The organism is Streptomyces sp. NPDC088124, assembly GCF_040685895.1.
Classification (GTDB): domain Bacteria; phylum Actinomycetota; class Actinomycetes; order Streptomycetales; family Streptomycetaceae; genus Streptomyces.
The window spans coordinates 1-56023 of the sequence record NZ_JBFBJB010000029.1; the positions used below are offsets into that span (position 1 = coordinate 1).

Below are 56023 nucleotides of genomic sequence, written 5' to 3' on the forward strand. Positions count from 1 at the left end.
ACTCACCATGGCTCCGCCATGCCTCGATCCTCCGCCTTGCGATGCACGCACCCCAGCCCCGCTCCTTCTCCCACCCCCCATTCGCCGGTCGGTCTCACATGGATCAGAAACGGATCAGAGTTGGAGCGAGAAGGAGAGGAGCGTCCTTGACGCCTCAGTCCGAATCCCAGGGCCAGAAGGGGTGGCCCGCCCGCAGCTTCCTCGGTTGCCTGTCGGAACCCGTCCGCGCCAAGCTGCTCCGGATCGGTACGCGCTGCCGTTACCTACCCGAAGAGATCCTGATTCGCGAGGGCGACTGTTCCAACCATGTCGTGCTCCTGCGCTCAGGATTCGTCAAGGTCACCGCTCGCCTGGACAACGGTCACGAGGCGCTGCTCGCCATCCGGGTCGGCGGGGACATAGTCGGCGAGATGGCTGCCATGGATGACGGCGCGCCGAGGTCGGCCACGGTCACCGCTTGTGGAGAGATCGCCGCCAGCATAGTTCGCGAGTCCGGCCTCCGGTTCTTCCTGGAATCCCACGCTGAGGCGGCGCGCGCGGTCAATCGGATCGTTGTCCAGCGGCTCCGCTGGTCGAACCAACGGCGGGTGGAATTCGGGGGGTATCCGGTCAAGGTGCGGCTCGCCCGCGTACTCGCCGAGCTGGCGGGCTCGCACGGACATCCGGTGCCGCGTGGGCTGGTCATAGGGGTCGACCTCACCCAGCCGGAATTGGCCGCGCTCACCGGGTCGGCGGAGGTCACCATCCACAAGGCGCTCGCCGAACTGCGCAGGGACGGACTCATCACCACCGGCTACCGACGTACCACTGTCCTCGACCTGGCTCGACTGCGGGAAGCCGCCCGGCTGCGCGCGGCCATTCCGTAACGGGGGCGTCGCCCGTCCCGTCCGCTGGAAACCGTATTTTTACGACCTACTCGGTGTTCCCCGTCTCCGGCTGCACAGTTGACGCCAACCGCGCTCAACCAAGCAGACGGGTGAACCGAGTCCATGACACCGCCTTCGCAATCGCATTCACATTCGCAGGAGATCATCACACGCCATCTGTGCATGGCCGCCGACGTGGAGAAGTACAGCCGCCTCGACACCCCGAGCCAGGAGGCCTTCCAGGCCGACTTGGTGCGAGTACTTGAGGAGGCGGCGGTGCTCAGCGGTCTGGACCGCACGGGGTGGGAACGTCAGCCGCAAGGGGATCAGGAGTTCGCCGTACTGCCGCTTGAGACCCCGGAACCGGTGGTGCTCGGCGGCTTCGTACGGAACCTGGCCATCCGGCTCGGCGAGCGCAACGCCAACCTCGCCGCAGGAGAGCGGATGCGGCTCCGGCTTGCCGTCGACCTCGGCGTGGCCCGCGTCCGCCCAGCCGGACAAGAACACTCCACCGCGGGGTCGGGTACCGGACTGGGCGACCACCTTGCTGACTGCCAAGGGACTCGCGATGCCGGCGTTGGAGGGCAGGCTTCTTTCCGTCGCCGGCTTCGACGGCACCCGGGCCACCGTGGACTGGGAAGTGGATCGCACGCTCGTCACACCTGTGAAGGGCACCGACACACTGAAGAAGGACCGGCGGAGCGGCCGACGCGGCTGTGTGGAGAAGCGGCTGCGGGAGTTGTCCGCCGGAGCGCCGAGCATCGATCGTACGGACGTGCTCGGTGCGCTGGCCGCGGCTGACGACCACCTCGGCCCGGGGGACGGTCGCCACCGGATCGTCGTGGCGACCGACGGGCTGACCAACACCGGCTGTGCGGACCTGCGCTCCGTCGGGTTCGACGGCTCGGACGAGATCAAGGCGACGGTGGAGCGCTGCCGCAAAGCGGGCGAATTGCCCGACCTGGCGGGCGCCGAGGTGAACCTCGTCGGCATAGGCCGCGCAGCCCGGGGTGAGGCGCCGTCCTCCCCGCAGACCGCCTGGCTGGCCACTTTCTGGACCCAGCTGTGCGAGGCGACCGGCGCCTCCTCCTGCGAGGCGGCCGCCACCGCCCGGGTCCGCGAGGCGGGAAAGAACACCGAGGCGGTGAAGACGGAACCGGAGGTGACCTTCCCGGCCGTCTCGGAGCAGCCGGCCGGACGGGTCACCACGATCACCCTGCCCGGCTCCGTCCTGTTCGCGACCGACCGGGCGGAGCTGTCCCCATCGGCGCAGAGCACGCTGGACGACGCCGCACGTCGGATCAAGGACCTCGATCCCGTCTCGGTCGCCGTCTTTGGGCACACCGACTCACGTGGCAGCGAACAACGCGGCAGGGAGCTCTCGCTCGCCCGCGCGGACTCTGTCCAGGCCGCCCTCACCAAGCGCGGGGTCACGGTGGTCTCCGCACGCGGATATTCCAACGACCGCCCCAGCTGCACCCCTGAGTACCACGACGGCGTACCAGACTACGCGGCCATGGCGTGCAACCGCCGGGTGGAGATCGCTGTGACGGTACGCCGCTGATCGCCCGCCGCAGCCCGCAGCCGTTCGAGAAGCACGTCTTGGAAAAGGATCTCGTCCATGTTCCAGAATCATCGAGGCATCCCGTGCCACCACGGCTGTGGATGCGACATCCGGCACCTGGTGAAGAGCGCCGAGCACGGCCCCGAACGGGACCCGGAGCACCTGGACAACGGTGAGATGCGGTTGCTGCTGCGCGCGGCCCGCGAGGTCGGCGAACTCGTCGGCCACAACCGTGAGCAACTCGCCGCCGCCCGGGCCCGTACGATCGACGCCCACGCGCGGACCGAGGAGGCACTCCAGTCTCTGGCTCGTTTCGAAGCCGCTGCTTCTCTCCGGACGACCCGGGCGGCCCAAGAGGCGGTCGAGCTCCGCCACGCGGAGGACGGTGCCCACGACCGGCGCCGCCGCGAACTGTGGATACGGGCGCTGCGCTGGCCGGTCATCGCCGCCATGGCCGTGTTCGACGCGTGGTACTTCATGCAGGTCTTCCAATACCTCACGACCAGTGAGGAGGCGGTCTCGGCGGTCGAGCAGACGGTCTCCTTCCTGCCCGGTGTCGTCCTGGCCCTGGCTCTGATGCTGTCCGGGCACGCGATCGCGGCCCCATTGCACCGGGTACGCGAGCGGCTGCGGGCTCTCCACGACCGCCGCCCCGGACTGTCGTTGCTCGGTGCGCTCGCGCTGCCTGTCCTCTACCTGGCCGCCGTGCTGTCCACCGTCACCGTGTGGGCGGTACTGCGGGCCCGTGACACCGGAGTGGGGGAGGAGGTCGAGGGCGCCCGCTACGCGCCCGGCTGGGTCGCCGTGCTGATGCTGGTGCTCGCGATCACTGCCGTGGCGATGAAGATCGTCGCCCACAACCCATACGCGGACAGCGCTGCCGAGGCCCGTCGCGACCTCCTGCGGGCCAGGCTGACGTACGCCTTGCTGGTGCGGCGAGCCGGCGATGCCCTGCGCCGGCATGAGCGGGCCTGGAGCGATCTGTGCGCGCTACGCGATGAACTCGCCTCGCAGGTACGCCTGGAGAGCATGCGTGTCTGGGAGGCAGCCATCCTCACTGCCCGTATGTTCCACGGACAGGCCGGCCACATCCCGCCCGCCCCGGCCGCCCCGCCGGGCGGAGCGGCGGCGCAGGCGCCGACAGCCGCCTGGGTGGCCCCGCTCTTCTCCGGCGTGGTCGAGCCCCCACCGGAGCTCGGCCCCTTGGTCGAAGCTCACCGGATCGCCGCCACCTGCGCCCCGGCCGAACTGCGCGCCCGCCGCACCGAACTGATCAGCCGCATCGACGCTCAACTCGGCCCGATGTGAAGGCCATACGAGCGTGCCCCTCCAAGCAGCCCCGCCATCGTTGAGACCGCAGCACGCCTCATACCGCATGCCCCGAGCCACTCGCGAGAACACCGAGCCCGAGGCCCGACAAGGACAAGGAGCCCGGGGGCGAACCGGTGGCAGATTGCGCCGTGGGATCCGGGGACGTGCCGGGGGCCTGGCGGCCCGTCCGCTCACGCAAACGGCCCCGGACGAGACGTCCGAGGCCGAATAGAGCCCCGCCCTGGGGGGAGAAAACCCAGGTCAGAGCGGTAATGCGCTGTGCCCTCGGCAGGATTCGAACCTGCGACACCCGCTTTAGGAGAGCGGTGCTCTATCCCCTGAGCTACGAAGGCGGGCCTTGCGTGAAACATGGATGAATACTCTGAGTGATGACTCGTCCATGTTGAGGCAAGGTCCTGAGCTGCCTGTGACGGCAGCCCAGGACAGCCTAGCGGATGTGGGCGGGGCCGTGGTGGCCGCCTCAGCGCGCCGGGCTTTGGCCGGTGTCGTCGGTGGTTTCTGCATCTGCGTCGGCGTATGTGGGGTCTTCGGTGTAGCGGGCGTGGCTGGTGGCGTTCCGGGCGAGCATGAAGCCGAGGATGACGAGGCTCTGGGCTTCGGCTCCGAAGGCGATCACGCGGCGGTTCCAGAGGGAACGGTCGAGTTGTGAGAAGCCGGATTCGCTGTCCTCGCGACCCCCGTAGAGGTTCTGGTGGGTGCGGGTGGCGTCGGGGATTTGGAGGAGGTGTTCGGCGCGGTGGAAGCCTTGTTCCGTGTCGCTGTGGCCTGCTTCACGTTCGCCGGGGGCGGTGGTGATGCCGACGGGTTCGCGATGTTCATGCGGGCCGCGGGGGCAGGGGATGGCCAGGAGGTGGTACCAGCGGTGGGTGTGGGCGGAACGGCGGCGTTCGAGTTTGCGGACGGGGGCGGGCAGCAGGGTGTTGGTGCCGTTGTCGAGGAAGACGCGTTCGTGGACGCGTCCGTTCTTGGACCAGAGTTCGTGGGCACAGTGGGGGTGCGTGAGGGTGCGGATGTAGCGGGGGCGGGCGCCCTTGTGCTGTTTGTTGATGAGGAGTCTTCCGCGGCGGGCGATGATGTCGCGGTGCGTGCCGCGGAAGGCGCCGTCGGAGAGGACGCCCATACAGCCGTCGGCTGCGTCGAGGAGGGCGCAGGCGGTTTCCAGGGCGATGGCGGCTTCGCCGCCGGGGTGGTCGCGGGGGACGTGGCGGTAGCGGAGGAAGCCCCGGCGGAAGTAGCCGCGGTGGCGGGTGGGGTAGGCGACGGATTTGGTGCCCAGGACCATCGTTGTCCTGTCGTCGCTCCCGCCGTCCTGGCTTCGACCTGGCCGGGGTCGAGGACGCGAGCGGCGCCGACCCCGACGACGGCCCGGACTACGAGTGCGCGCTCGGCGGACGCGACCGGGACCGGGCCGTCGTCCTCCTCGCCCACCAGCCCGCACAGGTCATGGAGGCCGCCCGTTGCGGGGTGGATCTCCAGTTGTCCGGCCACACCCACGGCGGCCGGCTCTGGCCCTTCACCCATCTCACTGCCCTGGCCACCCCGGACGTCGCCGGGCTGGGCGGCACGGGGACACCCTGCTCTACGTGACCCGGGGCACCGGCTTCTGGGGGCCGCCGGTCCGGCTGGGCGCCGCCCCGGACATCACCGTCGTGGAACTGGCGTCGCCCCGCGTCTGACCGTGTACGCGACGGCCGGGCGCGGGGCGCCACCGGTGCCTCAGTGGCCGCCGGGCCCGCCCAGCAGCGGCAGGCCCGCCGTGTACCGGCGCAGGAAGCCCGCGGTCGGGGTGTCGGCTTCGGCGACCTGGTCCGGGGTACCCGCGGCCACGACCGCGCCGCCGTCCGGGCCGGCGCCCGGCCCCAGGTCGATCACCCAGTCCGCGGAGGCCGCGACGGGGATGTCGTGCTCGGCGACGACCACGGTGTTGCCCGAGTCGAGCAGCAGGTCGAAGGCGTCCACCATGCGCTGGATGTCGGAGGGGTGCAGACCGGAGACGGGTTCGTCGAGCACGACCAGTCCGGCCTTGCGCCCCGCCGATCCGCGCTGGATCGCCGACGCCAGCTTCAGGCGCTGCGCCTCGCCGCCGGAGAGTTGCGTGGCGTTCTGGCCGAGTTGCAGATAGCCGAGGCCGACCCGGTCCATGGCCTCCAGGGCCTCCGCCAACTGCCGCTGTCCCGTGAGGCGTTCGACGGCCTCGGCGACGGTCAGCTCCAGCACCCCGTCGATGGTCAACCCCTCGTAGGTGATCTCCAGGGCCTCCGGTGTGTAGCGGCGGCCCTCACAGGCGTCGCAGACCACCCACACGTCCGGCAGGAAGTGCATGTCGACCAGCTTGCGGCCGTACCCGGTGCAGGTCTCGCAGCGTCCGCCGTTGGCCGTGTTGAAGGAGAACCAGGAGGACTTGACGCCGCGCTTGCGTGCCTCGTCGGTCTCCGAGAACAGCTTGCGGACGATGTCGAACGCCTTGCTGTACGTGGCGGGGCTGGACCGGGGTGTCCGGCCGATCGGCTCCTGGTCGACCACGGCGACCCAGCTGAAGCGCTCGCTCCCGGCGACCCGGCGGACGGTTTCGGCCGTCGTTCCGGTCAAAGCCGCCTCCGTCCCGGCACCGAGCGCGCCGAGCAGACTGCTCTTGCCGCTGCCGCTGACCCCGGTCAGACAGGTCAGCCGGCCCACGGGGAAGCGGACCAGGTCCGTTGTCACGTTGTGCGCGGACAGCCCGTGCAGCTCCACCCAGCGAGTGCCCTCCCCGACCGGCCGGCGGGTACGGCGCAGCCGCGGTCCCTTCCCGGCGAGGTAGTGGCCGGTGAGCGAGCGGGGGTGCGCGGCGATGTCTGCGGGGGTGCCGGAGACGAGCACCTCGCCGCCCAGCCGTCCGGCGCCCGGTCCCATGTCGATCACCCAGTCGGCGCGGGCGATCAGTTCAGGGTCGTGTTCGACCAGCAGCACGCTGTTCCCAGCGGCGCGCAGTTCCAGCGCAATGTCCAGCAGATGGGCCTTGTCCGCAGGGTGGAGGCCGGTGCCCGGTTCGTCCAGGACGAAGATGATGTCGCTGAGTTCGGTGCTGAGCTGGGCGGCGAGCCGGGTGCGCTGGAGTTCGCCGCCGGACAGGGTGGCCGCGCCGCGCGACAGTTGGAGATGGGCGAGGCCGAGGCGGTCCAGCACGCGGAGTCTTCGGGCAAGGTCCTGGAGGAGGGGTTCGCCGACTGCGCGCCGGCCGGTGCCGAGACCGGAGGTGACCCGGTCGCCCCAGGCGCGTACCTCCCGGACGTCGACCTCCAGCAGTTCGGGGTAGGAGAGCCCGCCGAGCCGTACCGACCGGGCGATCGCGTCGTAGCCGGTGCCGCCACAGGTGGTGCAGGGCATCTTGCGCATGTACGGCAGATAGCGCTCCTTGGCGCTGGGAGTCGCCGCATTCGCGAAGACCCTCTCCACCTCGGCGAGCGCTCCGCGCAGCGGCTCGCTGGAGGTGTACGTCCAGGAGGACATCTCGTTCTTGTTCGGCATGTCGACGGTCGCCTCGATCCTCTCGTCACCCGTGCCGTGCAGCACGTCGTGCCGGAAGCCCTCGGGCAGCGACTGCCAGGGCTGTGCGAGGTCCACGCCGCGTTTCTCGGCCAGTGCGGGAATGAAGGCGTGTTCGCCGGAGCGCCACTTCGCGTACCAGGGGGAGGCTCCGTCGAACAGGGGCAACTCCGGGTGCGTGACGACGAGTTCCTCCCGTGCCTGCCAGCGTCCGCCGACGCCGTGGCAGTCGGAGCAGCTTCCCTCCGGGGTGTGCCGGTCGAAGTGGGCGGTACTGAGATGGCCGTCACCGGATATCGCGTCCGGGCCGATGCCGGGCAGCCGGGAGTAGAGCAGTCCGAGGTGGCCGTCGATACCGGTGATGGTGGCGACGGTGGAGCGGGGGTTGCGGTTGAGCCGGCGCTGGTCGACGGCGAGGGTGGCGCCGAGACCGAGGATCCGGTCCACCTTGGGACGGTTGCGCTGGGTGATGTACTGCCGGACGAACGGCGAGAGCCCTTCCAGATAACGGAGTTGGGCCTCGCTGTGCAGAGTGTCGATCGCTAACGAGGTCTTGCCGCTGCCGCTGACCCCGGTGAAGGCCACCACCCGGCCCTTGGGGATGCTCACGGTGACATCGCGGAGGTTGTTGGTCCGTGCCCCCACCACCTCGATGGTCTCCGAGGTGCGCACGCATTCTGTCATTTCCTCAGTCCTCTCCCGACGGCGGGAAGGACAACGTACGGGCCGGAACGCCCGGTAGGGGCCCGGCGTCCTCTTTCCGAGCACCTCGAAAGCCCCTCCCGGACAAACCAATGAGACTACTGCGCGACGTCGGCCGCCGATCTGCGGGAGAGCCCTTCGAGCAGGTCCATGGCACGGTCCGCCACCTCGTACGGCACGAAGAGATGGTCGTGGTGGAATCCGGCCACTGCGTTGCAGCTGACTCCGGCCCGAGCGAGTTCATGGGCGACGGCGGCGGTCAGGCCCACCGCATCCAGGGCGGAGTGCACCCGCAGGACCAGCCACCCGGCCACGTAGTCGTACCCCAGCCCCGCCCGCCTCGGCGTCCTCCTGCCGCAGCACCAGAGTGAGGCCTTCGCGCTCGGCCACCGTGACGACCGGGGTCACTCCGGCGGGATGTCACCGGCCACAGTGGTGAACACGTAGCGCCCCGGATTCATCTCCGGCCGCATGTCGATCAGGAGCCGTCGCAGGTCAGTCTCGCCATACACGGGGGACACCCTGTACAGCCGGGCGGGCGGACGACGCACCGAGAGCGGCAGACCGGGCTGTCGTCCGATCGACCGGGGGAGCGAGTGGTGGTCGCCGGACGGGTGACTCATACGCCGCGGAGTACCCGAAGGCTCGTGTCGGCGACCACCCGCGCGGGCTCCGCGGGGGGAGGAAGGCGGGCAGGCGACGGGGGCGTCGCCGTGCAGGACCTGGTGCCGTTCGGGGTAGGCGCGGCGGGTGCGTTTGCCGGTTGCTTCCATCAGTCGCTGCCAACGACCGCCCAGCGAGCGACGCTCCGAGCCCGTCAAGCCGACGCCACCCTCGAAAGCAGCTACTGCGGAGCGAGACGCCGCCGCGGGGACCGGGCGGATACGGCCAAGCAGCCTGAAACAGGGACGGGTCTCAGCTCTGGTACGGGCTCTCCGCGCGGCCGGGTGCGCGCCTTGCTCCTGACGAGGCGGTGAATTCCTGCGGCGTGCTACCCGGCACCGTGTCGCTGGTCATCTGGTGGCTGTCAGTGCCGCGTGCGCGGCGGTGAGGATCTCCTCGGAGAGCGGGGATCCTTTCGTGGCCCGGGACAGGACGAGTGCGCCGAGCATCGTGCAGAGCCGGGTGATGCCGTCCTCGTCCTCGGTCTCCAGCCATGCGGCGAAGTCGCCCACTCCCTCGGCGTAGACGCGGTGGGCCTCGCCCTCCCCGGGGGCGCGCGCCATGTCGACGGCGAGCGCGGCGGCGGGGCAGCCGTCCGCCGCGCTGTCGCGGTGCTCGGTCGAGAGGTAGGTGTCGATCAACGTCCGCTGGGCCACGTCGCGCTGTCCGTCGTACCTCTCCGCCGCGTCCTCACGGAGCCGGGTGAGCGTGCCGAACGCGTGGGCGGTGGCTTCGTCGACGAGCGCCTCCTTGGAGGCGAACTGTTTGTAGAAGCCGCCGTGGGTCAGGCCGGACGCCTTCATGAGGTCGGCGACGCTGACGTGGGTGCCCCGCTCCCGGAACAGCCGGGAGGCGGTCTCCACGACCCGTCGGCGGTTCTCCTCCGCCTGTGCCTGCGATACGCGGCCCATCAGCCACCTCCCGATTGGATGTCGATTGCCATCTATCCTAGAACATGTTTAGATGGTAGTCGTAATCTATTTGGGGGCCGTGCGGCACCCCGGCACAGGGAGCGGACATGGAACTCAAGGACGCGGTCGCGGTGGTCACCGGCGCCAACCGGGGACTCGGCCGCCATCTGGCCGCCCAGCTCGTGGCACGCGGAGCAACCGTGTACGCGGCGGCCCGCCGCCCCGAGACGGTGGACCTGCCGGGCGTCACCCCGCTGCGCTTGGACGTGACGGACGAGGAGTCCGTACGGGCCGCCGCCCGCATCGCGTCCGACGCGACGCTGCTGGTGAACAACGCGGGCATCTCCACTTTCACCCCGCTGATCGCCGGTGGCCCGGACGCGGTGCGCCAGGAAATGGAGACGAACTTCTTCGGCCCGCTCACCGTGACCCGGGCCTTCGCCCCCGTCATCGAGGCCAACGGCGGCGGCGCCGTACTGAACGTCCTGTCCGTCCTGTCCTGGGTGCACCCCGCCGGCCTCGGCTCCTACGCTGCGACCAAGGCCGCCGCGTGGGCGCTGACCGACGCGGCCCGGGAGGAACTGGCGCCCCGCGGTATCACCGTCTCGGCGCTGCACGTCGGATACATGGATACCGACATGGCCGCGGGCGTTCCCGCCGACCAGAAGGCGGACCCCGCCGATGTCGCCACACAGGCTCTGGACGGCATCGAGACGGGGCTGCCCGAGATCCTCGCCGACGAGACCACCCGGTACGTCAGGCAGAACCTCGCCGCCATCCCCAACGCGGCGTGAGACGCGCCGTGCCGCCCCACTGCCCCGGTCTTCTCCTTCCCCTTCCTATCCCTGCTCCCTGAGTGAGGACACCTGATGCGTTACACGACCTTCGGACACCGGACCGGACTGCGTGTGTCCGAGTACGCGCTCGGCACGGCGAACTTCGGCACCCGCTGGGGCGCCGGTGCCGAGCCGGACGAGGCCCGCCGTATCTTCGACCGGTTCGCTGAAGCGGGCGGCACCTTCCTCGACACCGCGGACGCGTATCAGTTCGGCGAGTCGGAGGAGCTGACGGGGAAGTTCGTCTCCGCGGACCGGGACCACTTCGTCCTGGCCACCAAGTTCACCCTCGGAGCCGCGCCTCAGCCGGGCATCTCCAGGACGGGCAACAGCCGCAAGACCATGGTCGCCTCGGTGGAGGCCAGTCTGGAGCGTCTGGGCACCGACCACATCGACCTGCTCTGGGTGCACTTCCCCGACGAACTCACCCCCGTGGAAGAGATCCTGCGCGGCTTCGACGACCTGGTGAGTTCCGGCAAGATCCACCACGCCGGCCTGTCCAACTTCCCCGCCTGGCGCGTCTCACGGGCGGCGACCCTCGCGGACGTCAAGAACTGGGCGCCCGTCGTGGGCATCCAGAACGAGTACAGCCTGGTCGAGCGGACCGCCGACCGCGAGCTCCTGCCGATGGCCGAGAGCCTGGGACTCGGCGCCGCCCTGTGGTCCCCGCTCGGCGGCGGACTGCTCACCGGGAAGTACCGGCGCAGTGCCGAGGGGCGGCTGAGCGACCTGGGGAGGGTCATCCACACGGAGAGCACCGACCAGAAGACCCGCGTCGTCGACGCCGTTCTGGCCGTCGCCGAGGAGACCGGCGTGACGCCCGCGCAGGTGGCGGTGGCCTGGGTACGGGAGCGTGCCGCCCGGTCGGCGACCTCGCTCGTCCCGGTCATCGGGCCGCGCAGCCTCACCCAGCTCGACAGCTACCTGAGCGCCCTCGACATCCAGCTGACCTCCGAGCAGTTCGCCCGGCTCTCCGGCGTCAGCGAGGTGCCGCTCGGAGTCCCCCACGAGGCGATCGCCGGATCCCTGGGCGGTATCCAGGGAGGCGACGTCGACCGCGTCATCGCCCCGGCCGCGCCGGTGGCCTGACCCTCGAAAGCCTCGTGATCGGTTCCCGGTGATGACACCGCCCTTGAGGTTTGCGGCGGGCACCGCGCGGGTGACCGAAGCCCGAAGGTCTCGCCCCTCGCCGGCGGGCAACGGAGACGACGATGAAGACCTTCATGATCGAGCGGTACGGCGACAAGGCGGGCGTACGCGCCGGCGAGATGCCCGAGCCTCAGGTGGGCGCCGACGACGTTCTGGTCCGGATCCACGCGGCGAGCGTCAACCCGCTCGACCTCAAGCTCCGCGACGGCGAATTCAAGGCCATCCTCCCGTACCGTCTCCCGCTCGTCCTGGGCAACGACCTCGCCGGGAAGGTGGTCCAGGTGGGACCGGCCGTCACACGCTTCGCGGTGGGCGACGAGGTCTACGCGCGGCCCGACAAGGACCGTATCGGCACGTTCGCCGAATTCATCGCCGTCCACCAGGACGACGTGGCGGCCAAACCGGCCACGCTCACCATGGCGGAGGCCGCGTCCCTTCCCCTGGTCGCCCTGACCGCGTGGCAGGCGCTGGTCGAGCGGGCGCAGGTGCGGCCGGGCCAGAAGGTTCTGATCCATGGGGGCGCCGGCGGTCTCGGCACCGTCGCCGTCCAGTTGGCGAAGCATCTGGGCGCGTACGTGGCCGCCACCGCGAGCACGGCCAAGACCGAGCTGGTGAGGGAACTCGGCGCGGACATCGTCGTCGACGACAAGAAGCAGGACTTCGAGACGGTCCTCGACGGCTACGACGTCGTCCTGGACACCCTCGGCGGCAAGACACTCAAGAAGTCCCTGCGTGTACTCAAGCCCGGCGGGACGATCATCAGCGTCGCGGGCCCTCCCGACCCGGCCTTCGCCCGCGAGCTGGGCGCGAACGCTGTCCTCCGACTGGCCGTGGGTGCGCTGAGCCTCACAACCCGGCGCAGCGCCACGCGCCGCAACGTGACGTACTCCTTCCTGTTCATGAAGGCGTAGTGGACCGCCATCCACCGCAGATCGGTGTGCGTACCGGGGTCGCCGACCGCCGTGCGCAGCCGCGTCCGGAGCGGGCCCGTCAGGGACGGATAGGCCTCAGGGATCTCTCTCCCCGTCCATCCCTCGACCTGGCGTCGCTTGGCTCCCGCGAGTCGACGCGGCAGCAGGACCGCCTCCGGCAGCAGCCCGGCACCGACCAGCATCATCGTGCCGGCGGCCACGGCCAGCAGCACCGTGACGAACAGGTATGAGAAGAAGCCGAGGGCTGCGGCTTCCGCCAACTGCGCCGTGGCCCGCGCTGCCTGCCTCACTGTTCTTCGCATGCCGACCAAGCTGAATCCCCACTCCCCTGGGCGCGGGAGAGCGGGCACCCCGGCCATGGTGTAGCCCACTGCACCATGAGTTCGGGAGAGCACCTCCTCGTTCCGGCGAGCGGGCGGCGGCACCGTTGAACCCGGTTGATCCCGGAGGTTCACCGTTCCCCCGCGCCGGAAGGAATTTCCATGAAGTCGCTCGCCCTGTCGAATCCGGGCATGGATCGTGAGGCGCGATACCTGGAGGGAGCGGAGACCGAGAGGGGCGACGCAGTCCGGACCGGACCCCTTCCCGGAACACTCGTGTCCTTCGCCCGGTTCGTATTCTTCGGCGGCGGCGTTGGGGTCGCCTCCAGTTTCGCTGTCGCTCCGATTGCCGGGCTGATGCCCTGGACGGCTGCGAATGCGCTGATCACTGTGGCCTCCACCGTGCTGTGCACGGAGCTTCACGCGCGTTTCACTTTCGGAGCCCGGCAGCGTGCCGGCCGGCGTCAGCATTGGCAGTCAGCGGGGTCGGCAGCGGCCGCCTACGTCGTCACGACCGTCGCGGTGCTCATCCTGCACGCGGTGCGACCGGCGGCCGGGACGCTGAGCGAGCAGGCCGTCTACCTCTGCGCCTCCGGGCTCGCCGGTACAGGGCGTTTTCTGGTGCTGCGCCTGTACGTCTTCGCCACCGGCCGGAACCGGGCCGCAGAGCAGGCCGAGAGCTCGGCGACGATTCAAAGGCCGAATGTGACGGTGCCCCGGTCCCTTCCGGCCCCGGCCTTGCCGTTGGACCTCCCGCTGCCTGCGGCGATGGGTCAGCCGGCACCGCTTCCGGCGTGACACGGGGCGCTCGGCCATGTGCACAGGCGGTCATGGTCGCCCTTCCACGAACCAGGTCTCCCGGGCAGGACCTCGCGAACCGGTTTCCGCCGGCGACGCTGTGCGTGTTCACCGGCGGCCCGAGGGGTTCTCGTCGGGGCCACCGGGCACGTTGTTCAGATACGTGAGTACCGCCTGCACCCGACGGTGTCCGCTGTCGCTCGGGGGCAGTCCCAGCTTCAGGAACACGTTGCCGATGTGTTTGCTCACCGCCCGCTCCGAGACGACGAGGGTCTTGGCCATGGTGGTGTTGTCATGGCCCTCGGCCATCAGCTTCAGGACCTCGCGCTCGCGCGGTGTCAGCGAGTCGAGGGGCGAGTCCCGGCGGCGGGTGAGGAGTTCGGTCACCACCTCGGGATCGAGCGCCGTGCCACCGGCCGCCACCCGCTCCAGCGCGTCCAGGAACTCGTCCACCCGGCCCACCCGGTCCTTGAGCAGGTAGCCGACGCCGCGCGCGCCGCCGCCCAGCAGTTCGGCGGCGTAGGACTCCTCGACGTACTGCGAGAGGACGAGCACCGGCAGCCCGGGGATCTCCTTGCGCGCCGCGAGCGCCGCGCGCAGGCCCTCGTCGCGGAAGCCCGGCGGCATCCGTACGTCGAGCACGGCGGCGTCCGGGCGATGCGCGAGCAGCGCGGGCACCACCTCGGGCCCGCTGCCCGCCACGGCCACGACCTGGTGCCCGGCGGAGGAGAGCAGCAGGACAAGCCCTTCCCGCAGCAGGGCATGGTCCTCGGCGATCACCACACGCACGGCAACTCCACTTCGATCACGGTCGGGCCCCCGACGGGGCTGGTCAGGATGACGGTTCCGTCCAGCGCGGCGACCCGGCGCCGCAGGCCGAGCAGTCCCGAGCCGCCCGGCTCCAGACCGTCGCCGACCCCGGGGCCGGCGAGGGCGTGTTCGGCGCCGCCCTCGCCCTCGTCGCGCACCCGTACGCGCAGCCCCGTCGCCGTACGGTCGAGCCGGACCTCGGCCCGGTCGGAGCCGCTGTGCCGGGCCACATTGGTCAGGGTCTCCGCGACGGCGAAGTACGCGGCGGCCTCGACCGCCGCCGGGGCGCGGGGCCCGTCGCGCCTGTCGTCCCCGTCCGCCAGACCGGTCACCACGACGGTGACGTCGAGTCCGCTGCTGGCGGCGAGTGCGCGTACGGCTCCGGTGAGGCCGCGGTCGGTGAGGATCGGCGGGTGGATGCCGCGTACGACGTGCCGGAGTTCGGTCAGTGCCTCCTCGGCCTGGTCCTGCGCGTCGTCCAGGAGCTTGCGGGCGGCCACCGGGTCACTTCCGTACATCCGCTTCGCGAGACCGATCCGCATGGACAGTGAGACCAGCCGGGCCTGGGTGCCGTCGTGCAGGTCCCGTTCGATACGGCGTAGTTCGGCGCCGTGCGCGGCAATAGCCCCGGCGCGGGTTTCGGCCAGTTCCTCGACGCGCTCGGCAAGACGCGCCTTGCGCGAGGGCTTGAGCAGCGCTGTCGACCAGGCGGCGTCGAGATCCGCGAGTCGGACGATGAGCGGCAGCACGAACGCCCGGCGCCGCAGCAGTCCGCACCACACGCCGTCCACGAGCAGTCCCACCAGCCACAGCGGCACGGCCAGGACAGCCAGCAGGCCGTAGGCGTAATACGCGAACATCCACCGCAGATCGGTGAGCGTGCCGGGGTCGGTGACCACTGTGCGCAGCCGCTGCCGGAGCGTGCCCGTGAGGGGGAGGTACGCCTCGGGGATCGTCCGGCCCGTCCAGGTGGCCACCTGGCGCCGTTTCGCCCCGCCCATCCGGCGGATCAGCAACACGGTTTCCGGCAGCAGCCCGGCACCGACGACCAGGAGGGTGGCGACGCCCGTGAACAGCAGCACGGTGACGAACAGGTATGAGAAGAAGCCCAGCATCGCGGCTCTCGCCAGTTGCACCGTGGCCCGCGCCGCCTGCAGCACTGTTCTTCGCATGCGGACCAGGCTAATTCGCCGAGCCCGGAGACCAGGGGCCCCATCGCGGAACCACGAAGAAAGGCGTGGAAGTCGGTCGGCCTCCATGGCCCGCCCGTGGTCGTGGCGGGACAGCCTCTGCGGGCAGCAGGGCGCGTACGCCGCGGTGCTGAGGCAGGAGTGTCAGCTCCGCCGCTGAGCCGGTTCGGGTGGCAGCGGTTGCTCACGACCGTGCCTGTTTTGGGCGGGCAGTGCCCGGCCCGGCGGCGAGCAGCCAATGCTCGCCGCCGGGCCGGGGTTCTCGCCGTTCCCCGTCCCCACGGGTGCGGCGAGTGCGGGGCCGATACCGCCAGGGCGGCCCCGGTCCTGAGCGGTGGCCGCCTACGGGAGGCGGCCACCGGGTTCGGTCGAGAGCTACTTGCTGAGTACGAGTTCGGAGTTGTCCTGGCCGGCCGGTGCCGCGGGAGCCGGGTGCTTGCGGGTGATGGCCTCTCCCTCGATGTCGATGCCGGGCAGGATCCGGTCGAGCCATCGGGGCAGGCGCCAGGCGCGGTCGCCGAGGAGGGCGAGGACGGCGGGCACGATGGCCATCCGGACGACGAAGGCGTCGAAGAGGACGGCGATGGCCAGGCCGAACCCGATCATCTTGATCATGGATTCGTCGGCGCCGACGAATCCGGCGAAGACCGCCATCATGATCAGTGCGGCGGCGACGACCACGCGGGCGCTGGTGCGGAATCCGGAGACGATCGCCTGCGCGGGCCGGTCGCCGTGGACGTACGCCTCGCGGATCCGGGAGACCAGGAAGACCTCGTAGTCCATGGCGAGTCCGAACACGATGCCCACCAGGAAGATCGGCATCATGGACATGATCGGGCCGGTCTGTTCGACGCCGAGGAGTCCGGCGCCATGGCCGTACTGGAACACCGCGACGACCACACCGAGCGAGGCGAGAACGGAGAGCAGGTAGCCCAGGGCTGCCTTCAGCGGGACGAGGAGGGAGCGGAAGACGAAGAGCAGGAGCACGATCGCGAGGCCGACCACGACGATGAGGTACGGGATCAGCGCGTCCTGGAACTTTTTCGCGACGTCGATGTTCATCGCGGTGCTGCCGGTGACCTCGTAGGTGGCCCCGGCTTCCTGCTCGATGCCGGGGCGTTCTGCGCGGATGGTCTTGACCAGGTCGATGGTCCTGGAGTCGGTGGGGCTGGTGGACGGGGTGGCGGAGAGTATCGCGGCGTCGCCGGCCTGGTTGAACTGCGCCGGGGAGACGGAGACGACTCCGCTGGTGTCCGCGATCCGCTTGCTGATCAGGGAGGCCGCGGCCTTGGGGTCGTCGGCGCCCTTGGTGTCGACGACGATGGTCAGGGGGCCGTTGAAGCCGGGGCCGAAGCCGTCGGCGAGGGCGTCGTAGGCGCGGCGTTCGGTGGTGGAGGTGGGTTTGGCCTCGTCGCCGGGCATGCCCAGTTGGAGGTCGGCGGCCGGTACGGCGAGTGCGCCCAGGCACACGACGCCGAGCAGCAGGACGGGCAGGGGGTGGCGGACCACCAGGCTTGCCCAGCGACTGCCGGCGTTGTCCGTCCTGATACGGCGGGGCTTCCTGCCCTTGCGGACGCGACGTGCGAGGACGGCGTTGGGCCAGAAGCCGAGGAGGGCGGGGACCAGGGTGAGACAGATGAGGACGGCGACGACGACGGCGCCGGCCGCGGTGAGGCCCATTTTGATGAGCATCGGGATGCCGACCACCGACAGGCCGGCGAGTGCGATGACGACGGTCAGACCGGCGAAGACCACCGCGGACCCCGCCGTGCCGACGGCCATTCCCGCGGCTTCCCGCGCGGCCCGGCCCTTTCCGCGCTCCTCCCGGTAGCGGGAGACGATGAACAGGGCGTAGTCGATGCCGCAGGCCAGCCCCAGCATCGAGGCGAGGGTCCCGCTGGTCAGGGAGAGCCCGAACGTGCTGCCCAGGGCGATGATGGCGGTCATGCTGACGGCGACGCCGATGATCGCGGTCAGCAGCGGCAGCCCGGCCGCGGCCATGGACCCGAAGGTGATCAGCAGGACCACCGCCGCGATCGCGATGCCGATCATCTCGGCGGACCCGCCTGCGGCCGGCTGCGCGGCCAGGGCGTCTCCGCCGATCTCGACGGTCAGACCCGCGTCCCTGGCCTGGTCAACGGCTCGCTCAAGGTGTTCCTTACTGGCGTCGGTCAGGTCACCGGCAGGGGTCTTGAAGGAGACGGTGGCATAGGCCGTGGAGCCGTCCTCGCTGACCGCCTTCGCCTGGAAGGGGTTGACCACACCGGTCACCTGCGGGCCGTCGGCGGCCTTGTGGACCAGGGTCTCGACGGTGGTTTTGTTGCCGGCTGCGGTGACCTTCTCTCCGCTCGGCGCGATGAAGACGATGCGGGCGCTCGCCCCGTCCGCCCCCGAGCCGGGGAAGCGCTCGTCCAGGAGGTCGAACGCCTTCTGGGACTCGATGCCCGGCATGGCGAATCCGTCGTCGGGGGCGGCGGGGGCCTTCGTGGCGGCGAAGCCGACGGCGCCCAGCACGGCTATCCAGAGGAAGGTGACGAACCAGCGCCACCTGAAGGCGATGCGGCCCACGTGATACAGGAAAGTTGCCATGACGGTGCGAAAGCCTCCAGAGCGGCGGTGCAGGACAGGGGCGTGAGGCTCTCTCCGTCGGTGCCGGTGCCGGTGCCGGTGCTGGCACCGGTGTTGGCGTTGGCACCGGTGTTGGTGCCGGCGTCGACGTGGTGTCGGCCGGAGACCGGGACGGTGTGCCTCAGTGATTTCCACGATCCCGTCCGGCCGTCGCCGCCACGAGGGAGTGCTCTCCCGAACCAGGGGTGTAGCCGGCTACACCCCTCGCGGAAGCCATAGGATCGCGAGGTGAACGGAGGACCGCGTACGACGACGAGGGACATCGCACGGGCTGCCGTGCGGTCGGAGCTGGCGCAGGTGGCCTACGGCCTGATCCGGCGCGAGGGCTTCGACCGGGTGACCGTCAGCGACCTGGCCGCGGCGGCGGGCGTGTCCCGGAGTACCTTCCTGCGGTACTTCGGTACCAAGGAGGACGCCGTGCTCGGCGCCGTCGAGGCCCAGGGCGAACAGCTCGCCGACGCCCTGCGCGCCCGCCCCTCCGACGAGGGCGACTGGACGGCGCTGCGGCGTTCGCTCGACGTTCTCATGGAGTCCTACCGGCGGGACCCGACCGAGGCGCTCGCCACGGCCCGGCTCATCATGGGTACCCCGGCCCTGTGTTCACGGCAGCGGGAGAAGCAGCACCGCTGGCGTCCGCTTCTGGTGCGGGCCCTCGCCGAGCGCACGGACCCGCCACGGCCTGTCGCGGTGGCTCTGTCGGTCAAGGCCGGTGCGGCGCTGGAGTGTCTGGACATCGCCCTGGACCACTGGATCGCGTCCGACGGCCACCTGGACCTCGTCGGCCTCCTGGACGAAGCCTTCGCCGCTTTCGCGCCTCGGTAGGGCCGGTGGGTGGAAGGGTTCTAGGGCTCTACGCGGGTGGGGGCGGGGCGTACGGGGAGGTCGCGGGCGCCCAGGCGCAGGTGCTCGATGTGGTAGACGGCCTCGTCGAGGAGCTGCGCCACGTGGTTGTCGTACAGGCTGTAGACGATGCGCCTGCCCTGGCGTACGCCGGTGACCAGGCCCAGTGCGCGCAGGAGGCGCAGTTGGTGGGAGACGGCCGACTGCTCCATGGCGACGGCTTCGGCGAGTTCGGTGACACCGCAGGGGTTCTGCCGCAGGCGCGTCAGGATCATCAGGCGGGACGGTGTGGCCAGGGCCTGGAGGGTGGCGGCGATGGTGGCGGCGGACTCCGCGTCGAGGTGCTCCGTGCGCGTGGCGCGTTCCTCGGCTCCGTGTCCCATGCGCCCATCGTATAGACCGGTCGGTGGTGGTCCTACGATGAGTGCATGGCAACGAGCCCGCGAGTAGCAGGTGCGCACCCTGTGCAAGAAGCAGGGGAGGCGCGGGATCCGGGGGAAGCGGCCGCCGGTGACCGGCTGGAGGTCGCGGCCTCGGTGCTGGCGCTGCTCGCGGACCGTACGCGGCTCGCCCTGCTGGCGCGGCTGGGACAGGGGGAGGCCGATGTCACCACCCTCACGGAGGCGTGCGGCGCGGCCCGGCCCTCCGTCAGCCAGCACCTGGCCAAGCTCCGGCTCGCCGGTCTGGTGACCGCCCGCAAGGACGGCCGCCGCGTTGTCTACTCCCTGCGTCACGGTCATCTGCGCCGCCTCGTCGACGAGGCGCTGAGCGTCGCCGACCATCAGATCGGTGCTCTGCCGGCCCACGACTGACCACGGCTGAGGCCGTACCGGGCTGTGCGGAAGTGTCGTGGTGGGTGGTTCCGGGGCCAACGTGTGCTCAGGTGCGCACATGTTGGGTATGATGGCTGAGGTCTCCTGCCGTCGATCCGGGACGGGGCCGATGCTGTCCGTGCTGCGTAACCGCACCTACCGCCACCTGTTCGCCGCCCAGGTCGTCGCCCTGGTCGGCACCGGTCTGGCCACCGTGGCGCTCGGCCTGCTCGCGTACGACAGGGCGGGGGACCGCGCCTCCGCCGTGCTGGGCACCGCGCTGGCGATCAAGATGGTCGCCTACGTCGCCGTCGCGCCGCTCGCCGGAGCCCTCGCCGCCCGGGTGTCCCGCCGCTCCCTGATGGTGGGCGCCGACCTCACGCGTGCGTGCGTCGCGCTGGCGCTGCCCTTCGTCGGGCAGATCTGGCAGATCTACGTCCTGGTCTTCCTGCTGCAGGCGGCGTCGGCTGTGTTCACGCCGACCTTCCAGGCGGTCATCCCCGAGGTGCTGCCCGCCGAACGCGACTACACACGGGCCCTGTCGCTCTCCCGGCTCGCCTATGACCTGGAGAGCCTGTTCAGCCCGGCGCTCGCCGCCGGGCTGCTCGTCCTGGTCTCCTCGGGGCGGCTGTTCGTCGGCACCGCGATCGGCTTTGTCGCCTCCGCCGTTCTTGTGGTCTCCGTCGTCTTGCCCGGACGTTCCGGCGCCGTGCGCGGGCGCTCGGGTGTCGTGCGCGGCAAGGGCGCCGTTCGCGGCGACGCGCTCCTCGGCGTCCGGCTGTTCCGGGCCGTGCCCGGGCTGCGGGCGCTGCTCGCGCTCGATCTCGCGGTCGCGGCGAGCGGTGCGATCGTCTTCGTCAACACCGTCGTTCTCGTACGCGACCACTTCCATCGGCCCGCGGGTGACCTGTCCCTCGCCCTCGGAGCGTACGGCGCGGGCTCCGTGCTGACCGCCCTGTTCCTGCCCCGGCTGCTGCGGCGGGCTGGTGACCGCGCGGTGATGCTGCCCGCTGCCTTCGCCCTGCCGGTGATCCTCGCCGGTGTCGCCGCGCTCGGGGCCGCCGCGCCCACCACCGGGAGCTGGGTCGCGGTCCTGGCCGCCTGGGCGGCGATCGGCGCCGCCTGTTCCGCCGTCCTCACCCCCGGCGGGCGGGTGATCCGGCGTTCCGTCACGGACGCGGAGCTGCCCGCCGCCTTCGCCGCCCAGTTCTCCCTCTCCCACGGCTGCTGGCTGCTCACCTATCCCCTCGCGGGCCGGCTCGGCGCGGGCGCGGGGCTGCCGGTCACCGCCCTGGTCCTCGGTGGTGTCGCGCTGGCCGCCGCCCTCGCCGCGGCCGTCCTGTGGCCCGCTCGCGCATCCGTACCCGTACGGGAGTCGAGGCCCGCGTCCGTATCTGTGCGGCATAAATGAAGAGGTATTCATTCTTTCCTGTACGGTGAGCTGGTCACCCCGTGCCGCCCACCGAAGGAACCCGTATGTCCGCCACCCTCGCCGAGCGCCCCACCCCGGCCCAGGACCCAGCCGGCCGCGGCGGGGCCGCGCCCCGTCGCCGCCCGCGGGTCCTCGCCCTGCCCGAGGCCCGCTGGGCCGCCGCGGCGCTGGTGCTCTTCCTGCTCGCGCTCCCGCTGCAACTGACCGGCGCCCCCGCCTGGAGCTGGGGCCCGCTGTACGCGGCGGCCTACGTGACCGGCGGCTGGGAGCCGGCCTGGGCGGGGCTGCTGGCGCTGAAGGAGAAGACCCTCGACGTCGACCTGCTGATGATCGTCGCGGCGATCGGCGCGGCCTCCATCGGGCAGGTCATGGACGGCGCGCTGCTCATTGTCATTTTCGCCACGTCCGGCGCGCTGGAGGCGCTGGCCACCGCGCGCACCGCCGACTCCGTACGCGGACTGCTCGACCTCGCCCCCGCCACCGCGACCCGGCTGGACGGCGACGGAGTGGAGCGTACGGTCGCCACCGAGGACCTGGCGGTCGGCGACACCATCCTCATTCGCCCCGGTGAGCGCGTCGGGGCCGACGGCCGGGTGGCCGACGGGGCGAGCGAGGTCGACCAGGCCACCATCACCGGCGAGCCCCTGCCCGTACCGAAGGAGGCCGGGGACGAGGTCTTCGCCGGGACCCTCAACGGGACCGGCGCCCTGCGGGTCACGGTCGAGCGCGACGCGTCCGACTCGGTGATCGCCCGGATCGTGGCGATGGTCGAGGAGGCGTCCGAGACCAAGGCCCCGACCCAGCTCTTCATCGAGAAGGTCGAGCAGCGCTACTCGGTCGGCATCGTCGTCGCCACCCTCGCCGTCTTCGCGATCCCCCTCGGCTTCGGCGCGAACCTGACCGACTCCCTGCTGCGGGCGATGACCTTCATGATCGTCGCCTCGCCGTGCGCCGTCGTGCTGGCCACCATGCCGCCGCTGCTCTCCGCCATCGCCAACGCCGGGCGCCACGGTGTGCTGGTCAAGTCCGCCGTCGTCATGGAACGCCTCGGCCAGGTCGACGCGGTGGCCCTGGACAAGACCGGCACCCTCACCGAAGGCACCCCCCGCGTCACCGACCTGCGCCCCCTGCCCGGCGCCGGGCTCTCCGAGGACGAGCTGCTGGGCCTGGCCGCGGCGGCCGAACACCCCAGCGAGCACCCGCTGGCCCGCGCGATCGTCGGGGCCGCCCGCGAACGCGGCCTGGACCTCGCGGACGCGCGGGACTTCACCTCCGCGCCGGGCGTCGGGGTGACCGCAGTCGTCGACGGCCGTACGGTCGCGGTCGGCGCCCCGTCCCGGCTCCTGGCGGACGCGGTGGACCCGGTGGCGGCGGAAGCGGCCGGCGCGGTGGACACGGAAGCGGCGGACGCGGTCGTCGCGGAGCTGGAGGAGGGGGGCCGTACCGCGGTCCTCGTCCGGTGCGACGGCCGTCCCGTCGGGGTGCTGGGCATCGCGGACCGGCTGCGCCCCGGCGCCGCCGCCACGGTCGCCGCCCTCACCACCCTGACCGGCACCGCGCCGGCGCTGCTGACCGGCGACAACCCGCGCGCCGCGGCCCGCCTCGCCGACGAGGTCGGCATCACGGACGTACGCGCCGGGCTGCTGCCCCAGGACAAGGTCGCCGCCGTGCGCGAGCGGGAGGCGGCGGGGCAGCGGGTGCTCGTGGTCGGCGACGGGGTCAACGACGCCCCTGCCCTGGCCGCCGCCCACACCGGCGTCGCCATGGGGCGGGCCGGCTCCGACCTCGCGCTGGAGACCGCCGACGCCGTCATCGTCCGGGACGAACTCGCCACCGTGCCCGCCGTCGTGGCGCTCTCCCGCGCGGCCCGCCGTCTCGTGATCCAGAACCTGGTCATCGCGGGCGTGTTCATCTCCGGCCTGGTCGTCTGGGACCTGGTCGGCCATCTGCCGCTGCCGCTCGGCGTCCTCGGGCACGAGGGGTCCACCGTCATCGTCGGCCTCAACGGCCTGCGTCTGCTGCGCGAGGCCGCCTGGCGCCGGGCGGCCGACGTGAGCTGACGTGAGGTGATGTGGGCTGACGTGAGGTGATGTGACGGAGCCTCGGGGGCGTACGGCGTGAGACGCGCGTACGCCCCCGAGGCGTGTGCGCCTCGGAGACGTACGCCTCAGGCGCGCCCGCGCGTCAGATGCGCACGCCCCACATGAACGGCATGCCGCTGCGCGCGATCGACTCGTAGCGGACCTGCGCCCCGGGCTTCGGCGAGTGGAGGATCTGGCCGTTGCCCGCGTAGAAGCCGACATGGCTCAGGTCGGTGCGCATGATGATGAGGTCGCCGGGCCTCAGGTCCCCGAGGGAGTTGATCCGGGTCCCCGCGTTGGCCTGGTCCTGCGAGGTGCGGGGGAGCGAGACGCCGGCCTGCTTGAAGGCCCACGAGGTCAGTCCGGAGCAGTCGAAGGACCCCGGCCCGCTGGCTCCCCACACGTACGGCATGCCGACGCGGCTCTTGGCGGCGGCGAACGCCGCGGCGCCGCGCGAGGAGGCGCTGGCCTCGTTGCCGAGGTCCGCGCGGGCGCTGTCGCGGTTGGCGCGGTCCTCCTCCTGGGCGATCTTGGCCCGCTCCTTGGCGCTGAGCGTGTTGAGGAGCTGCTGAGCCTTGGCCAGCTTGCCCTGGATCTCCGTCTTCTTGCGCCCCAACTCGGCCCGCGTGTCCCGCAGTTCCGTGAGCTTCGTGGTGGCCTGCGTGCGCTGCTGCTGCACCTCGCGCTGCTGGACCTGGAACTTCTGGAGGTCGCTCACGTCGCGGGCGCCGAGCTGGTCCATGAGGGTCGCCTGGTCCAGATAGGCGTCCGGGTCGGAGGAGAGCAGGAGCTGCATGGAGGGGGCGAGGCCGCCGCTGCGGTACTGGTCGGCGGCGATGCCGCCGATGCGGTTCCGCAGCTCGTTGAGGGCCTCCTGCTTGCGGGCGGCGGTGTCCTGGAGGACCTCGACCTCCTTCTGGAGGGTGCCCGCCTTCTCCTTCGCGCCGCTGTACTTCTCGGTCGCCTGCGTGGCCTCTTCGTAGAGGCGGTCGACCTGCGCCTTGACGCCCTTCTTGTTCGGGTCCGGGAGGGGATCTGCCGAGGCGGACTGCGCCGACAGGGCGACCGCGGCCGTGGCGGTGACCGTGAGCATCGTTCCGTAGGCATTGCGCTGCGGCTTGGGACGGCGGTGGGACGCCACGATGAGGCAGCTCCTTCTCTCTCTGACTCCGATCCGACTCGGCCGTCGGAATACTAAGCAGATTAGCTCTACTGTTCCAAGGGGGAGTGGTGTGGCCGCCGTTGACACCGATGCGCGGCTCGATTCCGTACGGATTCGTACGGCGGCGGTGGTCGGGAACCGGCTGTGCTGCTAAGCGGATTGGCATCAAACGCCATGACCGCCGGTCCGGCCCCGGAGACTACGATGAACGGCCGGGGAGCGAGGGGACGACGGACAAGGGGAGCGGCCGTGCGACAACTGGGCGAGCTGGAGGCGGAGATCATGCACCGCCTGTGGGCCTGGGGCCGGCCGGCGACCGCGCGCGACGTGCTGACCGACCTCAACAAGAAGCGGCCCCTCGCCTACAGCACGGTCAAGACCGTGGCCGACATCCTCTACCGCAAGGGCATGCTCCGGCGCGAGAAGGAGGGCCGGGCCTGGGTGTACGAACCCACCGGCACGCGCCAGCAGTACACGGCGGCCCTGATGCAGGACGCCCTCGGCGGCAACCCGGATCCGGCCGGCGCCCTCGTCAGCTTCGTGGAGCAGATCACCCCGGAGGAGGCCGACGCGCTGCGGGCGGCCCTGCGCACGGCGAAGCGGCGGAGCGGGACATGATCGCGGCCGTGGCGCTGACCGGATACGCGGTTCTGGTGGGCGCCGTGGCGCCGTACGGTCTGGCGAGGGCGCGCTGGGCACACCGCGCCCCGGCCGTCGCCGTGCTGGCCTGGCAGGGGCTGATGGTGACCTTCGTGGTCTCCGTCGCGCTGGCCGCCTACCACCTCGTGCTCACCGAGGAGCATGTGCACCAGGGCCTCGTCGGGCTGCTCAGCATCTGCGGCGTGGCGGCGGACGTCCCGGCCGCGGCTCCCTCCGGTGCCCCGCGCGGCCCGGAGGCGGGATCCGCCGGTGGCACGGAGGCCCCGGCCGCGGACGCCGTGACGCTCCTGGCCCCGGCGGCGGTCGCGCTGCTTCCGCTGGGCTGGCTGCTGCGCACGGTGTGGCGCTCACGCCGGGCCCGGCAGCGCCGGCTCGATCTGCTCGCCCTCGTCGGCAGGCCGGCCCCCGAGTACGGCGCCACCGTCGTGGACCACGACGTACCGGCCGTCTACTGCCTGCCCGGACGCCGCCCGCGCGTGGTCGTCACGCGCGGTGCGCTGGATGTCCTCTCGGACGCCCAGCTCCGCGCGGTCCTCGCCCACGAGCAGGCTCATCTCACGGGCCGCCACCACCTCCTCCACATGGTGGCCGACGCGTTCGCCCGGGCGTTCCCCGGTCTCCCGCTCGCCCGGCGGGCCGGGGAACAGACCGCGCTGCTGCTGGAGATGGTCGCGGACGACCGGGCGCTGCGCCGCCACCCGCGGGAGACGCTGGCCGCCGCGATGTGCGAGGTCGCGGCGGGCCGGGCGCCGCGGTCCGCGCTGGGCGCGGGCGGTCCCGGGGCGCTGATCCGGGTACGCCGGGTCCTCGCCCCGCAGCCGAGGCCGCACCGCGTGGCCTGGCTCGCCATCGTGGCGGCGTCGGTCGCGGCCCCGGTCTTCCCGCTCCTGCTCACCTGCGGGCCGACTCTCTGACCGCCGGCCGGGCCGGGCCGCCCTCCGGTGAACGGCCGGGGCCCCGCGTCCGTACCCGCTGGGACCGGGCCTCGCGGCACACGACGAGCGGAAGACGTGGGCACCGCGTGGAGAAGCACGAGCACCCGTACGGGTACGGCGCGGACGCCCCGCCGGGCCGCCGACGCCCGGCCGCGGCGTGCCCCTGGGCCGGGATGCGGCCGGTGCGGGCCTGGGCCGGGACGCGGCTGGTGCGGGCCGGTGTCTTCACGGTGGCCGGTACCGGGCTCGCGGTGGTGGGGCACCATGTCGCCTCCGGTGAACCGCTCTCCTGGGGCGGGCTGTTGGGCGCCGCCCTGGCGGTGTTCGCCCTCGCTCTGCCGTGGGCGGGGCTGCGCCGCTCGCTGCCGGGCGTGCTGGCGGCGACGTTCGCGGCCCAGCTGGTCGCGCACGAGATCCTGGCAGCCGCCGCGCGTACGGCCGCCGCGACGGGTGAAGCCTCCGGGCCCGCCAGGGCCTCGGCGGCGGCCGGGTTCCCGCTGCCCGCTCGGGCCTCCGAGGCGGCCGGGCATCTGGCGGGCATGCGACACGGCCTGGGGCATCCGGCCGCCGCCGCGAGCGGCCACGGCCTGTCCGTCGGCGACGGGACGATGCTTCTCGCGCATGTGCTGGCGGCCGTCGCCGTGGCCGTGCTGCTGTACGCCACGGACGCCCGGCTGTCGGCGCTCCCGGCCCTCCCCGCCCTCCGCGCCCTTCCCGTCGTTCTCGGCCGGCTGGCGGGCGCGGTCCGCGCGGCGCTGGCCCGCTGCCTGCCGCGCGGCCGGTGCCGCAAGGTCCCGTCGCGCGCCGGGCGCCGTCGCTCTCCCGCGCCCTTCGACACGGCGCCGGGGACCCCGGCGGACGCCCTGCTCGCTCATGTCCTCGTCCGCAGAGGGCCTCCCGGACCACTGGTGTGTGCGACGACCGCCCAGTGATCCGACCGGCGGGACCCGTGGACCGGGTGCCCGCCGCAGAGCAAGAGACGAGACCTGCCATGACCGCTTTCCGCCTGCCTTCCCGCTTGCCCTCCCATCCGTCCCGTGTGCGGCTCTCCGGGCTGTCCGGGCTGTCCGGAGCGGGTGCCGCCCTCCTCGCCGCCTCCGCCGTGGTGCTGGCCACCGCCACCACCGCCGCGGCCCATGCCGAGGTGACCGCGTCCGACCCGCGCGCCCTCGCCCGGGACGTCACACTGGAGTTCATCTCCGAGGCGGAGTCCGCGGAGGCGGGCATCGCCAAGCTCCGGGTGGTGCTGCCCGAGGGCATTCCCGTCGACGCGGTGAGCCTCAAGAGCGCCCCGAAGGGCTGGAAGTTCACCCGTACCGAGGACGGTTACGACGTGGCCGGTACGGCCCTGGCCCCGGGAACCGACGCCGAACACAGTGTCACCGTCAAGCAGTTGCCCGACGCGAAGACGCTGGCGTTCAAGACGATCGAGACCTACGGCGACGGCGAGGTCTCGCGGTGGATCGAGCTGCCCCGGGCCGGCGAGGAGAAGCCCGACAACATCGCCCCGATCCTCGAACTGAAGCCCGCCGCCGAGGGGGCCACCCCGATCGACCAGGGCGCCGGCGACGACCCCGGTCCGGCCGCGCCCCCCAGCCCCAGCCCCAGCGCGACGGCCTCCGCCCCCTCCCCCACCGCCACTCCGGCGGAGGACGGGGCCGAGGACGCGGACGAGAACGGGACCGAAGGGGCCGAGGCCGCCGCCGATGACGGCGACAACGCCGCCACCCTGACCGGACTTCTCGTCGGCCTCGTCTCCGCGGTCGTGGTCCTCGGCATCGGGGCCCTGCTGTGGCTCAAGCGGCGCGGCCGGTCCGCGGCGGAGTAAGGCCCGCGGCGGAGTAAGCGTCGCGGGCCCGGGTTCACCCGGCCAGCCGGGCTTCGATGAGCTCCCTGAAGGCTTCGTAGGAGCCCGGCGTGGCCACCTTGATCCCACCGACGAAGAAGGTGGGGGTGCCCTGCACGCCCAGGCCCAGGCCGTCCTGCTGGTCGGCCCGGACCCGGGCGGCGGTCTCGGGCGAGTCGAGCGCCGCGTCGAACTCGGCCATGTCCAGGCCGAGTTCACCGGCGTAACCGCGGAAGGTCTCCTTCTTGGAGTCCTGCGCCTCGCCCCACGCGGCCTGCGTGGCGAAGAGTTTGCGGTACATCGGCTCGAACTTCCCCTGCCGGGCCGCCGCTTCGGCGGTTCGCGCGGCGAGCTCGCCGTTGCGGTGGCCCGGCATCGGGAAGTAGCGGGCGACGAAGGTGACCCGGTCGCCGTACTCCTCCCGGAGCCTCTCCACGACGGGGTACGCGGCTCCGCACCCCTCGCACTCGAAGTCGAGGAACTCCACCACGGTCAGCTCGCTGCGTTCGGGCCGGGTGAGCCGGTGGCTGTCCGCGCGGACCGACTGGGCCTGCGCGGCGGGCCGGGGGTCGAGCGCGCCGGTCCTGGCGGGGTCGTCGGGGCGGAAGGCGAGGAACGAGCCCAGGGCGGCGGCGAAGGCGGCCACGATGACCAGGGCGATGTAGACATGCTTCTTCACGGGAACCTCGTAACAGGGGTGGGCGTCATGACGGGGGCCGCCGCGCGTCCCGTGCGTGGAGCGCGGCGAGGTAGGCGTTGTACTCGGTCAGCGGGTCCTTGCCGTCCCCGCGGTCGATGGTCCGGTCGACGCGCCGCGCCTCGCGGGCGTCGGAGCGCACCCACTGCACGGCGAGGATGATCGTGGTGATGAGGACGGGGATGTCGCCGGTCGCCCAGGCGATGGCCCCGGCGTTGTACTGGTCGTCCGCCAACGACGGTCCCCAGGTGCGGCCGAGCGCCGTCCACCACTCCGCGCCGACGAGGTCGGCCGAGCTCATCAGCGAGATGCTGAACCAGGAGTGGAACGGCATCGCCAGCATCAGCACGAACAGCTTCGCCAGGTACGGGGGCCTGCGCGGCCCCGGATCGATGCCGATGATCACCCAGAAGAAGAGCAGCCCGGTGACGAGGAAATGCGCCTGCATCGCGAGATGCCCGAGGTGGCTGCGCATCAGGACGGCGAACAGCGGCGTGTAGTAGACGGCGAAGGCGCTGCCGATGAAGAGCACGCCCGCCACGGCGGGATGGGAGACGACGCGCAGATAGCGGCTGTGCAGCAGGGAGAGCAGCGCCTCCCGCACCCCGCGCCGTTCGCCCTTCCCCGCCGCGGGCAGGGCGCGCAGCGCCAGGGTGACCGGGGCGCCGAGCACGAGCAGGATCGGCACGGTCATCGCCAGGATCATGTGCTGGCCCATGTGCACGCTGAACATCACTTTGCCGTACGTGGCCAGCCCGCCCATGGTCGTGAAGACGGTCACCGCGAGCCCCAGCAGCCAGGAGACCGTCCGCCCGGCCGGCCAGGCGTCGCCGCGCCGGCGCAGTCTCCGTACGCCCGCCAGGTAGGCCAGCGCCAGGGCCGCGCACCCGAACGCGAACACGACGTCGAACCGCCAGGCGGTGAAGAGCGGGGTCCACGGGAAGCCACCGAGCGGCGCGGGCATGCCGTACCCGAGCAGTTCCCGCGCGGCGGAGTACGGTGCGTCCCCGCTGCCGCCGCCGGGCGTGGGGGTACGGGAGAGCCCCACGGCGAGGCCCGTCGCGGCGGCCATCAGCAGGAGTTCACCGGCGGCCAGCCGGACGAAGGGGCCGGCGCCGCCCGCGTCGAGCCGGCCGAGGGTGCGGCGCCGGTGCAGCCACCCGCACCAGCCGAGCGCGGCGAGGGCGACCGCCTTGGCCAGGACCAGCACCCCGTACGGGTCGGTGAGGAGAGCGCCCGGGGAGGGCAGCCGTACCGCCGCGCTGAGCAGCCCGCTCGCGCCCACCGTCAGCAGGGCCCAGCCGGCCAGGACGCTGAAGCGCCGGGCCGCGACGGCCGCGGCGGGGTCGCGCCGTACCGCCACGACGAGGACGGAGAGCAGCCCGCCGGCCCACAGGGCGACACCGGCCAGGTGCAGGGCCAGGGCGGCGACCGCCGTGTCGTGGTCGGGCGCCGCCGAGGAGTGACCGGTGAACGCGGGCGGCAGCAGTGCGCCCACGGCGGCCACCAGGGCCCACCACGCGCCGCGCGCCGTACCCGTCCCGGGGACGAGCGCGGCGAGCGTGGCGCCCGCGACCACCACGGCGGCGTAGGCGCGTCCCCGAGCGTCGGTGGCGATGAAGTCCGCCAGCGGGCCGGGGGAGAGGGCGTCGCCGACCGGCAGGGCGGCCAGGTCGGAGAAGGTGAACACCAGCGTGACGGCCGCAGCGGCGGCCCACACCGCGGCGGCGAGCGCGGCCCACGGGAGGTACCGGCGCCGGGCGGCGGAGAGCCGGACCTCACGGCCGGGCAGCAGCACCGCGATCAGCAGGAGCACGCCCACGGTGGCGACGGCCGCCGCGTCCAGCACGGTCCTGGCCACGGGGAGCCCGTACGCGGTCACCCTCCCGGCATCCGGAATCCCGGCCACCGGCGGCGCGATGCCGCCGCCGAACCAGAGCGCGGCCGTCGCGGCGGTCACCGCCACGGCGGCACCGGCGCCGAACAGCGCGGGCAGCCGTACCCGTACCCCTGTCTCTGGTTCTGCCCTTGCGCCTGCCCCTACCTCTGTCTCCGTCGGTACGTGATCAGTGCGCACGGCGGGCCCGCCTTCGCCGCGCGAGCCGCATCCCGGCCCAGCCGGACCCGAAGACGACCACCGCGCCGACGGCACCGACCAGCGTGTCCCGGCCCGAGGAACCCCCGGCCGGGGCGGCGGCCTCCGGCCCAGGAGTCCCCGGCGCGGAAGTCTCCGCCACCGGAGTCTCCGCCGCAGGAGTCTCCGCCACCGGCGTCCCCGTCACCGGCGGCCCCGCCACGGTGAAGGAGAGCACCCCCGAGACGGGGTGGCCGTCGGCGGAGACCACGCGATAGCCGATCCGGTAGTGGCCGGGAGGGGAGGAGGGCGACGGACGGACCGAGACGTCCTCGCCGTCCACCTCGGGCTCGCCGACGAGGGCCGCGCCCCGGGGGCCGGTGAGCGACACCTTGGCGTACTTCCGGGACATCGGGTCGCTGAAAGTCAGCCGTACGCGCTCGGGGAGCGAGGCGACCGAGGAGCCCTCGGCCGGGGTGGCGCCGGTCAGTTCGGTGTGGGCGGCGGCGGGCGTGGCGCCCGTCCAGAGCAGGGCGGCCGCCGCGGGCAGCACGGCGCCGCGCGCCGCCGTACGGGCGGCACGCCGGTTCATCACAGGCATGGGGAAGGAGCTTTCTGTCCACCGGCGGGCGGCTCGGCTCGCCGGGACGGGACGGCCGTCCCCCGCTCGTACGGCCTGGCCGACCCGCCCGTCAGGGCAGGGTGGGTCGGTCAGGCCGTACGAGCGGGCGTCGGCCCGGAAAGGGGGAGAAGGGCGGGCGGCACCACGGGGCGCCGCCAACGGGGCGGCGCGCGCCCCGAGTTCCGCCGGATGATCAGCGCGGGCCGCGGCGCGGCGGTGGTGTCACGGTGCCCGACCGCCGGCCCGTGGCGCTCTCCGGGCACCGACGGCCAGACGAACAGCAGCAGTTGCCACGCGGTGGCCATCAGGGACTCGCCGCGCCACAGCAACGCCTCGGTGACGCCCAGCAGCCGGGCGGCGATCACCACGGTCACGAGGTGCCCCGTGAGCATGACCCAGGGCGGGGGCCCGGCGGCGGCCGCGTGCTCCACGGCGCCGGAGAGCCCGCCGCCCGAGGGCGCCGGAGCACCCGGGACCGGAGCGACCCCGCACGCCCCCGGCAGGGAGTACGCGGCGTGATAGGCCACCTGCGCGGCCGCCAGCGCGCTCAGCAGCTGGGCATCGGAGAGCCGTCTCCGGGTGAGGCCGACCGCGCCGAGCACGGCGACCGCGGCGACGGCCCCGTCCACGCACCACTGGGGCGCGTGCCCCTGCGCCAGCAGGTGCCCGGCCAGCGGCAGCAGCACGCAGGCGGCCGCGAGCAGGGCCGCCCGGACAGCCCGCGGCACCCCGGAGGCCGGGGGACCGGGGCGGGCCGGAAGGGCGGGACGCATGACGGCGTGGCTCTCGATCGTCAGCAGCGGGCGGCGGTGAAGCTCGGTGCCGGTGTGCTTCGCAGCGTACCCACAGCCCCGCGCGAGGCTCCGGGCCGGTCCCGCTCTCCCCCGGAACAGGGGCCACCACACCCCTCGGCTGTGAGGTGCGTCACGTCAGGGTTATGTCAGGCGACTGGCCGGGGGCCGTCAGTCCGCTCCCCTTCCATGGGTGTCCAGTCGAGCTCTTCACCCTCCCGGATCTCGACCCCCCACAGACACGGAGGAGATGCCATGACCGAGACCCTGTCCTGCCCCGCGGGCGGTACGCAGCCACTGCCGGAGTACCCGATGGAGCGCGCCGCGCAGTGCCCGCTGGCGCCCCCTCCGACCGCGCAGAAGCTGCGCGCGGAGCAGCCGATCACGAAGGTACGGATCTGGAACGGCGGCACGCCCTGGCTGATCACCCGCCACGCCGACCAGCGGACCCTGCTCACCGACCCCCGCGTCAGCGACGACGACCTCGACCCCGGTTTCCCGTACGTGAACGCGCACCGCGCCGAGATCGCGCCGCTGACGCCGCGGATGATCACGAACACCGACGCGCCGGAGCACACCCGGCTGCGGCGGACCGTCAACGGGCCGTTCGTCATCAAGCGGATCGAGAAGATGCGGGAGCCGATCCAGAAGATCGTCGACGATCTGATCGACGAGATGCTGGCCGGGCCGAGCTCGGCGGACCTGCTCAAGACCTTCGCGCTGCCGGTGCCGTCCCTCGTGATCGCCGAGCTGCTCGGGGTGCCGTACAAGGACCACGACTTCTTCCAGACCAGCAGCAGCACGGTGCTGGACAGCACGGTGCCGCCGGCGAAGGCGCGCGAGGTCAGCGGCGCGCTGGCGGCGTACCTGGACAAGCTGCTCGAAGAGAAGACGGCGGCCCCCGGCAACGACGTGCTCTCGGAGATGGCCGGACGCGTCAAGGCCGGCGAGATGAGCCGCCCCGAGGCCGTCAACATGGGCGTCGCGATGCTCATCGCCGGTCACGAGACCACCGCCACGATGATCAGCCTGGGCACCCTGGCGCTGCTGCAACACCCCGACCAGCTCGCCCTGCTGCGCGACACCGACGACCCGAAGGTGATCGCGAACACGGTCGATGAGGTGCTCCGCTACCTGTCGATCGTGCAGACCGGGGTGCGGCGCGTCGCCAAGGAGGACATCGAGATCGGCGGTGTCGTCATCAAGGCGGGCGACGGGATGATCTTCGACCTGCACGCGGCGAACTGGGACCCGGAGGCGTTCCCCGAGGCCGAGCGCCTGGACCTGACCCGTCCGGCGCGCCAGCACCAGGCGTTCGGCTACGGGCCGCACCAGTGCCTCGGACAGAACCTGGCCCGTCTGGAGCTCCAGGTCGTGTACGGCACGCTCTACCGCCGGATCCCCACGCTGCGCCTGGACGCGGAGATCGCGGAGCTGGAGTTCGACCACACCGGGACGACGTACGGCGTCCACAGCCTGCCGGTCACGTGGTGACGTCCCGCACCCCCCGGTGACGCCCCACACCCCCTGGTGACGTCCCACACCCCCTGGTGACGTCCCACACCCCCACGAACAAACAGAGGTGAACGATCATGCGTGTAGAACTGGACGAGCCGAAGTGCGTCGCATCGGGGCAGTGCGTGATGGCCTCCCCCGAGGTCTTCGACCAGCGGGAGGACGACGGCGTCGCGATCCTGCTGGAGGAGCATCCTGACGATGCCCTCCTCGACGGCGTGCGCGAAGCCGTGGCGATCTGCCCGGCAGCCGCCATCCGGCTGGTGGAGCGGTGAAACGGATCGTGGTCGTGGGTGCCTCGGCCGCCGGGCTCGCGGCGGCCGAGACCCTGCGCAGGGAGGGGTACGACGGGGCTCTCGCCCTGGTCGGAGCGGAGCCGCACGCCCCGTACGACCGGCCGCCGCTCTCCAAACAGATCCTCGCCGGGGAGTGGAGCCCCGAGCGCCTGCCGCTGCGCCCGTACGCCGATCTCGAAGCCCTCGGCCTCGATCTGCGGCTGGGGCTGGCGGCGACCGGGCTGGACCCGGCGCACCGTACGGTGCGGCTGGCGGACGGGACGCGGCTGGGGTACGACGGGCTGATCGTGGCCACCGGTGTACGGCCCCGGCGGCTGCCCGGCGCGGGTGCGCATGTGCTGCGCACCCTCGACGACGCCCTCGCGCTGCGGGACCGGCTCGGCCCGGGGCGTCATCTGGCCGTGGTGGGTGCCGGGTTCCTCGGTGCGGAGGCCGCCGCCGTGGCCCGTGGGCTCGGCGCGCGGGTCACCCTGCTCGAACCCGCCCCGGTGCCGCTGGCCCACGCGGTCGGCGAGGAGGTCGGCCGCGTCCTGTCCGGGGCCCACCTCGACCACGGCGTGGACCTGCGCACCGGTGTCGCGGTGCGGGAGATCACCGAGGACGGTGTGCTCCTCGCCGACGGCGGCCTGGTCGCGGCGGACGAGGTCCTGGTCGCCGTCGGGTCGCTGCCCAACACCGACTGGCTGGCGGCGAGCGGGCTGACCATCGGCGACGGGCTGGTGTGCGACGCGTACTGCGAGGCCGCCCCCGGTGTCTACGGGGCGGGCGACGTGGCCCGCTGGCACAACCCGCTGTTCGGAGTCGACATGCGGATCGAGCACCGTACGCACGCGGCCGAACAGGGCATGGCCGCCGCCCGCAACCTCCTCCGCCCGGACGCGCGCAAGCCGTTCGCGCCTGTCCCGTACTTCTGGTCGGACCAGTACGACATGAAGATCCAGGCGTACGGACACCTGCGCGGCCACGAGGAGGTCGCCGTCGTGGCCGGGGATCTGGCGGAGCGCCGGTTCGTGGCCGTGTACCGCACCGGGGACCGGGTGACCGGAGCCCTCGCGGTCGGGATGCCGCCCAAGGAGCTCCGGCGGTGGCGCCAGGCCGTCGCGGCGGGCGCCTCCTGGGACGGGACCGTGCCGGACGGGGCGGCCGTGCCGGCCGAGCTCGCCTGACCAATCCTTCAACGACCGGACGCCCAAGGAGAAAGGGATCGTTCATGCAGGACACGCAGGACCGTACGTACGACGACGCGCGGGACGTGGTGGTGGTCACCGGGGCGGGCGGCATGGGATCGGCCGTCGCGCGGCGGCTCGGCAGCGGGCGGACGCTGATCCTCGCCGACGCCTCGCGGGACCAGCTCGACCGGACCGTCGACGCGCTGAGCGCCGAGGGGTACGCCGTACGGGGCGTGCCGACCGATGTGTCGGACCGCGCCTCCGTCGAGGAGCTGGCGCGGACGGCCGCGGGCGAGGGCCGGCTGACGGCCGTCGTGCACACGGCGGGGGTCGCGGCCGCCACCTCGTCGGCCCGGAAGATCTTCGATGTCGACCTGCTCGGCACGGTCCATGTGATCGACGCGTTCGAGCGGGTGGCCGTGCGCGGTACCTCGCTGGTCTGCGTCTCCAGCATGGCGGGCCACTACGCCTCGCTGAGCCGCGAGGACGAGGCCGCCCTCGCGACGGCCCCGGCGGAGGAACTGCTCGCTCTGGGCGCGGTCACCGCGGTGGGGGAGGACGCGACGGCCGCGTACATCGTGGCCAAGCGGGCCAACCACGTACGGGTGGAGGCCGCGGCGCTCGCCTGGAACCTGCGCGGCGCCCGGATCAACACGGTCAGCCCGGGGGTCATCTCCACCGCGATGTCGAAGGCGGAGGCCGACTCGGATCCGGAAGGACACATGCTCCGCATGGTCGAGGCGTGCGGCGCGGGCCGTACCGGCACGCCCGGGGAGATCGCCGACGCCGTGGCCTTTCTGGCCGGGCCGGAGGCGCTCTACATCACCGGCACCGACCTGCTCGTCGACGGCGGGCAGGCCGGCTGGATCCGCTGGCACATGCGGCGCTGAGGAGCCGCCACTCACTCCTCGGCGGCTCACTTCTCGACCGCTCACTTCTCGACCGCTCACTCCTCGGCCGCTCAGTCCTCCGAGAGGGCCGCGCGGGCGCCGCCCGGGGCGACGCGGTCGGTCGTGGCGGCCAGCTCCCTGACCCGGTCGACGCCGACCGGGACCCCCGGGGACTCGAAGAACCAGCGTCGCTGCGCCTCCTCGTCCATCCCCTGGGGCCGCGCTCCCATGTACGGCCGTACGTAGCCGGAGGTGCCGGGCTCGCTGCGCCAGCTCTCGGCGAGCGTGCCGATGTCCACCGCGTCGTAGCCGATCAGGTCCAGCAGCTCCGCCACCCGCGCCTTCGCGTCCGCGTCGTCACCGGCGACGGGCAGGGCGCTGCGGTCGGTGGCTCCGGCGGGCCGGGCGCTGGTGACCAGGCGGCGGAAGTCGATGTTGTTGAACGCCTTGACCACGCGCGAACCGGCGAGGTGCCGCTGCACCATCTCGCTGGAGGTCCGCTCGGCCGCGTCCAGTTCGGCGATGCGGTCGTCGCGCTCCGGGTAGTAGTTCATCGTGTCGATGACGATCTTGCCCGCCAGGTCCGCGGCGGAGAGCCGCGGGTAGGCGCGCAGCGGGATGGTCGCCACCACGAGGTCGCCCGCCCGGGCGGCCTCGGCGGGCGTGGCCGCCCGGGCGTGCCCGCCGAGTTCGGTGACGAGTTCGGTGAGGGTCTCGGGGCCGCGCGAATTGCTCAGTACGACATCCAGTCCGGCCGCGACGGCGAGCCGGGCCAGCCCGCCGCCGATCATGCCGGTGCCGATGAGCCCCAGTGTGCGGAGCGGGGGCCGGATCTGGTTCTCGGACACGATGTCGCATCTCCGTTTCTATGGTGAATCCAAGGAAGGAAAGTGAAACCCGGTGTCACCGTAGATCCCGCGTATCGCTCCTGCAATCTCCATCCGCTGAAGGGCATGACACGTGGTCGGCGGGGGACGTCCACGGCCCCAAGTCACCCGGCGGGGCGTCCGCGTCGTGCGACCGCCGTACGGCCGACCGTCGCCGCGAGCTTGCGCAGCCGCCGCCAGTCCAGGGGCGGCTTCACCGCCGGGACGCCCGGCCGGTTCCTCGGGACCCGTACGCGCAGGGCGCCGGGCTCGATGCGGCACCGTACGGGCGTGGGCAGGACCAGCGCCTCCCCGTCGACGCCGACCTCGATCTCCGCACGGTCGGCGTCCACCGTCACCTCGTCGGCCGTCAGGACCGTGAGCCCGGCCGACTGCCGGCCGCGCAGCAGCCCGGCCGCCTCCGCCGCGCTGTCGACCCGTACACCGAGCAGCCCGAGCGCCCCCGAGTCCAGCCGCTCGCGGAAGCCCAGACCGGCCGGGTCCTCCGTGCGGTACGGGTTGTTGCTCACCAGGAGGGCCTGCGGGCCGGTCACGGTGACCGGTGTTCCGTCCGTGGCGGTGGCGGTGGCCGTCAGCAGGGGGCCGCGCTCGTGGGTCAGCAGCTCGGGCAGCAGTTCAAGGGTGGTGCGTACCTTGTCGTCGCGGTAGGCGGGGCTCTGCACGACCGCCGCGTACGCCCCGAAGGACGCGTTGTTGACGAAGGGGTGCCCGCCCGCGAAGCCGAGGTCGACGTGGAGTTCGACGCCGTCGGTCAGCGCGTCCAGGCAGGCCGCCGGGTCCTCCCGGTCGAGCCCCAGGTCCATCGCGAAGTGGTTGCGGGTCCCGGAGGAGATCACCAGGAACGGCAGCCCCCGCTCCGCCGCCACGGCCGCCACCAGGGCCTGAGTGCCGTCGCCGCCCGCCACGCCCAGCAGATCGGCCCCGTCGTCGGCGGCCGTACGGGCGAGGGCGGCCACGTCCTGATGACGGCCCGTGTCGAGCAGCAGGACGCGCGCGCCGAGCCGCTCCGCCTTCTCCCGCAGCCCGAACCTGCCGACCTTTCCGCCGCCGGAGCGCGGGTTCATGATGAGGAAGGGACGCCGGGGCGGCGCCGTCTCGTACTCCGTCATGGCCGGGGCGGGCGTGGCGCCCGTACTGCTGAGCGCGGTACGGCCCGTCCAGACGGCCAGCGCCCACAGCGCCGCGGAGACCAGGACCAGCCACAGCAGGTTCGCCGCGTCGAAGAACCCGAGGACGGTGAGCGGTGTCGCCACGGCCAGCGCCCCGGCCCCGGCCCGGGCGGCCCCGCGGCGGGTCAGGACCCACCAGACGGCCGCTGCGGTGAGGGCCGTCCCGGCCACGATGACGCCGACCAGCAGCACACTGGCGGCGCCCGCGTACCCGATCGGCAGCAGCACGGCCGCTCCGGCGGAGGCCAGCGAGACCCGCGCCGACCAGCGCTGCGCGGCATGGGCGCGCTCGCCGAATTCCACAACCACCGCTTCTCCCACCGATCACGCGGCCCGGTACCCGACCGGCCCGGCGGCCTTTCACGTGATCACATTCGCTCGACAGCGCGACATGGTAGGGCCGGTGACCGTCCCGTGGCCATCCGCCCGCGCGCCGCGCGCCCCTCCTTGCGCCGGCACGTCAGGACCGGGTCACCCGTACCTTGAAGTGCTCCTTCGGCTCCTCCGACAGCACCGAGATCAGGATCCCGTTGTCGCGGTCCTCGAAGGACTGCCCCGGCCGGTACGGCGCGTCCGACAGCTCCGCGTGGACGTTCGGACGTCGCGTACAGCCGCCGCTGTTCTCGCTGCTGTCCGCGATCGTGACCGGACCGCGCCCCGTGTCGACGGCGGCGTCCACGCGGTAGACCAGCACGCCCGGCTCGCAGACCGCCTCGTCGTTCCCGGCCCGCGTCCGCACCTCCACGGCGTACCCCGACTCCGCGGAGATCGGCACGAAGGCCATCTTCGGCCCGCCCGGCGTCGCCAGCGGACCGAGCAGATGGTCCGTGGTGCCGCGTTCCGACGCACAGCCGATCTGCTCGTCGTCGAGCCAGCCGAGCTTCCACTTGTGCCAGCCCAGCAGATCGTTGTTGGCGCCCCAGTCCTCGGACATGATGTCCCAGTGCCCGACCGAGCCGCCGCCGTCCACCGTGTAGAGGTCGGGGAGGCCGAAGACATGCCCGTTCTCGTGCGGCAGGACCCGGTAGCCGGTGTCGCCGTACGAGCCGGAGCCGTCGTCCTGGCGGCTGTAGACGAAGGACGTGTTGGCGAGCGGTACGCCGTCACCCTTCGGGGCGTCCGCGTTGCCCGAGAAGGTGACGGACAGGACGGTGTCCAGTGCCGAAGGGCCGGCGTTGGGCGTCACCAGGATATTGACCAGGTCGTACCCGGCGAAGTTCACCCGGTCGTCGGCGGCGGTCACGATGTCGGCGACCAGCCGCCGGTAGCCGGGCTCGTAGGGCGCGCCGCGCTCTATCCCGTACTCCGCGAACGGCAGCGGCATCCGCAGCCAGTCCTTGACCGGCGCCTCGGGACGGTAGTCGAGGCGCCCGTACGAACTGGTCCTGAACCACTCCGACGTCTTCGGGAAGAACTCGGCGAGCCGGTCGAGCGCCTTCCCGGGGCCCGGTGCGTCCGAGAAGTCGATCATGAGGTTGAGGGCGCGGATCCGACCGGTCGAGCGGGTGTAGCCGGGCGGTGTGGGCAGCCCCTCCGACATCGCCACGGCGGTGGCGGCGGAGATACGGCACGGCCCGCGGCTCATGTCCTTGACCGCGGCGGGCCCCGCGTGGCCGGCGACGGGGAGGGTGCCGCTCGCGCTGGTCAGGGCGGCGAGGGTGAGCGCCGCGAGACCGGCGAGAGCGCCGAGACGGCGGGCGCCGGGTCCGGGTATGAGAAGCCTCTGCCGCATGCGGCCGCCTTCCTTCTCGGCAGCCGACCGTCCTGACTGCCCTCCGTCAGATCACCCTCCGACGGTGGGCGTGTCGGCGCTCGCTGGGTGCGCCGATCGGGTATGGACCCCCTGAAGCCGGGGCTGTGGCTCAGGTCACACTGATGGGTGAAATAACCGGGGACGAGTTCCCCGTTTGCATCTACGTCCCCGGATGGCCGGGGGCATGCGGACCGAACGACCACGACATGGGAAGGGGCGCGACGTGACCGTCACCGCCGCCGTCGCATCCGGCACCGCCATGGGCGCGGCGGCCGGGGGTACGGCCACGGCCGCCCCTTCCGCCGCCGCGGGACCGGAGGCGCGCCGCGCTCCCCGGCCGCGCGCGGACGCCCTGCGCAACCGGGAGCGGATCGTGGCGGCGGCCCGTGAGGCGTACGTGGAGTACGGCTCCGAGGCGCCGCTGGACGAGATCGCCCGCCGCGCCGGCATCGGCAACGCCACGCTCTACCGGCACTTCGCCGACCGGCACGCCCTCGTGCACGAGGTCGTCCTCGCCGTCATGGCCAAGGTCGCCGACGAGGCGGAGCGGATCGCCGCCGAGGAGGCCGACGCGTTCACCGCGCTGCGCCGCTTCACGCACGCGGCGGCGGACGAGCGGATCGGCGCGCTCTGCTCGATGCTCTCCGAGGCGTTCGACCGGAACCGTCCCGATCTGGAGGCCGCGCGCCGTCGCCTCGAAGGCGCCGTCGAAGGGCTGATGGAGCGGGCACGGCAGGCGGGGCGGCTGCGCCCGGACGTCGAGTCCGGCGATCTCATGGTCGCGCTGTCCCAGCTCACCCGACCGCTGCCCGACAGCGGCTGTCTCGCCATGGACCGGTTCGCGCACCGGCACCTCCAGCTCTTCCTGGACGGACTGGAGACCCCCGCCCGGTCCGAACTGCCCGGCTCGGCCGCGACCCTGGAGGATCTGCGCCGCGCCGCTCCGTGACGCGCCCTTGAACCAAGAACCAGAGCAGGCCTCGCGCAGGAGCAGGCCCGAAGCGAAGAACGTCCTGAATCCCTGACCGACCCGAACCAGCCTTGCCGGACGCGCGGACGCGCGGACGCGGCGGGGACGCACGAACGCGCACGTGCGCAGCTCGGCCGACGAGTCGACGCGTTGCTGAGCCAAGGCCCATCCACGACCACCGGCAGCCAGGCCCGCCAGCGGGCCACGCGCTGCCCGCGACGGCTTCACGCCGCCGTCATCACCCCGCAATGACTTCGTAAGGCCGGCAGCGTCGCCTGTCCTTACGTACGTTTCGCCCTTTCTGCATCCTTAGGTGGATACCTCCATGTCAAAAGCAGCCGAAAAGCGGCTTCCTGCCCCAGGTACCCCAGGTACCCCAGGTGCCGCAGGTGCCCCAGGCAGCCCCGGCGCCCCCGAGGCCTCGTCGGCCCCCGATCCAGGGCGTTGGAAGGCGCTCGTCTTCATCGCGCTGGCCCAGCTCATGGTCGTGCTCGACGCGACCATCGTGAACATCGCGCTGCCCTCCGCCCAGCAGGACCTGGGGATATCGGACGGCAACAAGCAGTGGGTCATCACCGCCTACGCCCTCGCCTTCGGCGGTCTGCTGCTCTTCGGCGGCCGCATCGCCGACCTGTGGGGCCGTAAGCGCACCTTCGTCACCGGCCTGATCGGCTTCGCCGCCGCGTCCGCCATCGGCGGTGCCGCGAGCGGCGAGGCGATGCTGCTCGGCGCCCGCGCGCTGCAGGGCGTCTTCGGCGCGCTCCTCGCGCCCGCCGCGCTCTCGCTGCTCGCGGTGACCTTCAGCGACGCCAAGGAGCGCGCCAAGGCGTTCGGCATCTTCGGTGCGATCGCCGGTGGCGGTGGCGCCGTCGGGCTGATCCTCGGCGGGTTCCTCACCGAATACCTGGACTGGAGGTGGACGTTCTTCGTCAACATCCCGTTCGCGGTGGTGGCCGCGCTCGGCGCGTACTTCGTGATCCGCGAGCCCGCGGCGGGCCGTAACCGCTCCGCGCTCGACATCCCCGGTGTCGTGCTCTCGACGCTGGGCCTGGTCTCGCTGGTGTACGGCTTCACGCGCGCCGAGTCCGACGGCTGGAGCCACCCCGTCACCGTCACGCTCTTCGTGGCGGCGGCGCTCCTGCTCGTCCTCTTCACGGTCGTCGAGTCGAGGGTCAAGGCCCCGCTGCTTCCGCTGCGCGTCGTCACCAACCGCAACCGTGCCGGTGTCTACCTCTCGCTGGGCCTGGCCATCATCGCGATGTTCGGCCTGTTCCTCTTCCTGACGTACTACCTCCAGGTGGTGCAGGGGTACTCGCCGGTCCGGACGGGCTTCGCCTTCCTCCCGATGATCGCGGGCATGATCACGGGCTCGACCCAGATCGGCGCCCGGCTGATGACCCGGGTCCCGCCGCGCTACCTGATGGGCCCCGGCTTCCTGGTCGCGGCGGTCGGCATGCTGCTGCTGACCCGGCTGGACCTCGGTTCCTCGTACGCGGGTGTGATCCTGCCCGGCCAGCTCCTGCTGGGCCTGGGCATGGGTACGGCGTTCATGCCGGCCATGTCGCTCGCGACATTCGGTATCGAACCGCGTGACGCGGGTGTCGCCTCCGCGATGGTCAACACCTCGCAGCAGGTGGGCGGCGCGATCGGGACGGCCCTGCTGAACACGATCGCGGCCTCGGCCACGACCTCGTACCTCGCCTCGCACGCCGCCACCGCGGGCGGCGACGCGCAGCTGCTCCAGATGCGTGCCCTGGTGGCCGGGTTCTCCAGCGCCATCTGGTGGGCGGTCGGCATCCTCACCGTCGCGGCGGCGATCGCGGTCACCCTTATCAACACCGGCCGCCCCGGCGCCGCGGCGGGCGCTCCGGGCGCGGGCGGTACGCAGGGCGCGGAGGCGGACGAGGTGCAGCTCCCGGTCGCGATGCACTGATCGCGACGCACTGACCGGAGGCGAAAGGCGAAAACGAAAGGCAGAACCAAAGGCAGAACCAAAGGCAGAACCAAAGGCGAAACGGCCGGGACGACGACGGATCTCCCCTGGCGCCGCCGCTCCCAGGAGTCAGCGGCGCCAGGGCAGATCCGCGCCCGTCCCCTCGGGCTGCAGCCCTTCCGCCATCACCTGCATGATCTCGCCGAGCTGAGCGACCTGCTCCGGGGTGAGCCGGTCGAAGATCGCCTGGCGTACGGCGGCGACATGGCCCGGCGCCGACCGCTTCAGCATCTCGAAACCCTGGTCCGTGAGGTACGCGTTCTGCCCCCGCTTGTCGGAGGGGCACTCCTCGCGCCGCACCCAGCCGTTCTCCTCCAGCCGCGCGATCGCGTGGGAGAGCCGCGAGCGGGTGATCTTGGCCTCCATGGCGAGCTGCGTCATCCGCAGCCGGCGGCGCGGTGCCGACGAGAGTTTGACGAGGAGCCCGTAGTAGACGTGCGGCATCCCCGCGTCACGCTGGAGCTGACGGTCGAGGTGATCCTCCAGCAGGGTCGTCGCATGGACGTAGTTCAACCAGACGCGCTGCTCCTCGTCGCTGAGCCAGCGGGTCTCCTCCACTCGGTGCTCAGCCTCGCCGGTGTCTTCGCCTGGGCCGGCTCCTGTGCCGGTGGATGCCATGGTCATGTATTCCACTGTACTCATTCTTGAAAGTTAAACTAGCTGTGGTTAAGCTGCTAAGAAATGAATGCTTGAGCTTTCAAATTTTGGGCCCGCGTGACCCATGACCCGGGAGTCGCCATGAACGCCGTCGCGGAGCGGATGCCCGCCCTCTACCTCTCCCACGGGGCCCCGCCCCTGGCCGACGACCCCGTCTGGCCGGGGGAGCTGGCGGCCTGGTCGGCGGCGCTGCCGCGCCCCAAGGCCGTGCTGATGGTCTCGGCGCACTGGGAGGAGGCCCCGCTCGCGCTGGGCGCCACCGCGTCCGTACCGCTGGTGTACGACTTCTGGGGCTTCCCCGAGCACTACTACCAGGTGCGTTACGACGCCCCCGGCGCCCCGGGGCTCGCGGACTCCGTACGGAAGCTGCTGCGCGGCGCCGGTACGCCCGTCCAGGATGTGCCGGACCGCGGGCTGGACCACGGCGCGTACGTACCGCTGGTCGAGATGTTCCCCGACGCGGACATCCCCGTGCTCCAGATCTCCCTGCCGACGCTCGACCCGCGCAAGCTGCTGGACATCGGCCGCAAGCTGGCCCCGCTGCGCGACGAGGGTGTCCTGATCGTCGGCAGCGGCTTCTTCACCCACAACCTCGCGGCACTGCGCCACCAGGGTCCAGGCGTACCTGGCTGGTCCGAGGAGTTCGACGACTGGGGTGCGCGGGCGGTCCAGGCGCAGGACATCGACGCCCTTCTCGACTTCGAGCACAAGGCCCCGGCCGGCCGCCTGGCCCATCCCCGCACCGAGCACTTCGCCCCGCTGTTCGTGACGCTCGGGGCCGCAGAGCACGAGCTGGGTACCGGCAGGAGCGTCATCGACGGCTTCTGGATGGGCCTGGCGAAGAGATCGCTCCAGTTCGGCTGAGCGCCCGCCGGGCGCGGGCGGGGGCCTGCCCGGTGCCGGTGGGGTGCCCCGCCGGGCCCGGGTGGGGTGCCTGCCCGGCGGCGGTGGGGTGCCTGCCCGGCGGCGGCGCGGCGATCGCTGAGCAACCAAAGTCGCATGCGGGTCGTCTTCAAGAAGTGAGCGGAGCTGCTGAAGCCGCCGGTGGCGCTACTCCGTGAGCGCGCTCGGCATCAGCTTCGGTAACTGTCCTGACCTGCGCTTCTCTGTCCATCAGAGGGGCCGGGCCAGCCGGTCGACGGCACAGGGTACTGCATGATCACAAAATCCATGCACGCCATGGGAATTCTGTCCGGATTCCAGTCGTTGTTTCCAACGGATGCAGGGCACCCGGAAGGGTGTCGCGACCTACTCAGTTCAGTAAGGGAGCTCGCATGGCAACCCGTGCCGTCGCCCGTCGTTCCGCCTCCAGCGGGGCGAAAGCGGCAAGCAGTGTTCGCGCTGTAGGCGGGGAGATCGCCGACCGCGACCTGGTCGGCATGTACCTCGACGAGATCGCGCGTACGCCGCTGCTCGACGCAGCAAAGGAAGTCGAGCTGTCGCAGACCATCGAGGCCGGAGTCTACGCCCGGCAGATCCTCGACGGAGAGGTGGAGAGCGAGGCGGGCGGCGCCTCACGCGAGGAGCTGGAGGCACTCGTCGCCGAGAGCGAGCGCGCGAAGGACGTCTTCATACGCTCGAACCTCCGTCTGGTGGTGGCTGTCGCGCGCCGTTACCCGCGCAGCGGTCTGCCGCTGCTGGATCTCATTCAGGAGGGCAACGCGGGCCTGGTCCGCGCGGTCGAGAAGTTCGACTACGCCAAGGGCTTCAAGTTCTCGACGTACGCGACCTGGTGGATCCGCCAGGCCATCACCCGCTCCATAGCCGACCAGTCGCGCACGATCCGGCTCCCCGTTCACCTCGTGGAGGAGCTCGGCAGGATCCGCCGCGTGCAGCGGGAGTTCAACCGGGAGCACGGCCGCGACCCGGAGCCCACGGAGGTCGCCGCCGAGCTGGACTCGAATCCGGCGCGCGTCATCGATGTCCTGGACTGGGCCCGTGACCCGGTCAGCCTCAACATGTCGGTGGACGACGACGGGGACACGCAGTTCGGTGATCTGCTGGAGGACACCTCCGCGGTCTCGCCCGAGCAGTCCGTGCTCACGCTGCTGCGCAGCGAGGAGCTGGAGGATCTGATCGGCAAGCTCGACCAGCGCACCGCCTCGATCATCAAGATGCGGTACGGCATCGAGGACGGCCGCGAGCGCACGCTGACCGAGGTCGGCAAGCAGCACGGCCTGACCCGCGAGCGGATCCGCCAGATCGAGAAGCACGCGCTGCTGGAGCTGAAAAAGATGGCGCGGGACACCGGCTTCGACGCGGCGGCGTGACGTCGCCGCGTCTTGGCCGTAGTGTCCCCTTTACCCGCACTCGTTCTCCGAGCGGTACGGGACGGCCGACGCGTCGGCCCCAGAGACGAGCCCCGGCACCAACCCCCCCCCAGGTGCCGGGGCTCCCTTCTGCCCCGGCACCTGCGCTGCCAAGGGCTCACCCCTCGCTGAGCGGCCTTCCTAAGCGGTCGTCGGCGGAGAGGCAGGGGAAGCGGCGGAGGCGGGGGAGGCCACGGAAGCCGGAGAGGCCGGAGAGGCCGGGGAAGCGGCGGAGACGGCGACGGAGGCCCGGGTCAGCCGGGCCCCCAGCTCTCGCAGATACCCGGTGAGCTGGGCCGGGGCGTGCGCGGTGAACTCGCAGTCCACCAGCGCCAGGCGCAGCGCCAGCCACTCCAGCGAGTCGCCGACGGTCGTACGCAGCCGGCAGGAGCCCGGCCCGGTGGACTCGGGCGCGCCGAGATGCGCCGGAAGACGGGCCGCCACGAACTCGGCGGGCGCCCGGAAGGTGACGTCCACGTCCACCTGGGGCTGCATCCGTGACATGGAACGGACCAGGAACTGCGCGGCGTCCCCCGTCGGCAGCTCGCGGGGGGAGAACCGGGCACCGGTGGCGAACGGCGCGCTGACCCGGTCGACCCGGAACGTACGCCAGTCGTCGCGCTCCAGGTCGTACGCGACGAGATACCAGCGCCTGCCGGTCGAGACCAGCCGGTACGGCTCGACCTGCCGCTTCGTCTCCGTGCCGTCCCCGGAGCGGTAGCCGAAGCGCAGCCGCTCGGTGCCGGCGACGGCTCCGGCCATCACCGTGAGGGTGTCCGGGTCGATGGTCGTGCCGTCCCCGCGGGTGAGCGGCATCGTCGCCGTCTGGAGGGTGGAGACACGGTGCCGGAGCCGGGACGGCAGCACCTGCTCCAGCTTGGCCAGGGCGCGTACGGACGCCTCGTCGACGCCCTCGATGGCGTGGCCCGCCCCGGCCCGCAGGCCGACGGCGATGGCCACGGCCTCCTCGTCGTCGAGGAGCAGCGGGGGCATGGCCGCACCGGCGACGAGGCGGTAACCGCCGACCGCCCCCATCGTGGCCTCGACGGGGTATCCGAGGGTGCGGAGCCGGTCGATGTCGCGGCGGATGGTGCGCGCGCTGACGTCGAGCCGCTCGGCCAGTTCGCTGCCCGGCCACTCGCGCGGGGTCTGGAGGAGGGAGAGCAGCCTCAGGAGCCGTGCCGGGGTGTCGGTCATGCGTCCATGGTGCGCGTCATCTAGGACATGTTCCGACCTGAATGCTCCCTAATTTGTGGCGCATGAGTTCACCCACCACGTCCCCGGCATCCCCGGCATCCCCGGCGTCCCCGGCGTCCCCGGCAGCACCCGCAGCCCCTCCCGTCCCATCTCCTGCCCCGTCACCCGTGGCACCGTCCGCCGCTCTGGAGGCCCCCTCAGAGCGGGCTCCGGAGGCCGGAGACCGGCGCCGCTGGCTGGCCCTGGCCGTGGTCATGACGGCCGCCTTCATGGACCTGGTCGATGTCACCATCGTCAACATCGCCATTCCGAGCATCGAGCGGGACCTCGGCGCGACGTTCGGGGCGATCCAGTGGATCACCGCCGGGTACGCGCTCGCCTTCGCCGCCGGGCTGATCACCGGTGGCCGACTCGGTGACATATACGGCCGCAAGCGGCTCTTCCTGATCGGTATCAGCGGATTCACGGTGGCCTCCGCGCTCTGCGGCTTCGCGGGCAGCCCGGAGATGCTGGTCGGCTCGCGGCTGCTCCAGGGCGCCATGGCCGCGATGATGGTGCCCCAGGTGCTGGCGATCATCCATGTCACCTTCCCCGCCCACGAGCGTGGCAAGGTCTTCGGGCTGTTCGGGGCGATCGTCGGCCTCGGCGCGGTCTCGGGCCCGCTGCTCGGCGCGCTGCTCACCCAGTGGAACCTCCTCGGTCTGGAATGGCGCCCGATCTTCCTCATCAACCTGCCGGTCGGCGTGGCCGGAGTGCTGCTCGGCCGGCGGTTCATCGTCGAGTCCCAGGCGCCCAAGGCGCTGCGGCTCGACCTGGTGGGCGTGGTGCTGGTGACGGTCGCGCTGCTGATGCTCGTCTATCCCCTCACCCGCGGCCGCGAGCTGGGCTGGCCGCTGTGGGGTCATGTCTGCATGGCCGGCAGTCTCGGCGTGCTGGCGGTGCTGGTGGCGTACGAGCGGAGGAAGACCCGCAAGGACGGGTCGCCGCTGATCGAACTGTCCCTGTTCCGGGTGAAGAGTTTCGCCGCGGGCGTCGCGGTCCAGCTCACCTTCGGGGTCGCGCTGGGCATCTTCTTCCTGGTCTGGACGCTGTACATGCAGATCGGTCTCGGCTGGAGCCCGCTGCACGCGGGGCTCACGGGGGTGCCGTTCTCCCTCGCCGTATCGGTCGCGGCCGGTCTCTCGGTACAGAAGCTGGTCCCGCGCTTCGGGCGCGGGGTCCTCCAGGCGGGCGCGCTGACGATGATCGCGGGGCTGCTGCTCTACATCGGCGCGGCCGGACGGTATGGCCTGGAGATCAGCTCCTGGCAGATGGCGCTGCCCCTGGTGGTGATGGGCGCGGGCATGGGTCTGATCGTCGCCCCGCTGACGGACGCGGTGCTCTCGGGTGTCCCGCGCGAACACTCGGGATCCGCGTCCGGCCTGATCAACACCACGCAGCAGATGGGCAACGCGCTGGGGCTCGGACTGGTGTCGGTGGTGTTCTTCGGGGTGGTCGACGACCGGCCGGCGAGCGCGATGAACGAGGCCTTCGCCGATGGCTTCCAGCACGCGCTGTGGTGGGTGGTGGCCGTGCTCGCGGTCATCTTCACCATGATGTTCGCGCTTCCGCCGAAGCCGACCGCCGAACCGGCCGCCGAGCCGACCGCCGAAACGAGCACGGAAGCGGCTACCGGTGTGGGTACGGACGCGGAATGACTGATCGTGTCCGTTGTTCGCCCGAATCTGTTTACTTTCCAGAAATGTGGGCGTAGCGTGTCGCCGAAACCACAGGTTCGGGCACTGAACGGACGTAAACCCACATGTACGCACCGGAGCGTCAGCAGGAGATCCTGCGCCTGGCCCGCGAGGGCGGACGCGTCGACGTGCTGTCGCTCGCCGAGCAGTTCCAGGTCACGGCGGAGACCGTACGGCGTGACCTGAAGGCACTCGACCGGGCCGGTCTCGTACGCCGCGTGCACGGTGGGGCCATACCGGCCGGGCGGATGGACTTCGAGCCCGACCTCGCCGAGCGCGAGTCCACCGCCGCCGACGAGAAGGACCGCATCGCGCACGCGGCGCTCGCGGAACTGCCGCAGGACGGCAGCGTGATCCTGGACGCCGGATCGACCGTCGCCCGGCTCGTGGCCGAGTTGCCGCTGGAGTGCGGGCTCACCGTCGTGACCCACTCCCTCCCCGTCGCCGCCCGCCTCGCCGACCACCCGGGGATCTACCTCCACCTGGTCGGCGGGCGGGTCCGGCACCGCACCCGCGCCGCCGTCGACGCCTGGGCGCTGCGGGCCTACGGGGAGATCCGCGCCGATGTCGTCTTCCTCGGCGCGAACGGTTTCTCCCCCGAAGGCGGTCTCACCACCCCCGACCTCGCCGAAGCCGCCGTGAAGCGCGCGGTCATCGGCGCGGCGCGGCGTGTGGTGCTGCTCGCCGACTCGGCCAAACACGGCCAGGAGCACTTCGCGCGCTTCGGCACGCTCGCCGATGTCGACCTGCTCATCACCGACAGCGGGCTCAGCCCTTCGGATGTCACGGCCATCGAGGCCGCCGGCACCGAAGTGCTGTGTGTTTAGGAGAACGCCGCATGATCCTCACCGTCACCCCCAACCCGAGCCTGGACCGTACGTACGAGGTCCCGGCCCTCGACCGTGGCGAGGTGCTGCGGGCCACCGCCGAGCGCATGGACCCCGGCGGCAAGGGTGTCAACGTCTCCCGCGCCGTCGCGGCGGCCGGCCGTCGTACGGTCGCCGTGCTGCCCCTCGGAGGCGCCCCGGGGGCGCTGGTCGCGGAGCTGCTGGCCGGGCAGGGGATAGAGGTCGCTCCGGTGCCGGTCGCGGGGGCGACCCGCTCCAACATCGCGCTCGCCGAGCCCGACGGCACCCTGACCAAGATCAACGCGCCGGGGCCCGAGCTGACCGCGGAGGAGTCGGAGTCGCTGCTCGCCGTGGTGCGCACGCAGATCCGTACCCACTCCGCCTCCGCGGCGTGGATCGCCTGCTGCGGCAGCCTGCCACGCGGACTGGCCCCCGAGTGGTACGCGGAACTGGTCGCCGGCGCCCATCACGCGGGGGCGAGGATCGCGCTCGACACCTCGGGCCCCTCACTGCTGGCCGCGCTGCGCGAGCGGCCGGACGTCGTCAAGCCGAACGCCGAAGAACTGGCCCAGGCCGTCGGCCGCCCCCTCGCGACCGTCGGCGACGCCGTCAAGGCCGCGGAGGAGCTGCGCACGTACGGTGCCGCAGCCGTCCTCGCCAGCCTCGGCGCGGACGGCCAGCTCCTGGTCTCCGGGGCGGGGACGTACTTCGGCTCCGCCACGGTCACCACCGTCCGCAGTAACGTCGGTGCGGGCGACGCCTCGCTCGCCGGGTTCCTGGCGGCGGGCGGCGAGGGCCCGGAGGCGCTCGCGTCGGCCGTCGCGCACGGCGCGGCGGCGGTACAGCTCCCGGGCAGCGTCATGCCGGCGCCCGGGGATCTGGACCCGGCGGCGGTCACGGTGACCGCCGACATCCCGCTCGACCGCCTCCTCAGGGAGCCCGCCTCATGACCCCCTTGCCGTCCCCAGCCCCCATTCCTGCTTCGCCCCTTTCCCCTGATTCCCCTGTTCCCCTCCCCGTCCCCCTTCTGGACCTGACCCGCGCGATAAGCGAGCAAAGGAGCCCGCGATGAGCGACATGATCACCGCGGACCTGGTCGACCTCGACCTGGCCGCCGAGACCAAGGAAGCAGCGGCCCGCTCGCTGGCCGAGCGGATGGTGACCCTGGGCCGGGTCACCGACCTGGACGGCTTCCTGGCCGACGTGGCCGCGCGCGAGGCGCAGATGCCGACCGGTCTCGACGGCGGCATCGGCATCCCGCACTGCCGCAGCGCCCATGTCGCCGAACCGACGCTGGCCTTCGGCCGGTCGGCGCGGGGCATCGACTTCGGCGCCCCCGACGGCCCGGCCGACCTGATCTTCCTGATCGCGGCCCCGGCAGGCGCCGACGACGCGCACCTCACGATCCTCTCCGCCCTGGCCCGCCGCCTGATGAACGAGGAGTTCACCACCGCGCTCCGGTCGGCGACGGACGCGACGGCGACCGCCGCGCTGATCCGTGGCGAGGAGCCCACGCCGGCCGAAGCCGAGGCAGCCGCTGCCCCCGCGACGCCCGAGCCGGCCAAGGCCCCGGAGACAGCGTCCGAGAAGGCACCGGAAGAGGCACCGGGAGCGCAGGCCCAGGCGGCCGCCCCGGCCGCTCCCCAGGTCTTCCGGATCGTCGCGGTCACCTCCTGCCCCACCGGCATCGCGCACACCTACATGGCCGCCGAGGCCCTGGAACAGGCCGGACAGCAGGCCGGCGTCGAACTCGTCGTCGAACCGCAGGGCTCCTCCGGCTTCAACCGGCTCGACCCGGCCGTCATCGCCGCCGCCGACGGCGTGATCTTCGCGCACGACGTGCCCGTACGGGAGAAGGAACGCTTCGCCGGGAAGCCGACGGTCGACGTCGGCGTCAAGGCGGGCATCAACCGCCCCGCCGAGCTGATCGCCGAGGTACGCGGCAAGGCCGAACGCGGTGAGATCAGTGACGCCGCGGGCGCCCACAGCTCACCCGTCGACGACGCGGGAGAGCCCGGCGAGGGATACGGCACCAAGCTGCGCAAGTGGCTGATGTCGGGTGTCAGCTACATGGTCCCGTTCGTCGCGGCGGGCGGTCTCCTCATCGCCCTCGGCTTCGCCATCGGCGGCTACACCGTCAACAAGGCCCCTTCCGTCGCCGAGCACTTCGTCTGGACGGAGAGCATGAGCTGGGCCGCTCTGCTCTTCCAGATCGGCGGCCTGGCCTTCGGCTTCCTGGTGCCCGTCCTCGCGGGCTACATCGCGTACGGGATGGCGGACCGCCCAGGTCTCGTGCCCGGCTTCGTGGGCGGCTCCATCGCCCTCACCATCAACGCGGGCTTCCTCGGCGGCCTCGCCGCCGGTCTGATCGCCGGTGGTGTGGTGATGGCCATCCAGCGGGTCAAGGTGCCCGCCCCGCTGCGCGGCATCATGCCTGTCGTCGTGATCCCCCTGATCTCCTCCGCGGTCGTCGGATTCCTGATGTTCCTGGTGGTCGGCAAGCCGATCGCCTCGCTCCAGGAAGCCCTGTCCAGCTGGCTCTCCGGCCTGTCCGGGGCCAACGCGATCATCCTCGGCGTCATCCTCGGCCTGATGATGTGCTTCGACCTGGGTGGCCCGCTCAACAAGGTCGCCTACGCCTTCGCCGTCGGCGGTCTCGCCAACCCCAACGAGGGCAGCCTGAAGGTCATGGCCGCCGTGATGGCCGCCGGCATGGTCCCGCCCCTGGCCATGGCGCTCGCCACGACCGTGCGCGGCAAGCTGTTCACCCGTACCGAACGCGAGAACGGCAAGGCCGCCTGGGTGCTCGGTGCCTCCTTCATCACCGAGGGCGCGATTCCGTTCGCCGCGGCCGACCCGCTGCGGGTGATCCCGTCCGCGATGGCCGGCGGCGCGGTGACCGGCGCACTCTCAATGCTCTTCGAGTGCACGCTGCGGGCCCCGCACGGCGGCGTCTTCGTGGTCCCGCTGATCGGCAATCCGTTCCTCTACCTGATCGCGATCGCGGCGGGTACGGCCGTCACCGCCGGACTGGTCATCCTGCTCAAGGGAGCACGGAAGACCGGCCGTCCGGACCAGGCCGCCGGGGCCGGAGCCGACGGAGCGAGCGGCGCCGGAGCGGAGGCCAAGGTGCCCGTGGGCGTCTGAGACCACCGGCCGACCCCGCCCCTGCCCATCCCGGGAGGGTCGTACGGTCCGTCCACCCCTGGCGGCCGTACGACCTTCCTCCCGGCCTGGGCCGCTCAGCCCCGGCAGGCTCTCACAGAACCCGCGCGCGGAGCTCCATGGCTTCGCGCGCCGTCTCTTCGGCCCCGTACACCTCACACATGTGCCGGCCGTCCGGAGTCGCCGTGTGCTCCACCTCCCACAGGCTCATCTCGGTGCCGTCGATCAGCAGGAACGCGTGCTCGTAGAGCATGAACCCCGCGTCCTTCCCCTCGACTTGGCACTGTCGGCCGAAGACCTGCGTGATGTGATGCGCGAACGCCGTCTTCAGCAGGAGCTTGGTCTCCTCACCCGGGCAGTCCGCGTTCTCCGCCCGGCGCAGCACTCTGCGGGCGTGGTCCGGGGAGTTGTCGGGTGAGTACAGCCGGTGCCGCGGCGCGGACGCCGGGGCGGGCAGCGCGCGCAGTCCGCGGATCAACGCGAGATGAGCGTCGATCTCCGCCGTGCGCTCCGACTCCAGCTCGGCGAGCAGATCGGTCGCGAGGTCGTCCATGGCCGTCTCACGACTTCGGGGCTCCTCCTCCCGGAGTTCGTCGTCCAGGCATCCTCGTTCTCCCCAGTACGCCTCGTCGCCCTCCTGGTGCGGGCCGGCCGACGAGAGCCGCGGTGCCTCCGGACTGCCCGGACGGCACAGCCGCGCCGCGGCGAGCTGGGCCTCGGACTCGTCCCCGTACAGCTCATGCAGCCGCGCGCCGTCCCGGCCGGTGTTGTGCACCAGCTCCCAAAGGCTGAGCGCGCTGCCGTCGTTGAGCAGATAGGTGTGCCGGTACGTCTCGCGGTGCAGCCCCGCACTGTGGTGCGCGGAACACAGCGAGCTGGCGTGCGCCAGCGCACGGTCGAGTCGATCGACCAATGCGTCAGGCAGGTCGAAGGAGTTGAGTGCCCGACCCAGGAGTCGCTCGAGGTGCGTCTCGGTTGTCTCGTAGGGATCGTTCAAGATGGGTCTCCAGGCCGTCGCCACATGTCACTTGGTGATTGCATAACGTAGTGCCTAGGGCTGACATCGCGTCCTAAGTTTGGGAAAACGAAGGGGGCGTACGCAAAGTTCCCGCGCGCCCCTTGTCAACTCGCCGGACACGCCCCTCAGTCGAGCTCGTACAACTCGCGGTACGAAGGGAACGTCCCGCCAGGCCCGTCGACCCCTTCCGCCGCACGCACGGCCGAGACGATCGCCCTGGTCACCACGTCCGCGCCTGCTGCCAGTATCGCGTTGAGAGCGAGCAAATCCCCCTCGGGCAGAGGCCGGACGCCCGTCGACAGCGCGAAAACAGTATCCCCGTCATTGAGTAGATGCACAGGACGGACGGCGCGCGCGATGCCGTCGTGCGCCGTCCCCGCGAGCTTCTGCGCCTGGGCGCGGGAGAGTTCGGCGTCGGTGGCGACCACGGCCAGGGTGGTGTTGAGCGGAGCGGGGCCGTTCCGCTTGCTCAATTCGGCCAGTCGTCGTTGCGCCGCCTGATGTACCTCAGGTGTCGGGTACTCCGTACGGCCGCTGAAGTAGCGTCCGTACAGCACGCCGGTCAGCGGATCGATCGCGGAGCCCGCCGCGTTGGCCACGATCAGCGCGGCGACGGTGATTCCGGACTCCAGGACCGTACTCGCCGTCCCCACGCCGCCCTTGACCGGCCCGACGAGGGCGCCGACCCCCGCGCCCACACACCCTTCCGCGACCGGCGCCCCGCCCGACGACGCTGCCGCCGCCTCCACCGCCGCCCGCCCGGTCGCCGCGTCGGGCCGGATCCGCCAGTCACCGCCGCGCCCCAGGTCGAAGATGCCCGCCGCCGGGACGACGGGCACCACCTGACCCGGGTCGGCGCCGACCCGTATGCCCCGCCCCTGCTCCTCCAGCCACGCCATCACACCGGACGCCGAGTCGAGCCCGTACGCGCTGCCGCCCGTCAGCACGACGGCCTCCGTGCGCTGGACGATGTTGCGCGGGTCGAGCGCGTCGGTCTCCTTCGTGGCCGGACCGCCGCCGCGTATGTCCACGGCGGTGACCACCCCGCCCTCCGGGGCGAGCACGACGGTGGTGCCGGTGAGCGCGCGATCACCGGCCACCTGAGCGTGCCCTACCCGGAGGCCCGCCACGTCGGTCAGTGCGTTATTCGATGCCATGAGCCCCATGCGTACCACGCGCTTCGGGCAGTGAAGCGCTGTACGCCGGAGAAACGGCGTGGGGAGGGCGGAGCGGGCGTCGGCGGAGTCCGAGGTGGGCCGCGCGCGCGTCGGCCGATCCCGGCCCCGGGCGCCGTCCGCCGCACGTCCGCGTACGCACCGACGGCACAGGCGCCCCCGTACTCTGGAGGTATGAGCACCACCCCGACCCCCGACCCGGCCCCCGCGGAACAGCACCCCGAGCCGCGCCGGCCGAGCGGGCCGCCGCGTCCGCACGCCGCGCTGATCTTCGACGATCCGCTGGACCAGCAGTCCTCGGACGACACCGACGACGGCTGGGGGGACCGCCCCACGGGCAGCGGCGGCTCCGCCGATCTCGCCCGCTTCCTCGACGAGAAGCCCCCCCACCACATCTGAGGCGACCGCCCCGGGCCGGGCGTCCCACGGTGCGCCACCAGGGCGCGCGAGCCCGGCACGATCCGTACGCGAGACCTTAAGGCGTGCTCCGGCCCGGGCTGCCGCCGCCGGGGCCGCGCTGCGCGACCAGAGCGTCCCTGATCTCCTTGAGCACCTCCAGCTCGCTGACTTCGATGACCTCCTGGACCTCTTCCTTGGCGGCCTGCTGCCTGGCGCGCCGGGCGAGGTACTTGGCCATCGGCAGCACCATCAGGAAGTACACGACGGCCGCCGTGATCAGGAAGGTGAGAACCGCGCTCAGCACCGTCCCCCACATGATCGGAATGCCTCGGGCTACCTCGCCCGCGTCGTTCATCTCGCAGGGTGCCTTCAGGCACGAGCTGTACTTGTTCAGATCCTGTGTGCCGAACGCGCCGACCACCGGGTTGATGACGCCCTTGACGACCGACGTCACCACGTTGGTGAACGCCGCCCCGATGACCACCGCCACCGCGAGGTCGATCACGTTGCCGCGCATCAGGAAGGCTTTGAAGCCCTCCAGGACGCTTTCCTTCTCCTTGCTCACGAGTGAGCCTTTCTTCACATGTGCTGTAGGGGTGACAATCTGTTCCGCAACCTACGGCAGCGCGTGCCCGCGCTGTCCACTCCGCACACGCGATCAGACGACGCCACAGCTCGCCGGTGCGAGTCCGGACCGCA

At 72.0% G+C, this 56023-nt stretch carries 48 protein-coding genes, 1 tRNA gene and 4 pseudogenes; 29 read left to right on the plus strand and 24 right to left on the minus strand.

Annotated elements, in window-relative coordinates; translation table 11 throughout:
- Positions 1–146: 146 nt before the first annotated feature.
- Positions 147–866, plus strand: a complete 720-nt coding sequence (locus AB0P17_RS23700; RefSeq protein WP_365813885.1) for a Crp/Fnr family transcriptional regulator — start codon at positions 147–149, stop codon at positions 864–866.
- A 147-nt stretch (positions 867–1013) separates the two neighbouring features.
- Here the strand turns inward: AB0P17_RS23700 and AB0P17_RS23705 are convergent, their stop codons facing one another.
- Positions 1014–1367 (minus strand): hypothetical protein, encoded by a 354-nt coding sequence (locus AB0P17_RS23705; protein ID WP_365813886.1) that lies wholly within the window; start codon positions 1365–1367, stop codon positions 1014–1016.
- A gap of 67 nt (positions 1368–1434) precedes the next feature.
- Here AB0P17_RS23705 and AB0P17_RS23710 point away from each other — a divergent pair, with 67 nt between their 5' ends.
- Positions 1435–2430, plus strand: a complete 996-nt coding sequence (locus tag AB0P17_RS23710; protein WP_365813887.1) for an OmpA family protein — start codon at positions 1435–1437, stop codon at positions 2428–2430.
- A 57-nt stretch (positions 2431–2487) separates the two neighbouring features.
- Positions 2488–3738: a hypothetical protein gene (locus tag AB0P17_RS23715; protein WP_365813888.1), complete on the plus strand. Its 1251-nt coding sequence runs from the start codon at positions 2488–2490 to the stop codon at positions 3736–3738.
- 283 nt (positions 3739–4021) lie between these two features.
- Here AB0P17_RS23715 and AB0P17_RS23720 read toward each other — a convergent pair.
- Positions 4022–4094, minus strand: a tRNA-Arg gene (locus AB0P17_RS23720).
- Between the two features lie 128 nt (positions 4095–4222).
- Entirely contained in the window at positions 4223–5044 is an 822-nt protein-coding gene (locus AB0P17_RS23725; protein ID WP_365813889.1) for a hypothetical protein, read from the minus strand.
- Positions 5045–5070: 26 nt separating this feature from the next.
- Here AB0P17_RS23725 and AB0P17_RS23730 point away from each other — a divergent pair.
- Positions 5071–5438: pseudogene (locus AB0P17_RS23730) on the plus strand (metallophosphoesterase); the annotation flags it as partial.
- Positions 5439–5478: 40 nt separating this feature from the next.
- On the opposite strand, the gene AB0P17_RS23735 reads toward AB0P17_RS23730, so the two are convergent.
- The 3 genes and pseudogenes from AB0P17_RS23735 to AB0P17_RS23745 form a co-directional block, all read right to left on the minus strand.
- Positions 5479–7971, minus strand: a complete 2493-nt coding sequence (locus tag AB0P17_RS23735) for an excinuclease ABC subunit UvrA (RefSeq protein ID WP_365813890.1) — start codon at positions 7969–7971, stop codon at positions 5479–5481.
- A gap of 116 nt (positions 7972–8087) precedes the next feature.
- Positions 8088–8501 (minus strand): annotated as a pseudogene (locus AB0P17_RS23740) (ACT domain-containing protein).
- A 501-nt stretch (positions 8502–9002) separates the two neighbouring features.
- Positions 9003–9563 (minus strand): TetR/AcrR family transcriptional regulator, encoded by a 561-nt coding sequence (locus AB0P17_RS23745; RefSeq protein ID WP_365813891.1) that lies wholly within the window; start codon positions 9561–9563, stop codon positions 9003–9005.
- A gap of 107 nt (positions 9564–9670) precedes the next feature.
- Here AB0P17_RS23745 and AB0P17_RS23750 point away from each other — a divergent pair, with 107 nt between their 5' ends.
- From AB0P17_RS23750 to AB0P17_RS23760, 3 genes and pseudogenes are all read left to right on the plus strand, one after another.
- Positions 9671–10357: an SDR family oxidoreductase gene (locus AB0P17_RS23750; RefSeq protein WP_365813892.1), complete on the plus strand. Its 687-nt coding sequence runs from the start codon at positions 9671–9673 to the stop codon at positions 10355–10357.
- A gap of 75 nt (positions 10358–10432) precedes the next feature.
- Complete coding sequence (locus AB0P17_RS23755; protein ID WP_365813893.1) at positions 10433–11488, plus strand: aldo/keto reductase; 1056 nt, start codon at positions 10433–10435, stop codon at positions 11486–11488.
- A 122-nt stretch (positions 11489–11610) separates the two neighbouring features.
- Positions 11611–12456, plus strand: a pseudogene (locus tag AB0P17_RS23760) (NADP-dependent oxidoreductase); the annotation flags it as partial.
- A gap of 56 nt (positions 12457–12512) precedes the next feature.
- Here AB0P17_RS23760 and AB0P17_RS23765 read toward each other — a convergent pair.
- Positions 12513–12839, minus strand: a pseudogene (locus AB0P17_RS23765) (sensor domain-containing protein); the annotation flags it as partial.
- A gap of 123 nt (positions 12840–12962) precedes the next feature.
- On the opposite strand from AB0P17_RS23765, the gene AB0P17_RS23770 reads away from it, so the two are divergent.
- Positions 12963–13598, plus strand: coding sequence for a hypothetical protein (locus AB0P17_RS23770; protein ID WP_365813895.1), 636 nt, complete (start codon positions 12963–12965; stop codon positions 13596–13598).
- Positions 13599–13706: 108 nt separating this feature from the next.
- Here AB0P17_RS23770 and AB0P17_RS23775 read toward each other — a convergent pair whose 3' ends face one another.
- The 3 genes from AB0P17_RS23775 to AB0P17_RS23785 form a co-directional block, all read right to left on the minus strand.
- Positions 13707–14387 (minus strand): response regulator transcription factor, encoded by a 681-nt coding sequence (locus AB0P17_RS23775; RefSeq protein WP_365813896.1) that lies wholly within the window; start codon positions 14385–14387, stop codon positions 13707–13709.
- Positions 14375–15580 (minus strand): histidine kinase, encoded by a 1206-nt coding sequence (locus AB0P17_RS23780; protein WP_365813897.1) that lies wholly within the window; start codon positions 15578–15580, stop codon positions 14375–14377. Before AB0P17_RS23780 ends, AB0P17_RS23775 begins: the two co-directional genes overlap by 13 nt.
- 393 nt (positions 15581–15973) lie before the next feature.
- A complete protein-coding gene (locus AB0P17_RS23785) occupies positions 15974–18187 on the minus strand; it encodes an MMPL family transporter (protein ID WP_365813898.1) in 2214 nt (737 codons plus the stop codon).
- Positions 18188–18454: 267 nt separating this feature from the next.
- Here AB0P17_RS23785 and AB0P17_RS23790 point away from each other — a divergent pair, with 267 nt between their 5' ends.
- A complete protein-coding gene (locus AB0P17_RS23790) occupies positions 18455–19048 on the plus strand; it encodes a TetR family transcriptional regulator (protein WP_365813899.1) in 594 nt (197 codons plus the stop codon).
- A gap of 20 nt (positions 19049–19068) precedes the next feature.
- Here the strand turns inward: AB0P17_RS23790 and AB0P17_RS23795 are convergent, their stop codons facing one another.
- Positions 19069–19449 carry a metalloregulator ArsR/SmtB family transcription factor gene (locus tag AB0P17_RS23795; protein WP_365813900.1) on the minus strand — a complete coding sequence of 127 codons (381 nt, stop codon included), beginning with the start codon at positions 19447–19449 and terminating at the stop codon, positions 19069–19071.
- 81 nt (positions 19450–19530) lie between these two features.
- On the opposite strand from AB0P17_RS23795, the gene AB0P17_RS23800 reads away from it, so the two are divergent.
- The 3 genes from AB0P17_RS23800 to AB0P17_RS23810 all read left to right on the plus strand — a co-directional run bounded on the left by AB0P17_RS23800 (position 19531) and on the right by AB0P17_RS23810 (position 23370).
- Positions 19531–19878: a metalloregulator ArsR/SmtB family transcription factor gene (locus AB0P17_RS23800; RefSeq protein WP_365813902.1), complete on the plus strand. Its 348-nt coding sequence runs from the start codon at positions 19531–19533 to the stop codon at positions 19876–19878.
- Between the two features lie 130 nt (positions 19879–20008).
- The gene (locus AB0P17_RS23805) at positions 20009–21289 is read left to right on the plus strand and encodes an MFS transporter (RefSeq protein WP_365813903.1); all 1281 of its coding nucleotides are present in this window, start codon (positions 20009–20011) and stop codon (positions 21287–21289) included.
- 65 nt (positions 21290–21354) lie between these two features.
- The gene (locus AB0P17_RS23810) at positions 21355–23370 is read left to right on the plus strand and encodes a heavy metal translocating P-type ATPase (RefSeq protein ID WP_365813904.1); all 2016 of its coding nucleotides are present in this window, start codon (positions 21355–21357) and stop codon (positions 23368–23370) included.
- 124 nt (positions 23371–23494) lie between these two features.
- On the opposite strand, the gene AB0P17_RS23815 is transcribed toward AB0P17_RS23810, so the two are convergent.
- The gene (locus tag AB0P17_RS23815; protein ID WP_365813905.1) at positions 23495–24532 is read right to left on the minus strand and encodes an NlpC/P60 family protein; all 1038 of its coding nucleotides are present in this window, start codon (positions 24530–24532) and stop codon (positions 23495–23497) included.
- Positions 24533–24802: 270 nt separating this feature from the next.
- Here AB0P17_RS23815 and AB0P17_RS23820 point away from each other — a divergent pair, with 270 nt between their 5' ends.
- The 4 genes from AB0P17_RS23820 to AB0P17_RS23835 all read left to right on the plus strand — a co-directional run bounded on the left by AB0P17_RS23820 (position 24803) and on the right by AB0P17_RS23835 (position 27976).
- Positions 24803–25171 carry a BlaI/MecI/CopY family transcriptional regulator gene (locus tag AB0P17_RS23820; RefSeq protein ID WP_365813906.1) on the plus strand — a complete coding sequence of 123 codons (369 nt, stop codon included), beginning with the start codon at positions 24803–24805 and terminating at the stop codon, positions 25169–25171.
- Entirely contained in the window at positions 25168–26127 is a 960-nt protein-coding gene (locus tag AB0P17_RS23825; protein ID WP_365813907.1) for a M56 family metallopeptidase, read from the plus strand. Before AB0P17_RS23820 ends, AB0P17_RS23825 begins: the two co-directional genes overlap by 4 nt.
- Before the next feature lie 107 nt (positions 26128–26234).
- A complete protein-coding gene (locus AB0P17_RS23830; protein WP_365813908.1) occupies positions 26235–27080 on the plus strand; it encodes a hypothetical protein in 846 nt (281 codons plus the stop codon).
- Positions 27081–27139: 59 nt separating this feature from the next.
- Positions 27140–27976: a DUF1775 domain-containing protein gene (locus AB0P17_RS23835; protein WP_365813909.1), complete on the plus strand. Its 837-nt coding sequence runs from the start codon at positions 27140–27142 to the stop codon at positions 27974–27976.
- A 34-nt stretch (positions 27977–28010) separates the two neighbouring features.
- On the opposite strand, the gene AB0P17_RS23840 is transcribed toward AB0P17_RS23835, so the two are convergent.
- The 4 genes from AB0P17_RS23840 to AB0P17_RS23855 form a co-directional block, all read right to left on the minus strand.
- Positions 28011–28673 carry a thioredoxin domain-containing protein gene (locus AB0P17_RS23840; RefSeq protein ID WP_365813911.1) on the minus strand — a complete coding sequence of 221 codons (663 nt, stop codon included), beginning with the start codon at positions 28671–28673 and terminating at the stop codon, positions 28011–28013.
- A 25-nt stretch (positions 28674–28698) separates the two neighbouring features.
- Positions 28699–30768, minus strand: coding sequence for a cytochrome c oxidase assembly protein (locus AB0P17_RS23845; protein ID WP_365813912.1), 2070 nt, complete (start codon positions 30766–30768; stop codon positions 28699–28701).
- Positions 30758–31366 carry a copper resistance CopC family protein gene (locus tag AB0P17_RS23850; protein ID WP_365813913.1) on the minus strand — a complete coding sequence of 203 codons (609 nt, stop codon included), beginning with the start codon at positions 31364–31366 and terminating at the stop codon, positions 30758–30760. Before AB0P17_RS23850 ends, AB0P17_RS23845 begins: the two co-directional genes overlap by 11 nt.
- A 110-nt stretch (positions 31367–31476) precedes the next feature.
- Entirely contained in the window at positions 31477–32160 is a 684-nt protein-coding gene (locus AB0P17_RS23855) for a hypothetical protein (RefSeq protein ID WP_365813914.1), read from the minus strand.
- A 273-nt stretch (positions 32161–32433) separates the two neighbouring features.
- Between AB0P17_RS23855 and AB0P17_RS23860 the strand changes: the two genes are divergently transcribed.
- The 4 genes from AB0P17_RS23860 to AB0P17_RS23875 all read left to right on the plus strand — a co-directional run bounded on the left by AB0P17_RS23860 (position 32434) and on the right by AB0P17_RS23875 (position 36048).
- Positions 32434–33672, plus strand: a complete 1239-nt coding sequence (locus AB0P17_RS23860; protein WP_365813915.1) for a cytochrome P450 — start codon at positions 32434–32436, stop codon at positions 33670–33672.
- Positions 33673–33770: 98 nt separating this feature from the next.
- Positions 33771–33968 (plus strand): ferredoxin, encoded by a 198-nt coding sequence (locus tag AB0P17_RS23865; protein WP_365813916.1) that lies wholly within the window; start codon positions 33771–33773, stop codon positions 33966–33968.
- A complete protein-coding gene (locus AB0P17_RS23870; RefSeq protein ID WP_365813917.1) occupies positions 33965–35155 on the plus strand; it encodes an FAD-dependent oxidoreductase in 1191 nt (396 codons plus the stop codon). Before AB0P17_RS23865 ends, AB0P17_RS23870 begins: the two co-directional genes overlap by 4 nt.
- Before the next feature lie 44 nt (positions 35156–35199).
- Positions 35200–36048, plus strand: coding sequence for an SDR family oxidoreductase (locus tag AB0P17_RS23875; RefSeq protein ID WP_365813918.1), 849 nt, complete (start codon positions 35200–35202; stop codon positions 36046–36048).
- Positions 36049–36119: 71 nt separating this feature from the next.
- Here AB0P17_RS23875 and AB0P17_RS23880 read toward each other — a convergent pair whose 3' ends face one another.
- The 3 genes from AB0P17_RS23880 to AB0P17_RS23890 all read right to left on the minus strand — a co-directional run bounded on the left by AB0P17_RS23880 (position 36120) and on the right by AB0P17_RS23890 (position 39836).
- Complete coding sequence (locus AB0P17_RS23880; RefSeq protein WP_365813919.1) at positions 36120–36896, minus strand: NADPH-dependent F420 reductase; 777 nt, start codon at positions 36894–36896, stop codon at positions 36120–36122.
- Positions 36897–37039: 143 nt separating this feature from the next.
- On the minus strand, positions 37040–38413 hold the full coding sequence (locus tag AB0P17_RS23885) for a diacylglycerol kinase family protein (RefSeq protein ID WP_365813920.1): 1374 nt from the start codon (positions 38411–38413) through the stop codon (positions 37040–37042).
- A gap of 151 nt (positions 38414–38564) precedes the next feature.
- Complete coding sequence (locus AB0P17_RS23890) at positions 38565–39836, minus strand: M6 family metalloprotease domain-containing protein (protein WP_365813921.1); 1272 nt, start codon at positions 39834–39836, stop codon at positions 38565–38567.
- Between the two features lie 280 nt (positions 39837–40116).
- Between AB0P17_RS23890 and AB0P17_RS23895 the strand changes: the two genes are divergently transcribed.
- Both AB0P17_RS23895 and AB0P17_RS23900 read left to right on the plus strand, forming a co-directional pair.
- Positions 40117–40806, plus strand: coding sequence for a helix-turn-helix domain-containing protein (locus tag AB0P17_RS23895; protein WP_365813983.1), 690 nt, complete (start codon positions 40117–40119; stop codon positions 40804–40806).
- A gap of 346 nt (positions 40807–41152) precedes the next feature.
- Positions 41153–42760, plus strand: a complete 1608-nt coding sequence (locus tag AB0P17_RS23900) for a DHA2 family efflux MFS transporter permease subunit (RefSeq protein WP_365813922.1) — start codon at positions 41153–41155, stop codon at positions 42758–42760.
- Between the two features lie 129 nt (positions 42761–42889).
- Here AB0P17_RS23900 and AB0P17_RS23905 read toward each other — a convergent pair whose 3' ends face one another.
- Positions 42890–43444 (minus strand): MarR family transcriptional regulator, encoded by a 555-nt coding sequence (locus AB0P17_RS23905; RefSeq protein WP_365813924.1) that lies wholly within the window; start codon positions 43442–43444, stop codon positions 42890–42892.
- A 114-nt stretch (positions 43445–43558) separates the two neighbouring features.
- Between AB0P17_RS23905 and AB0P17_RS23910 the strand changes: the two genes are divergently transcribed.
- On the plus strand, positions 43559–44341 hold the full coding sequence (locus AB0P17_RS23910) for a class III extradiol ring-cleavage dioxygenase (RefSeq protein WP_365813925.1): 783 nt from the start codon (positions 43559–43561) through the stop codon (positions 44339–44341).
- A gap of 410 nt (positions 44342–44751) precedes the next feature.
- Complete coding sequence (locus AB0P17_RS23915; RefSeq protein WP_365813926.1) at positions 44752–45747, plus strand: sigma-70 family RNA polymerase sigma factor; 996 nt, start codon at positions 44752–44754, stop codon at positions 45745–45747.
- A 180-nt stretch (positions 45748–45927) separates the two neighbouring features.
- Here the strand turns inward: AB0P17_RS23915 and AB0P17_RS23920 are convergent, their stop codons facing one another.
- Entirely contained in the window at positions 45928–46983 is a 1056-nt protein-coding gene (locus tag AB0P17_RS23920) for a YafY family protein (RefSeq protein ID WP_365813927.1), read from the minus strand.
- A 167-nt stretch (positions 46984–47150) separates the two neighbouring features.
- On the opposite strand from AB0P17_RS23920, the gene AB0P17_RS23925 reads away from it, so the two are divergent.
- The 4 genes from AB0P17_RS23925 to AB0P17_RS23940 all read left to right on the plus strand — a co-directional run bounded on the left by AB0P17_RS23925 (position 47151) and on the right by AB0P17_RS23940 (position 52714).
- Complete coding sequence (locus AB0P17_RS23925) at positions 47151–48680, plus strand: MFS transporter (RefSeq protein WP_365813928.1); 1530 nt, start codon at positions 47151–47153, stop codon at positions 48678–48680.
- Between the two features lie 104 nt (positions 48681–48784).
- Entirely contained in the window at positions 48785–49546 is a 762-nt protein-coding gene (locus AB0P17_RS23930; protein ID WP_365813929.1) for a DeoR/GlpR family DNA-binding transcription regulator, read from the plus strand.
- An 11-nt stretch (positions 49547–49557) separates the two neighbouring features.
- Entirely contained in the window at positions 49558–50517 is a 960-nt protein-coding gene (pfkB, locus tag AB0P17_RS23935) for a 1-phosphofructokinase (protein WP_365813930.1), read from the plus strand.
- Positions 50518–50635: 118 nt separating this feature from the next.
- Positions 50636–52714, plus strand: a complete 2079-nt coding sequence (locus tag AB0P17_RS23940; RefSeq protein ID WP_365813931.1) for a fructose-specific PTS transporter subunit EIIC — start codon at positions 50636–50638, stop codon at positions 52712–52714.
- A 112-nt stretch (positions 52715–52826) separates the two neighbouring features.
- Here the strand turns inward: AB0P17_RS23940 and AB0P17_RS23945 are convergent, their stop codons facing one another.
- Entirely contained in the window at positions 52827–53729 is a 903-nt protein-coding gene (locus AB0P17_RS23945) for a DUF6227 family protein (protein ID WP_365813932.1), read from the minus strand.
- A 146-nt stretch (positions 53730–53875) separates the two neighbouring features.
- On the minus strand, positions 53876–54907 hold the full coding sequence (locus AB0P17_RS23950; protein ID WP_365813933.1) for a P1 family peptidase: 1032 nt from the start codon (positions 54905–54907) through the stop codon (positions 53876–53878).
- A gap of 192 nt (positions 54908–55099) precedes the next feature.
- On the opposite strand from AB0P17_RS23950, the gene AB0P17_RS23955 reads away from it, so the two are divergent.
- Positions 55100–55324, plus strand: a complete 225-nt coding sequence (locus tag AB0P17_RS23955) for a hypothetical protein (protein ID WP_365813934.1) — start codon at positions 55100–55102, stop codon at positions 55322–55324.
- A 76-nt stretch (positions 55325–55400) separates the two neighbouring features.
- On the opposite strand, the gene mscL is transcribed toward AB0P17_RS23955, so the two are convergent.
- Positions 55401–55889 (minus strand): large conductance mechanosensitive channel protein MscL, encoded by a 489-nt coding sequence (gene mscL / locus AB0P17_RS23960; protein ID WP_365813935.1) that lies wholly within the window; start codon positions 55887–55889, stop codon positions 55401–55403.
- Positions 55890–56023 lie beyond the last annotated feature (134 nt).

Coding starts and splice junctions, on each gene's coding strand:
- pfkB (WP_365813930.1), top strand. CDS start 49,558: ATGATCCTCACCGTCACCCCCAACCCGAGCCTGGACCGTACGTACGAG.
- AB0P17_RS23940 (WP_365813931.1), top strand. CDS start 50,636: ATGAGCGACATGATCACCGCGGACCTGGTCGACCTCGACCTGGCCGCC.
- AB0P17_RS23835 (WP_365813909.1), top strand. CDS start 27,140: ATGACCGCTTTCCGCCTGCCTTCCCGCTTGCCCTCCCATCCGTCCCGT.
- AB0P17_RS23810 (WP_365813904.1), top strand. CDS start 21,355: ATGTCCGCCACCCTCGCCGAGCGCCCCACCCCGGCCCAGGACCCAGCC.
- AB0P17_RS23950 (WP_365813933.1), bottom strand. CDS start 54,907: ATGGCATCGAATAACGCACTGACCGACGTGGCGGGCCTCCGGGTAGGG.
- AB0P17_RS23900 (WP_365813922.1), top strand. CDS start 41,153: ATGTCAAAAGCAGCCGAAAAGCGGCTTCCTGCCCCAGGTACCCCAGGT.
- AB0P17_RS23915 (WP_365813926.1), top strand. CDS start 44,752: ATGGCAACCCGTGCCGTCGCCCGTCGTTCCGCCTCCAGCGGGGCGAAA.
- AB0P17_RS23795 (WP_365813900.1), bottom strand. CDS start 19,449: ATGGGACACGGAGCCGAGGAACGCGCCACGCGCACGGAGCACCTCGAC.
- AB0P17_RS23850 (WP_365813913.1), bottom strand. CDS start 31,366: ATGCCTGTGATGAACCGGCGTGCCGCCCGTACGGCGGCGCGCGGCGCC.
- AB0P17_RS23755 (WP_365813893.1), top strand. CDS start 10,433: ATGCGTTACACGACCTTCGGACACCGGACCGGACTGCGTGTGTCCGAG.
- AB0P17_RS23860 (WP_365813915.1), top strand. CDS start 32,434: ATGACCGAGACCCTGTCCTGCCCCGCGGGCGGTACGCAGCCACTGCCG.
- AB0P17_RS23930 (WP_365813929.1), top strand. CDS start 48,785: ATGTACGCACCGGAGCGTCAGCAGGAGATCCTGCGCCTGGCCCGCGAG.
- AB0P17_RS23895 (WP_365813983.1), top strand. CDS start 40,117: ATGGGCGCGGCGGCCGGGGGTACGGCCACGGCCGCCCCTTCCGCCGCC.
- AB0P17_RS23875 (WP_365813918.1), top strand. CDS start 35,200: ATGCAGGACACGCAGGACCGTACGTACGACGACGCGCGGGACGTGGTG.
- AB0P17_RS23735 (WP_365813890.1), bottom strand. CDS start 7,971: ATGACAGAATGCGTGCGCACCTCGGAGACCATCGAGGTGGTGGGGGCA.
- AB0P17_RS23905 (WP_365813924.1), bottom strand. CDS start 43,444: ATGACCATGGCATCCACCGGCACAGGAGCCGGCCCAGGCGAAGACACC.
- AB0P17_RS23785 (WP_365813898.1), bottom strand. CDS start 18,187: ATGGCAACTTTCCTGTATCACGTGGGCCGCATCGCCTTCAGGTGGCGC.
- AB0P17_RS23855 (WP_365813914.1), bottom strand. CDS start 32,160: ATGCGTCCCGCCCTTCCGGCCCGCCCCGGTCCCCCGGCCTCCGGGGTG.
- AB0P17_RS23750 (WP_365813892.1), top strand. CDS start 9,671: ATGGAACTCAAGGACGCGGTCGCGGTGGTCACCGGCGCCAACCGGGGA.
- AB0P17_RS23710 (WP_365813887.1), top strand. CDS start 1,435: ATGCCGGCGTTGGAGGGCAGGCTTCTTTCCGTCGCCGGCTTCGACGGC.
- AB0P17_RS23770 (WP_365813895.1), top strand. CDS start 12,963: ATGAAGTCGCTCGCCCTGTCGAATCCGGGCATGGATCGTGAGGCGCGA.
- AB0P17_RS23715 (WP_365813888.1), top strand. CDS start 2,488: ATGTTCCAGAATCATCGAGGCATCCCGTGCCACCACGGCTGTGGATGC.
- AB0P17_RS23745 (WP_365813891.1), bottom strand. CDS start 9,563: ATGGGCCGCGTATCGCAGGCACAGGCGGAGGAGAACCGCCGACGGGTC.
- AB0P17_RS23805 (WP_365813903.1), top strand. CDS start 20,009: ATGCTGTCCGTGCTGCGTAACCGCACCTACCGCCACCTGTTCGCCGCC.
- AB0P17_RS23780 (WP_365813897.1), bottom strand. CDS start 15,580: ATGCGAAGAACAGTGCTGCAGGCGGCGCGGGCCACGGTGCAACTGGCG.
- AB0P17_RS23890 (WP_365813921.1), bottom strand. CDS start 39,836: ATGCGGCAGAGGCTTCTCATACCCGGACCCGGCGCCCGCCGTCTCGGC.
- AB0P17_RS23955 (WP_365813934.1), top strand. CDS start 55,100: ATGAGCACCACCCCGACCCCCGACCCGGCCCCCGCGGAACAGCACCCC.
- AB0P17_RS23725 (WP_365813889.1), bottom strand. CDS start 5,044: ATGGTCCTGGGCACCAAATCCGTCGCCTACCCCACCCGCCACCGCGGC.
- AB0P17_RS23825 (WP_365813907.1), top strand. CDS start 25,168: ATGATCGCGGCCGTGGCGCTGACCGGATACGCGGTTCTGGTGGGCGCC.
- AB0P17_RS23865 (WP_365813916.1), top strand. CDS start 33,771: ATGCGTGTAGAACTGGACGAGCCGAAGTGCGTCGCATCGGGGCAGTGC.
- AB0P17_RS23910 (WP_365813925.1), top strand. CDS start 43,559: ATGAACGCCGTCGCGGAGCGGATGCCCGCCCTCTACCTCTCCCACGGG.
- AB0P17_RS23920 (WP_365813927.1), bottom strand. CDS start 46,983: ATGACCGACACCCCGGCACGGCTCCTGAGGCTGCTCTCCCTCCTCCAG.